This window comes from Mucilaginibacter sp. A5337, assembly GCF_059690695.1.
On the sequence record NZ_JCAWEC010000016.1, the window covers coordinates 1 to 57,671 of the forward strand.

Here is a 57,671-nt window from a genome sequence, read left to right on the forward strand (position 1 = left end):
TTTTTTCTCCTCTTCCCTAACTCACTCTCAACCTTTAAAGAACTATCCCCGCTCCCTCGTTTGCGGGCTGCAAAGGTGTGAATTCTATTTTGATTTAGCAAGTGAAAATTTCACTTTTTTAAATCTTTTTTATTCGCCTTTACTCTTCAAAAAACAACACCTTTTTCTCAAAGGCGGCCACAAATGTACACAGAAAATCAGCTTCCAACCAAGATATATTTTCAAAAAAACATCACCATCGCTGCAACTCGCTGTAAATTAAGGTTAAATAAACATAAACTTACTGTTATAATTAGGTAAGGAAGGGCATTTACCTAATGCGTATATTTGAAATGCATATGAATGAGCTTAATTTCCCTCCGCATTTCATCGCTTCATTGGGCGCAGAAAACGGTTTCGACGAAGAAAATTTTGTAAAAGCACACCAGTTTGAGGATGCGCCAACCTCTATAAGGCTAAACCCTTTTAAGTCATCTACCTCAAAAAGCACACAAAATGTACCCTGGTGCAGCAACGGATATTACCTGGAGAGCCGTCCATCGTTCACGTTTGATCCGCTTTTTCATGCCGGGTGTTATTATGTACAGGAAGCATCGTCTATGTTTATCGATCATATTTTTAAAACGATCAACCAAAATAACGATGACGAAATAAAAGTACTTGACCTTTGCGCAGCACCAGGAGGTAAGAGTACACTCCTTAATTCGGCGCTGCAGCCTACCGATTTGTTAGTAGCAAATGAGATCATTAAAACGCGCGTACCCATATTAACAGATAATTTAAACCGCTGGGGCACGGCCAATACCATAGTCACCAATAACGATCCCAAAGATTTTGGGAGGTTAAAAAGCTTTTTCGATATTATACTGGTTGATGCCCCCTGCTCGGGTTCGGGCATGTTCCGCAAAGATCCGGATGCGATGAACGAATGGTCGGAAGGGAATGTGAACCTTTGTCATCAGCGGCAGGAACGCATACTGGCTGATATTTACCCGGCCTTAAAGGAAGATGGTTATCTTATATATAGCACATGCTCCTACTCGCACCAGGAAAACGAGGATATCCTGGACTGGCTTTGTACGGAATTTGAAATGCAAAGTATCCGCATACCAATTAATAACGACTGGGGGATTGTTGAAACCCAATCGCCGGAGAAGAAAGCCTGGGGTTACCGTTTTTATCCGGGCAAAGTTAAAGGCGAAGGCTTATTTGCTTCCTGCCTTCGCAAAAAAGAAAATAGCGGCGACCTTACATCATTTAAAAACAACACCCAGCAAAAATTACCGGGCAAGGAACTTGACCAGATACGCTCATACATTAATGACCCAGACCTCTTTTACTACTTCAAAGTAAACGACGACTGGATGGCTATTAACCGGGCGCATAAGGAAAGTCTTAATATATTACAGCGACAATTGTATATTAAAAAATCGGGCGTAATTATAGGTAAGCTTGCCGGTAAAGACCTGATCCCAGATCATGAATTGGCGCTAAGCCTTATAGTTAATAAAGATGCTGTTTGGGAAACGCCCCTTAATAAGGATCAAGCCATTCAATACCTGCGCCGGGATAATATAGACCTGACCACAACGAATAAAGGCTGGACATTGATGACCTTTGAAGGGCACGCGCTGGGTTGGGCCAAATTACTACCTAACCGTATCAATAATTATTATCCTAAAGAAATAAGGATTCTGTCGGCGCATCCCCCGAGGGAATGGTAGCCCCAGCGTTAGGGATTGCAGCGGATACCGGCCACGAGCGAAATGCCTGCAGGCGTATGAGTGCAAAGCCCGGGCCGCAGGCAACGCCATAATAGATATAATTATTAAAATATAGTCTTAGAACTAAAAATTACGCAAAGGCGCTAAGTAGCAAAGAGAAGCTATTTCAAACTTTGCGGCTCGGCGCCTTTACGCGAAAATGAAGTACTATAATACAGTACCTTATTACTTATTGAAACTTAAACCCTAAACCAATTTGCCAAACCTGGTTACGATAGTTTGGCAAATCCTGATCGGCATATGGGCGATTTTCGCCAAGGTCGATGTTATAACGGCCGCGAATCTCGACATTTCGGTTAATATCAAAGCTTACACCTACCACGCCGGCTACGTAGCTATGATCGGCATCATTGTCGATATGATCGATACTGGTGCCCACAGCGGTTTCGTACGTATTTTTGGTTGAAGTTAAGAAAGTAAGCTGCGGCCCTACCAGGATGTTAAAGCCACGTACTACCCTAAACTTAGCCAGCAACGGCACATCAATATAATTGGTGCGTTGCGTAAATTTCCCGTCCCTGTCATTTACCTCATATCCCTTTTGCGAAAACAATACCTCGGGAGCAAACGATAGCGGATAAATAATAGGCACATCAAATGTTAAACCTGCGTGCCAGCCGGCAAGTGAACTTGAGCTGTAGTTGCTATTATAAGCGTCAACCGTGTTTGAAACATTTAAACCTACTGCTATGCCAACTTTTGGGGTATAAAAATCATCATAACGGCGCTGAGGCTCGCGCCTTTCAACAACACGGGGCGGGCGGCGGTGACGCGGGCCATAATAATATCCCTGCGCGCTAACTGTGCCAACGGTAAAAAGGCCAATCGCCAAAAAAAGTAATTTTTTCATCGTCTTTCTCTGTTTTAAATAAGTGGCGGGGAAAAGCCGTTGCCCCGATGGCTTACCGGTTATCAACAGCTTTTCCTTGTATGTATGTTAATAACGTGATAGATTAATAAAAAACACAAAGGTTTATTATGAGTTTGATTTTTGTTATAGTTATAACATCATTTTCATCAAAAATTCAGAATAACGCTACATTTGGCATATGCAAGCTTCTAAAACCCGCATTTTCTATCCGTTAATTATCATCTTCACATTTTTTACTGCCAATGCTTTTGCTCAAAAGGAAAGCTATATCCAGTTATTAGGCAAACAAAACCGCTGGGTGGATTCGGTGTATAATAAAATGAGCCGCAAACAACGGATTGCGCAATTGCTATTTGTAAGAGCGCACACCAACAAAGGGAAAATGTATGAGGATTCGGTAGGGCAGGTGATTAAAGAGCAGCAATTGGGCGGTGTTGTTTTCTTTCAGGGTGGACCGGTGCGCCAGGCTGCGCTTATTAATAAATATCAAAAACTGGCTAAAGTACCTTTAATTATAACGATGGATGGCGAATGGGGATTAGGCATGCGCCTCGATTCTACCATATCGTATCCATATCAAATGACGCTTGGCGCTATACAGGATAATAACCTGATTTACAAAATGGGGCAACAGGTGGCTTATGATTTTAAGCGCCTGGGCATGCAAATGAACCTGGGCCCCGATATGGATGTTAATAACAACCCCAATAACCCGGTTATCAATTATCGCTCTTTTGGTGATAATATGTACAATGTGGCAAAAAAGGGAATTGCTTATTTTAAGGGGATGCAGGATGCCGGTCTCCTTACTTCAGCCAAACATTTTCCTGGTCATGGCGATACCAATGTTGATTCGCATTTTGATTTGCCTTTGCTGCCATATAGCCGCGGGCGGTTGGATTCATTGGAGATGTATCCATTTCGGGAAGCCATCAATGCCGGCATCAGCGGCGTGATGATAGCCCACATGAATATTCCCTCGTTGGATAATACGCCCAAACTCCCTTCTACCCTTTCGCGCCCTATCATTACCGGCATCCTGAAAGATTCGTTAAAGTTTAAAGGCCTGGTGGTATCCGACGCGATGGAAATGAAAGGTGTGACAAAATACTTCCCTAATGGCGAGGCCGATGTAAAGGCATTTATTGCAGGCAACGATATCATTGAGCTATCTGAAAACTCCGACCGCGCCATTGGCCTGATCCGTAAAGCCCTGAGACACGGCAGTGTTAGCGCCGCAGAGTTTGAAGCACGAATCAAAAAGATTTTACTCGCTAAATTTTGGGCGGGGCTTAACCAATATAAGCCAACGGCCTTAACTAACCTTAGCCAGGATATTAACAGCGATGCTGCTAAAACGTTAGTTCAACAATTAAGTGATGCCTCGGTAACACAATTAAAAAATAATGGCCCAAAGCTTAATCCTTTTTTAAAAACGGCCATAGTGAGTATAGGGGTTAGCTCTCCAACTGTTTTTCAGATGGAAGTGGCAAAAAGTTTCCCGAACAGCCGCATATTTATAGTTAATAAAGATGCACCGGCGATTGAAGTTACCAATATCCTGAACTGGTTAAAACAATACCAGCAGGTAATTGTGGGCATACATGATACCCGCCTGCGCCCGCAAAGCAAACTCGATTACAGCGGCGATGTAAAATTGATGATAGCCGATCTGGCATCGCGCAAAAACACGGCCTTTAGTGTGTTTGCTAATGCCTATACTATTGCCGGGTTGCCAGGACTTGAAAAAGCAGGCAACTTAATGGTTTGCTACCAGATGTCGCCCGAGTTGCAACAGTCGGCAGCCAAAGTATTGAACGGTCGGTTAAAACCTACCGGCAAATTGCCTGTAAGCGTGAATGCGTTTTTTACGACGGGGATGGGGTTGTAGCTCCCCCCGGCCCCCTAAAGGGGGAGCTCTAAGTATAATAATAACGGAAGTAATCAATTTCCATTTTAAGTCCTAATTTTGATACCGGCAGCTTTGGTGTTCAGATAAGTATCTTAAGCACGCCTGACTATCAAACATCAGAATACAAGGAATTTTAATAACCAAATTAAAAGTCTCCCCCTTCAGGGGGAGATTTAGAGGGGGCCTATGCAATCTACATTCAATAAATATAATAACAAGTTTAAAGAAGCTTTAGCAGGATTAAACCCCGAGCAATTGGCGGCAGTTAATAAAATGGATGGCCCGGTGCTCGTAGTAGCAGGGCCCGGTACCGGTAAAACCCAGATCCTGGCGGCCCGGATAGGCAAGATCCTGACTGATACTGACGCTTCGCCCAGTGAGATATTGTGCTTAACCTATACCGACGCCGGCGCTGTGGCCATGCGTAAACGCCTTTTTGAATTTATAGGCCCCGATGCTTACCGTATTAATATATATACCTTCCACGCTTTTTGTAACGAGATTATCCAGGAGAACCTCGAGTATTTCGGCAAACTGAATTTGGAATCACTGTCGGACCTGGAATCGGCTATGCTTTTCCGCGAACTGGTTGACGAATTCCCGAACGATCACCTGCTGAAGCGTTTTACCGGCGATATTTATTATGATGTGCCCCGCCTCAAAAGCCTGTTCAGCACTATGAAACGGGAAAACTGGGATGCCGCTATGATTGAACAGGCGGTAAATGAATACCTGGAAGACTTGCCCAACCGCGAAGAGTTTATTTATAAACGGGCCAATGCCAAAGCAGGCATCAAGGTTGGCGACCCTAAACAAAAAGATATCGATGCCGCGCATGACGTAATGAAAAAGCTGCTGGCAGCCGTTGGCGAGTACCAGAATTATACTGAAAAGATGAAAAACCGCGGCCGCTATGATTATGATGACATGATCATCTGGGTGTTGCGTGCCTTCCGTGATAATGAAGAAATATTACGCCGTTACCAGGAGCGTTACCAATATATTTTGGTAGATGAATTTCAGGACACCAGCGGTTCGCAAAATGAGCTGTTACGTTTTTTGCTTAATTACTGGGATACGCCAAACGTTTTTGTGGTGGGCGATGATGACCAGTCGATATTTAAATTTCAGGGTGCCAACATGAAAAACATCCTTGATTTTGCTAATGATTATGTAGATACGCTGTATACTGTAGTATTAAAACATAACTATCGCTCCAACCAGCAGATCCTCGATATTTCAAAAGCCCTTATCGACAATAACTTTGAGCGATTGACCAGCCAGCTTAATTTAGATAAAGCTTTAAAATCATCACACCCTCGTTTTAATGACTTGCTGGTTGAGCCGGTGATCCGCGAGTATGAAAATCCCGATAAAGAACTGGTTGATGTATCCCTCCGGATCAAACAACTGGTTGCCGAAGGTATACATCCAGGAGAGATAGCCGTGATTTATCGCAATCACAACCAGGTTGAAGAAATGATCAAATTCCTGGATGTGCAAAAGATCCAGGTAAATACCAAACGTAAAATTGATATACTCACTCAGCCCTTCGGCGAAAAGATCATCAATATTTTACAATACCTTGCCATGGAGCTCGACTCACCATACAGTGGTGATGAACTGCTGTTTGAGATCATGCACTATGACTTTTTCAATATCCCTCCTATTGAAATTGCCAAAGCAAGTGTAGCGGTATTTAAGGAAAACTTTGGTACGCTGGCCTACAATCAGCCTAAAACATCCATCCGCCGTTATGTGAGCGAAATGAGGCCACCCAAACAAGCTGACCTTTTTCAGCCCGATCAACAACAGGAAATGCGATACCTCGTAAGCAATGTGGATTACCTGTTGAAAGAAGCCGTGAGCGTTACGCTGCAGCAGCTTTTCCAAAGTGTTATCTCCAAAATGGGCATCCTGAAATACATCATGCAACAGCAGGACAAGGGCAGCTACATGCAAATGCTCACCAGCTTTTTTGATTTTCTGAAGGATGAAAGTCGCAAAAGGCCCGATATCAGTCTAAATGACCTGATCCAGACCATTGAGATGATGAAGAAGCACCAGATTCGCCTGGAGCTCAACCAAAGTATCTTTTCTGAAAACGGCATTAACTTCCTTACCGCACACGGCTCCAAAGGCCTTGAGTTTGAATACGTGTTTTTTATTGGTTGCGATAAACGTACCTGGGACAGCAAAGGCCGTAACAGCGGTTTCAGTTACCCGGATACCCTTACCCGTGCCGCGGCCGACGATATAGCTCAAAAAGAGGAAGCCCGCCGGTTGTTTTACGTGGCCGTAACCCGCGCCAAGCAGCACCTCGTAATCTCATACGCTGCTAAAGATAAAAAAGACAAAGACCAGGAAGCAAGCCAGTTTGTAGGTGAGATACTGGCCAGTACCAACCTGCAGGTACAATATCCAAAAGTGAACGCCGATGATATGATCGACTTCCAGGCAACCCAGTTTAGCGAAACCGACAAACCTAAAGTTGAGTTATTGGATAAAAACTATATTAATCAGCTGCTGCAAAACTATACTTTATCGGTAACCCACCTAAGCAGTTATCTGGATTGCCCGCTGCGCTTTTATTTTCAGTGCCTCATCAGGGTGCCATCGGGCAAAAGTCCGGCGGCTACATTTGGACAGGCAGTGCACTGGGCGCTTAACAAAACTTACAGGCAGTTGAAGGATAATGATAACGAGTTTTTGAGTACAGAAAATTTCATGCGTGAATTCAGATGGTATATGGCCCGCAACCGCGATTCATTTACTAAAGATGAGTTCAAGCTACGCTCAGCTTATGGCGAAAAGATCCTGCCTCCGTATTATGAGCAAAATGTACCGCACTGGAATAAAATAGCGGTAACCGAGCGCTCCATCAAAAACATCGAAGTAGCAGGCGTACCTATTAAAGGTAACCTGGATAAAATTGAATTTGACGGCAAGCAGGCTACTGTTGTTGACTATAAAACCGGCAAACCCAAAAATGCCAAAGATAAGCTACTGCGCCCAACCAATGATGCACCAAACGGGGGCGATTACTGGCGACAAGCTGTATTTTATAAAATACTGATAGATCATGACCGCGCTACCGACTGGCAGGTGATAAGCACCATTTTTGATTTTGTTGAACCGATAAGCGATGGTGAATATTACAGCGAAAAATTTGTGATAACACCTGAGGATGTAGAGATAGTAACCGGGCAGATCAAAGATACCTATGAACAGATCATGGCGCACAATTTCAGCACAGGCTGCGGCAAAAAAGAATGCGACTGGTGCCATTTTGTAAAAAGCAATTTTAAACAGGCCGATGAGATTTTAGGGATTGTTGCGGAGGAGGAAGGGGAATAAAAAGAATATTTTCAAAATCCCCTCTTGAGAGCAGGGCTGTTGCATTCTAATGTTTAGTCGCAAGTTCAAGCGTCTTTCGCTTGAATTATGGCTCCGGTAAGCGTCCACGCTTACCTTTTTGATGTTGTTACGCGAGCGTGGACGCTCAAAAAGGGCCAACACTCGAGCGTGGATGCTCGACCGTGCGATTTTTAAAGCACATTGATTTAGAATGCAACAGCCCTGCTCTTGAGAGGGAGCGCGTAGGAACAAGTGGTAGCTGGGGTGTGTTTCTGCTATAAGTTTATCAAAACAGAAACACACCCCTCCGCCCCTCTCAAGAGGGGAATCGCACAATCCCGCGTTTTTGCTTCCTTGAGTTAACGGCTATTGCGTGAACTCTTGAACGTGCGACGTCATTAAAAAAACACCATCACGGGATTATTACAATGCGTTTCATTCTGTCAATTCATTAATTCCATAAATTCGGGTTCAGACATCATTTTATGAAACACATTCTCCCATTTATCCTCCTCATCCTAACCCTCCCGGCCACCGCCCAAACCATCGTAAAACAGGATGCTGCTATTAAACAAATGGTTGATGAGGTATCGGCCAAAAATATTGAAGCTACCATTCGCAAGCTGGTAAGCTTCAAGAGCCGCCATACGCTGAGTGATACCACCAGCAAAAGCACCGGAAGCGGAGCAGCCCGAAACTGGATCAAAGCTGAAATGGAGAAATATGCCGCGGAATCAAACGGGCGGATGACCGTTCAGTTTGATACTTTCACACAGTCCAAAAGTCAGCGCGTTGATAAACCTATCAAATTAAAAAATGTACTGGCTATATTAAAAGGTACAGATCCGAATGATACCCGGGTATACCTGGTTTCGGGTCATTACGATTCGCGGATTAACGACGTGATGGATGCCAACGGTATTGAGCCCGGAGCCAATGATGATGCTTCGGGCACGGCACTTTCGATGGAATTGGCAAGAGTGATGGCCAAACGGTCGTTCCCGGCTACTATTATTTTCATGACCGTGGTTGGCGAAGAACAAGGGCTTTACGGATCGGCCAATGTTGCCAAACGCGCCAAAGCCGAAAATTGGGATGTAGATGCCATGCTGAATAATGACATCGTAGGCAATACCTACGGCATGGAAACCGATTTGAAGGACAACCGCAGTGTACGGGTTTTCAGTGATGGTGTACCTACGGCTGCTACGGATAAGCAGGTGGCAGCGTTAAAATCATTGGGAGGGGAAAATGATAGTCCATCGAGGCAGCTGGCACGATATACCAAAGAAATTGGTGAACGCTATGTTGACCAACTGGACGTAAAGCTTATTTACCGGCGCGACCGTTACCTGCGTGGCGGTGATCACCTGCCATTTTTAGAACAGGGCTTTACTGCCGTAAGGTTTACCGAAATGAATGAAAACTTTAACCGTCAGCACCAGAATATCCGCACGGAAAATGGCATTGAATACGGCGACCTTCCCGATTTTGTCGATTTTACTTATGTACAAAAGGTGGCCCGCATGAACCTTGCGGTATTGGCCAATCTTGCTTTCGCCCCAGCCGAGCCTCAAAGTGTGGGTATAATAACAAGTGACCTAACCAACAAAACCAAACTGAAATGGGAAAGTCCAGCTACGGGTAAAAAACCGGCTGGCTATTATATACTGATGCGTGAAACTATCAGCCCTTATTGGGAAAAGAAATTTTATGTAACCGATACTTCGGCTACGCTGAATTACTCAAAGGATAATTATTTTTTTGCGGTGCAGTCAGTTGATGCAGATGGGCATGAGAGTTTACCTGTATTTCCGAAGCCTGTGAGATAAATTGATGGAAATTGCATACTAAAAAACCCATGTCATTGCGAGCGCAGCGCGGCAATCGCATGCTATACAGAGCGGCTGTGCTAATCGATTGCTTCATACCTTGCAATAACTATTTGGGAAAAAGCTCCTAACCTCCAGCCTCTAATCACTAACAGCTACTTCACGCTCTTACGCTGCACAATAAAATATCCGGCAATAAATACCACCAGGGCTATCGCCATACTTACAAATACGTCTTTGGTAAAAACATCTATCTGTAACCTGTTAGAGGGATCACCATGATTATTTTTTAACATGCTGCTGATAGCTGCCATGGGATGAGCGTATGGAAATAAGTAACTATACTCCCAGCCTTTTGTAGCTGCTACAACTCCGGCTATGGTACATACAAAGCCTATCCCCATCGGTTTTAAAAAATCGGCCCAAAACAGGCTGAGCAAAAACTGGATAGAAAGGATACCTAACGATGATAAAAAAAGTTTAAAATAGATCTGCGCCAGTTCACTTTCCATATGGTAATTATCAAACCGGAGTTCGGGTTTAACTATACTCAGCAAATTACCAAAACCTATAGTGAACAGTACAAACAGCGTTAAACATAAAAACACGAGGAATACTGCATAAAAATATTTGGCTGCATAAACTGACCAGCGCGGAATTGGCAGGTTAAACAACGTTTTCCAGGTATCAGCCCTGTGTTCAATGCTATTTACTGAGTAGGCAATAAAAATGATATATATCGGCAATATTAGCGACCCCATGACAGCCAAAATAGCACCAGCAAACTGTAGCCAAAGCATCATTGGCGGCAATGATACCAACTTTTCACTTTTGGTATAAAACCCGGCAAACAGCAAAACCCCTATCAGCAAAGGCAGTATAACAGAGGCCCAAAAGCCAAGTGTTTTACGGCTTTTATAAAACTCCGAACGGAATGATAGTATAAATCCTTTCATGGCTTAGGCGCGTTGGGTAATATCTAAAAATAGTTTTTCGAGGTCTTTTTGTTGTTTGCTGATGCTGTAAACCGTTTGTCCGTTTTTGTTCAGCAGCGTATTAATCTCGCCCATTTGCTGTTTGGAAATGTAGGGTACCAGTAAATGTTCGTCGGTTACGTCAGTTACATTGATATGGTTGCGTGTTAACAGGTTGGCAGCGTCGACAGTATTCTCTGCCTCAACACGTACCAGCGGTTTACTGATGGCCTGCAAATCGGCTATACTGCCCTGAAAAAGCATAGCGCCGTTGTTAATAATACCCACATGGGTAGCCATGCGTTCAATTTCACCCAATAGGTGGCTTGATATAAAAACGGTTTTACCGTGTTTAGCAACCAATTTTTTCAGCAACTCGCGGATCTCAATAATGCCATTGGGATCCAGTCCGTTGGTAGGCTCATCTAAAATTAACAATTTAGGATCGGCCAGCAGCGCCAGTGCAATGCCAAGGCGTTGTTTCATCCCCAGTGAATATTGGCCGGCCTTTTTATTGGCAGCATGGCTTAGCTGCACAAGGTTAAGCATATCTTCAACGCGTTGAGCGGGTACCTGCAACAATAAGGCCCTGTTCAATAAATTTTCTCTCCCGGTTAAATGCTGATATAAAGCAGGCTGCTCAATAAGCGAGCCTATTTGTGAAAGTATGCTGATGCGGTTTGTTTTGATGTCCTGCTCAAAGATGTTGATGTTGCCTGCATCAGGTTTTAGCAGGTTAAGCAGAAGCTTGATGGTAGTGGTTTTCCCGGCACCGTTGGGACCGAGAAAACCATATATACTTCCTTCCGGAACTTGCAGCGCCAGCGATTTAACTACCTGCTGCTTACCAAAGGTGAAGGAAAGCCCTTCGGTTTTAATTACCATATATTATTTTTTGCAATTGAGCAAACGGTTTTAACCATTACAAAACCTTTGTGAAACAATGAGGTAGCATGTACTGCTGTGCGGCCAATTATTGCTGTTTCCTTTTTTTGCTCGAACTGGTAGCTTACCCCCAAAATAAGGGCAAACATTACCGGGATCAATAACATTATAAAAGGATTTGAATTTTTGATAAGCGTTTTCATTGTGAGTGGTGATTTTATACAACAAAGGAATATCAAAAAAATAACCTGCTAAAATCATTTAGACCAACACACTTTGTTTATAGATGAACGCTTTTCTGCATCTTTTAACCGGTTCATCGATAATAAAAGCCAGTTCATCGAAAAAAAGGGCGGCTATATATAAATAACAGGCCGATATCATTATCAAAATATTAAATTAGATGCCACACCCATAAATAAAAAAGGGATTTAAAAACAGCGAATGGAGGCTTCATTACCATTACCGAAATCCAGAACAGGCATCAAAACTGCATGGATAATTTTTTGGCACCTGTTTTTCTGGGCGGCCATTATATCCTTTTTTGTTTTTTTGGCAAGGCTTAACGATGCAATGCTCAGTACCAAGGAATTACTGGTGATATTTTTGCTTTATCCTACTATTAACATCAGCCTGTTTTATCTTAACTACCTGGTTTTCATACCAAAATTCCTCAATAAAAAACGATATTGGCAATACGCCACTTTTGTGCTTACAAGCATCATAGTTTATGGTGTAGCCAAATATGGGGTAGGCCTTTTATTTAAGGATATTGTATTAGTACATCAAAAAGGGCACGTTACCAGCTTCGCCACCTATTTTTACAGCAGTATTTTCACCAGCCTGATATTTGTTTTTTTAAGTACCGCCCTGAAGTTCAGTACAGACTGGTTCCTGAACGAACGGATCCAGCGCGATCTGGAAAACCAGCGCCTCATTGCAGAGCTCGCCTTCTTGAAGTCGCAGATCAACCCACATTTTTTGTTTAACTCCCTGAACAGTATCTATTCGCTGGCCTACCAGCGTTCCGAAACTACCCCCGAAGCCATTTTGAAGCTTTCGGAAATTATGCGTTATATGTTATATGAGTGTAACGATAATAAAGTTGATTTAAGCAAAGAGCTCCAGTACCTGCAAAATTATATCGACCTGCAAAAGATCCGCTTCGGCAGCAAAGCCTTTATTGACTTTAAGGTGGATGGCAATATTACCGATCAGAAAATAGAACCCTTGCTGCTGATTGCTTTTATTGAAAACGCCTTTAAGCATGGCGTTGCCAATGATATCACTTCGCCCATAAAGTTGCTTATTAATGTGGCCGACGGCAAGCTGCATTTCTATATCCAAAACAAAAAACATAACCATAACCGCGATGCGGTTGGGGGCATTGGGTTGATCAACGTACAACGACGGCTCGACTTGCTTTATCCCAACAGGTATTCATTAAAAATCAGGGACGAAGAATATACTTACACTTGCGAATTATCAATAGTTTTATAGTTATAACCCATTATAACCATGGCCTATCTGAAAAATTTACTCACAGTTTTGTTTTTAGCCGCATCGGCGTTTTCAGTCCGTGCACAAACAGATCCAAAAGCAACCGAGGTTTGGGACCCCGAACCAGAAGTTGTTTTGCCGGGTGCAGGCGACAAACCTCCGTCTGATGCTATTATTTTGTTTGATGGCAAAAACCTTGATAAGTGGACAGATCAGAAGGGCAACAAACCGGGCTGGATAGTAAAGGACGGTATAGTAACTGTTAAGCCGGGCAGCGGCTCCATCATCACCAAACAAAACTTTGCCGATTGTCAGTTGCATATCGAATGGCGCACCCCGACCGTTGTTAAAGGCGAAGGGCAGGAGCGCGGAAATAGCGGTGTAATTATGCAAAGCCGGTACGAACTGCAGATCCTTGATAGCTATAAAAACCGCACTTACTCTAACGGGCAGGCCGGTTCCATTTACAAACAATATGTACCGCAGGTGAATGCTTCGCTTAAACCGGGCGAGTGGCAAAAATATGATATCATTTATACCGCACCGCGTTTTAATATTGATAGCTCGGTTAAAACGCCTGCGTTTATTACGGTGATGCATAATGGTGTGCTGGTGCAAAACCACGTGGCTATAAAAGGTACAGTAGCGCATGTTGGTCAGCCTAAATATCAAAAACATGCTTTCGCGTTGCCGCTTTTGTTGCAGGAACATGAATTCCCGGTATCGTTCCGTAATATCTGGATCAGGGAGCTTGGTGTTCAAAAACTATTGAATGGTAAGGATAAAAAAGGCTGGTATACTTATTTGGATACCTTGGGCAAGGACAATGACATCCATAATAACTTCGCCATAGAAAATGGGATGGTACATGTTATGGGCAAATACTTTGGCTACATGGCTACCAAAAAATCGTACGATAATTATTACCTGAAGGTGGTGTTTAAATGGGGAACCAAACAATACCACCCACGCGAAAAAGGAGCCCGCGATGCCGGTATCTTATACCATTTTGGCGAAGGCGATAAAGATGTGGTATGGCCCAGGTCGATAGAGTGCCAAATCCAGGAAGGTGATTGCGGCGATATCTGGTGCGTACAGCATACCAGTGTTGTTACACCTAATAAATCGGCCATTGAGTGGGACCAGCAGCGTGTTTACCGCACGGCAAATTTTGAAAACCCGCACGGCGAGTGGAACACCATCGAAATCATTTGTAACGGCAACCAGATTGAGCACTATATAAACGGGCACCGGGTAAACTGGGGGATAGCATCCTTATCGCACGGTCGGATCCTGCTACAATCGGAAGGGGCAGAAATTTGGTACAAATCGGTTGATTTGACACCGTTATAACAAAACAGCACATTAAAAAATTTAAGATATCCATTATTACATTATTTTTACGCTATGATCAGATGTTTGGTAGTTGACGATGAGCCTTTGGCGCTGCATATTTTGGAAGACTATATTTCCAAGATGCCTTTTTTGCAATTGGTTAAAGCCACAACCAACCCTATCGAGGCGCTTACCATGGTTCAGGCCGCAGAAGTTGACCTGGTATTTTTAGATGTGCAAATGCCCGAGCTTACCGGCATCCAGTTTTTGAAAATAGCCAACGGCAAGGCCAAAGTTATTTTAACCACCGCTTATCCGCAATATGCGCTTGAGGGCTATGAACTTGACGTGGTTGATTACCTGTTAAAGCCTATCGCATTTGATCGCTTTTTTAAATCGGTGCAAAAGGCTCAAAGCATTATCCAACCGGTAGTGGCTAAGCCACAGCAGGTAGTTGTACAGGCCGAACCTGTGCAGCAGGATGATTTTTCAACCGATTTTATCTTTGTAAAAACCGAGCATAAAATTCAGAAGGTTTATTTGCACGATATCCTTTTTATAGAAGGCTTGAAAGACTATATCAGCATCTTCACCTCTGCTGAGCGGATCATCACCCTGCAGGGCATGAAAAAGATGGAGGATGCCTTACCCGAAAAACATTTCGTGCGGGTTCATAAATCGTATATCGTCGCCCTCAATAAAATAGACAGCATTGAACGGAGCCGTATCCAGATAGGTGAGAAGATCATCCCCGTTGGCGACACTTACCGCGACGAGTTTTTCCGGATGATTGAGAATAAGAATATTTAGGGGTTAACGTTGATTCGCAAATAATACCAACACTTATAAAAACACGACATTTAAGCGCAGCGTGGCAACCTTGTAGCCAATGCATGTCCGCTCAATATAACTACGGGATTGCCACGTCACCCCTTAACTTAGGCCTACGCGGCTCCTTATAATGACGTGATCGTATGTTATTGATTATTAAGTATGTTTTTTATCAGTTTTGTGAATGTGGGCGTTGCCTGCGGCCCGTGCTATCCGCTCATACTGCACAGGCATTAGCCACATGACCGGTATCCGCTACTATCACTAACGCGGCCCCCGCACAGTATCGCTGGAATATATTTTTTACGTCATTACGATTTTTTTCAGGCTTCCCCTGATGGGTACTCGCAATGACATGATTTATTTATTCCGCAAATACCCCCCTCCTTACAACTTACCTATTTAAAAAATATATTTCATAAAAGTGAATTTTTTGTATTTTACACGGTCATTGATCCTATAAAACATACTATGAGTTACCAGGTAGACCTGACCAACTGCGACAGAGAACCCATCAATATCCCCGGAAAGATCCAATCGCACGGTTTTTTGATCGCTGTAAACAGCCAATCGTACAACATTTCCTACATCAGCCAAAACATTGAAAGCTACACCGGTGTTAATGCCGCCAGGCTGTTAGGTAAAAATATTGCTGAGCTGGAAGAGCAATTAGCCATAGCAAGCAATACCGCATCCTTACAACAATTGCTAAACCTGGCCAAAGGTTCAAAAAGCTCGGACACCATTAATCCACTGGCTATTGATATAAAAGGCGTTAATTATAATCTCATCATCAGTCATTCAACTAATGACCTGGTGCTGGAATTTGAGCCGACCGAATCAGACCTGGGGTATGACATCCAAAAAACTATTGGTCGCTCCGTAGCTGAGATCTTAAGTGGTAAAAATCTATCCATATTGCTGCAAAACGCTGCCTTTGAAATAAAAAAGATCATCAACTATGATAGGGTAATGATCTATAAATTTAATGAGGACGGGCACGGCGAGGTAACTGCCGAAGTGAAGAACGACGACCTGGAACCTTTTTTAGGTTTACATTATCCGGCATCGGATATCCCCAAACAGGCCCGCGAGCTTTATAAGATCAATCTTACCCGTATCATAGCCGATGTAAATTCAGAAAGTTCGGCTATTATTACTTATGAGGAAGGAACTGTACCGCTCGACCTTACCCATTCGGTATTACGGGCAGTATCACCTATCCACATCCAGTATTTAAAAAACATGGGGGTTGGGTCGAGCTTTAGTATTTCACTTATCGCCCACGGTGAACTTTGGGGACTTATCGCCTGCCATAATTATTCGCCCCGATTTATAGATTATAAATCGCGCGATGCCTCTAAACTGATCGGCCAAATCCTGTCATCAGCTTTGGAATACAGACAAGACGAAGAAGACTCGGCAAAACTCCATGAACTGGGTGAGGCGGTCAATACCATTGCCGATTATATAAAAAAAGACACCGATTTCACTTTTGCATTAACCCGCAATAAGGTTACAATTAAAGATGTTACCACAGCAACAGGTGCAGCACTGATATATGATGACGAAATAAACATCATAGGACAGGCGCCTACAGAAGAGCAAATTACCGACATAATTGAATGGCTTAAAGTAAATATGGTTGATACCGTTTACAGCACGCACCGTTTCCCTGAGATATTCCCGGCGGCAAAGGATTACAGCGGCGTTGCCAGTGGTATATTGGCCTGTTCATTGTCAAGAGAACTTGGCGAAATGATCATCTGGTTTAAACCGGAGCAAATAAAGTCTATTAACTGGGCAGGCAATCCCGAAAAACCGGTTGAAGAAACGGCAAATGGCTTATTACAGCTATCACCAAGGAAATCATTTGAAAGCTGGACACAAATCGTCAAAAACACCTCAGAAAAGTGGAAACAAGATGAGATCACTGCAGTTTTACGGGTACGGGAAGACATCATTTATGCCATTAACCGTAAAGCAAACGAGATCAGGATCCTGAACGAACGTTTGCAACTGGCCTATGATGAGCTGGACACTTTTAGTTATACCATATCGCATGACCTGCGGACCCCACTTTCTTCTATAAAAAATTACTCAGAGTTGCTGCTATCGAGCAACAAAAGCCTGGATGAACAGGCTAAGAAAATGCTCGACAGGATTATAAAGGGTACCGACAAAATGCATATGCTCATTAAAGAGATCCTGCATTACTCGCGTGTGGGCCGTGCCGAAATTGAAGCGGTGCCAATTAACATGAAGCTGTTACTAAATGAAATTAAAAGGGAAGTACTATCGGCCCTGAACCCTGAAAATATTGAATTTACCATTGGCGAAACACCATCAATTGAAGGAGACAGTGTAATGATAACACAGGTGTTCACCAATTTGATTAATAACGCCGTTAAATATTCATCAAAAGCAACCCCATCCAAAGTAAAAATTGAAGGAGTGGTTAAAACCAACGAAATAGTTTATTCCGTATCTGACAACGGCGTTGGTATTGATGTTAACTATTATAACCGTGTGTTTGAATTATTTAAACGCATGGACAACGCACTGGAGTTTGAGGGCACAGGCGTTGGCCTTGCCATTGTAAAACGCATTGTTGAAAAACACAAAGCACGTATTTGGTTTGAAAGCAAATTAGGATTTGGCACAGTTTTTTATATATCTTTTAAAATTAGTTAGTTGTGAGTTCGCCTGATATTTTATATGTTGAAGATGACGAAGATTTTGCATTTATAATGCAGCATGCCGTACAAGAAGTAAAAAATGGACTTACCGTAAAGATCATTGATAATGGGAAAGATGCGCTTGAGCAATTAAAGCAGCTTACCGAAGCCAGGGTTAAACCGAAGCTTATACTGCTCGATCTCAATTTGCCGGGGCTTTCGGGGCTCGATCTGGTAAAACGTATCCGTGAAATTCCATTTTTAAAGTATGTGCCTGTGGTATTTTTTTCAACCTCTGATAATCCCAAAGACGTTAAAGCATCGCTTGAATTTGGCGCTAATGCCTATTTAACTAAGCCCGCCGGTTATTTAAACCTGGTAAGTTGCGTTGAATCACTTTATAACTTTTGGTTCACTAAAAACCTTAATATCAATTAAAGCATTGAAAAAAATATTAGTTATTGAAGATGATGCCGATATAGCCGACATCATGGGCATCGCTCTGGGCGATAAATATGAGGTTGAGGTTAAACGCGACGGCCACGAGGTTGTAGCACAAATCGAAAACTTTTTGCCCGACCTGATCATACTCGATAACTATATTGGCCAGCGGCAGGCCGGGGAGATCATTAAAGAAATTCATCAATATGATGACCACAGGACTATACCTTTTGTATTATTTTCTGGTCATGAAAATATTATACACCTCGCTAAAATGCTCAATGCAACTTCATTCCTCGCGAAACCTTTTGCACTTGATGATCTTTACAAATGCATAGATGGTATCTTAGCGGCGTAAAAAACACGCATATCTATGCTTCATGAAAAAATAAAACAGGCTACAGCCCATTTGCATGATCAGCTTGAGCAAAAAATGTTTGTGGGCCAGATTATAGATGGCTCGCTTACATTTGAGCAGTATCAAACCATATTGACAGTAAACTATGCTACTCACCTCGCAACAGAAGATTTTTTGTTTTCTGCTCTTAGCGATAAACTGCGTCAAAAACTGCATATCGAAAGCAGGATAAAACTACCGGCATTACTACGTGACCTGGAGGAGATCAATTCGGCAGTGGGGGGGGCGCCAAACACTGCCCCCGGTTTTATCGACGTAAACAGTGATGCCTCAGTTTTGGGTGCCATGTATGTGTTGGAAGGCGCAACGCTTGGCGGCAGCGTCATAGCAAAACGCCTCAAAACCAATGAGCAGTTGTTGCCTTACAATCTGAACTATCATTATTACCAGGTGTATGGCGATCAGCTTGGCTTAAAGTGGAAACAATTTTTAGAGGTACTTAATACGATACCTGAAACTGAACACGAAGCAGCGATAAAAAATGCTGTAAGTTTGTTTGAGCATATGGCAAACACTAAGATAGCTACTACTACCGTAGTACTTGCACCGCCGGAGGTATAAAGGTTTAACTCCGTCATTGCAAGTCACCCATCAGGAAAATCCTGAAAAAATCGTGATGACGTCTAATCTATGTTTTAGGGTATTGCGTGGGGGCAGCGTTAGGGATAGAAGCGTAAAGCCCACAGCGCGGGTTGGGTTTGCGGGCAGGGAAGGCGAGGACTTGCAGCGGATAGCCCGGGCCGCAGGCAACGCCCATATCACAAAAAAAATCAAAAATAGACCTAATAATCAATAGCTTACGATCACGTCATTATAATGAAACAAAGAAAAATAAGAAGACGCTGTATCAAAAATCAAATTGACCACCCCTGGTGTTGTGTTACCTTTGAATTGTAACTTAGCCGATAATATTTATACTAAAAAGGGGGGTTAACACTTTTTTGGCATAAAAAACACCCAACTAATTGACTACAAGCGATATAAGTAAAAATAGGCACAAAATTCTGTTAACCCTGTTAACCCCCTTCTGTCAGTAGAGTCAACCCAAAACTACCTATCACTTAAGTATCCGAATAAGTCAAAATAAGAAGGGGCTGTATCACGATTATGCTACAGCCCCTTCTTTATAAAATGGGGATTTCAATCCAACGCATCTGCTGTATCCTTCTCTCCTATCTGTTGCCTCCACATAGCGTAGTACAAACCTTTTTGAGCAATCAGATCGGCATGTTTACCGCCTTCAATAATGCGGCCTTTCTCCAGTACATAAATACTGTCGGCATGCATAATAGTTGATAATCGGTGAGCGATCAGGATAGTGATATGATTTTCTTTTTCGGATACATTACGGATGGTTTCTGTGATCTCCTCTTCGGTGATAGAATCAAGTGATGAGGTAGCTTCGTCAAATACCAGGATATCCGGTTGGCGCAGTAACGCTCGCGCTATGGAAAGACGCTGTTTTTCACCACCCGAAACTTTTACACCACCTTCGCCAATTACAGTACTTAAACCTTTATCAGCGCGGGCAAGCAGGGTTTGGCAGGCGGCACGTTGCAGTACATCCATACATTCCTCATCGGTAGCATTGGGACGCACAAATTGCAGGTTCTCGCGGATAGTACCGGAAAACAGTTGTGTATCCTGGGTTACAAAACCAATCTTCTCACGCAACTGATCAAGATCGATATCATTGCTTACCGTACCATTGTATAAAATATCCCCCTGTAAAGGCTGATACAAACCTACCAGTAATTTCACCAGCGTTGTTTTACCCGAACCCGACGGCCCTACAAACGCTATCGTTTCACCCGAATTAGTTTCGAAGCTGATATGATTAAGCGCGTTACGGTTAGCCGTTAGGTGTTTAAAACTAACATCGTTAAAGGTCAGTTTATCTACTTTTTCAAGCAGCACCGGCTTTTCAGGTTTTTTATCAATAGGGATGCTCAATATCCTGTTGAAGTTACCAAGAGAAACCTCGGCCTCGCGCCATGAAAGGATCACGTTGCCCAACTCCTGCAAAGGGTTAAATAAAAAGAAGGAATAAAACAAAAAGCTAAAGTACTGGCCCGGCGAAATAGTACTCTTAAAGATGAGCATTAACAGTACCACAACCATTACGCTGCGCACGAAATTTACCGTGGTTCCCTGTACAAAGCTCATGCTGCGCACGTACTTCACTTTTTTCAGTTCCAGGTCGAGGATTTTGTAGGTTGTATTATTTAACCTTGCTATTTCCTGCTTTGCCAAACCCAGGCTTTTTACCAGTTCGATATTTCTTAACGACTCGGTAGTTGAACCTGCAAGAGCAGTTGTTTCGGCTACGATTGTTTTCTGGATTTTCTTGATCCTCCGGCTCATGGCCATACTTACAAAGGCAATAACGGGTATTGCAGCAAAATAAACAAGCGTAACCTTATAACTCACATTGATAGAGTAAACAATTACAAATACCATCCCGATTAACGATACAAACAGGATCCCGATAAAAGAGGTAATAAACTTTTCGCAATCCAGCCGTACCTTTTGTAATATGCCCAGGGTTTCGCCGCTGCGCTGATCTTCAAATACCTGGTACGGCAGCTCAAGCGAGTGCTTTAAGCCATCGGCATACATTTCGGCGCCAACCTTTTGGGTAATGATATTGGTAAAATAATCCTGGAAGTTTTTGGCTATCCGCGATACCATGGCAACACCAATAGCTGCCCCTACAAGCAATAATACTTTGTTTAAATATTCGTCATAGTGAAGGGAGGTGCGCTGTTCAATAACGCGGTCAACTATACGACCGGTTATCCATGGGTCCAACAATGAAAAGCCTATATTCATTGCCGCCAGGAACAGTGCAAATACCACAATCCAGCGGTGTTTTTTTAAGTAAGAGATTAATACATTCATGTTTCGGCAACAAACATAAAAAAAGGGAATGGCTAAGTAGCTCATTCCCTTTTAATTTGACATAAGGTTAATATTAAACCGTCATGATATCTTTTTCTTTAGCCTCTGAAAGCTGATCAACTTTAGCGATGTAAGCGTCGGTAAGTTTTTGAACTTCAGCCTCACCTGTTTTTATTTCATCCTCAGAAACACCTTCTGATTTTAGTTTCTTGATCTTTTCGTTGGCATCTTTACGGATGTTCCGAACAGCTACCTTACCGGTTTCAGCTTCTGCTTTAGCTTTCTTAACCAGGTCACGACGACGCTCTTCGGTAAGTGGTGGTACATTGATACGGATAATGATACCGTCGTTTTGTGGGTTAACACCTAAGTTAGCTTCTTTAATAGCTTTTTCGATAGGGTTTAACAATGATTTTTCCCATGGCTGAACAACAATGGTACGGGCATCAGGGGTGTTAACACTGCCTATCTGGCTTAATGGTGTTGGGGTGCCATAGTAATCAACCCTGATATCGTCAAGTAATGAAGGGCTCGCCTTACCTGCACGTATTTTATTTAATTCGCTATCTGCATGGTCAATGGCCTTTTCCATCAAAGCCTTTGCATCGTTCACTTGTTTTTTAATGAGTTCGCTCATCGGTTTTTAAATTTTCAACAAAAGTAACAAAATCTATGATTTTACAGCTTTGGTATTTGGGTACAATTCAAAAGCATTTAACATTTAATAACATTATTTAACATTTAAATATTATTGAATGATAGGTATATTAGTATAAAATATTATCGCCATGAAAAAAACTTTATTTTTTGTTATTCTGATAGCCTGTGCAGGTCAGCTTAAAGCACAAACGCTTAATAAAGTGCCTAACAATAATAATCCTGTCGATAAGCTTTTTAACCTGAAACCATTAAAGGCAGATACTAATCTATCGAAGTTGATTCCGATACTTCCGAAAAACGGGCTCCTAAATAATAACACCTTGTTAAATACCCGAGAGCTTATCGCCGATGAACCTGTTTACAGCCGTATGCCGGTAGTTAAAACTTACCCGAGTGATAATATGCCCGTTGTTAAAACAGATGAGCCGGGAATGAAATATCATATGCTGATTAAAAGAATAGACGTAGTTAATCCGGATAGCGTTAAGGTGAAGAAAGATAAAGTTACTCCGTGATAATGCTTTTGTCCGCATTCAACTTATAAAACCATATTCCAGACAAAAAGAGAAGTGGATATGCTGAATAAGCAATAAAGCCCCTTTTGTTTAAAAATGACCGTGTATGGAACAATAAGAAAAATAAAAGTACAAAAAGTGCTATACCAATCACAGATAATGTTAGCTTCACTAAGTTTCTGTTTAAGATGATCTTACTAAGCAAGCTTGTTATTAAATAAAACAATATAAAGCCAGGCACAGATAGCAACAATCCGAAGAATACCATATAAAGCATATATGACATTAATTGCAGCATTGACCACAGAGGTTCAGAAAAAAAATTGCCCTCACCGCCAAATGGCAACTGCGCTACCAATATAATAACAGGAGCAATTAAGAAAGAGGTAAACCAGATCCTTAAACAATAAGACCTTACAGGTTTCATATATAGTTGATTGACGGTACATTAATTGCAGCGTCACAAGTCGGCCCAGCACTATCCTCCACACAAGACTTGCGCCACTTGAGATGTTGGACTTTCTTCAGCTTCAAAAATCCTTATTCAAAACCTTCTCCAGCTCCGCAAAGCTGATATTCATTTTAACCCGGCCCTGCTTAGCGTATGAAATCTCGCCGGTTTCTTCAGATACGATGATGGCAGTTGCCTCATTAGCCTCTGTTACACCTATACCTGCCCTGTGACGCAAACCAAACTGTGCCGGCAGGTCTGTTTTTTCGGTAAGCGGCAAAATACAACTGGCCGATTTAATTTTATTCTCCGAAATTACCACCGCCCCATCATGCAGCGGACTGGTTTTTTGAAAGATACTTTCCAGCAAGCGTTTTGAAATTTTAGCCTCCACAACCTCACAGCTGTTTTGGTAAAACTGCTCATCATAATACTTGGCAAAAACGATAAGCGCCCCGGTACGGGTTTGCTTTAGGCTTTTGCAGGCATCAATAATGGGCTTGATTCGGGCATAGTTGTTTTTCTCAACTTCGGATTTTCCGAAGAAATACTGCCACCAGGCTTTATTACGCTGTAGTGAAGCATTCTTGCCTACCAATAATAAAAACCGCCTCACCTCCTGCTGAAACACTACGATAATGGCAATGATCCCCACATCAACAAACTTACCCAGGATAATGGTAAGCAGCTTCATATCCAATGCCTTCACTACAAAGTTTAGGGCAAAGATCACCGCAAAACCGATAAAGATATTGGCCGCAATAGTCCCCCTGATGAGGTTGTACAACTGGTAAATAATCAATGCCACCAGCAATACATCAAGGATAGAGAAGAAACCTATTTTGGGAAAGAGAGATTGTAAGGACTGCATTTACGAAGTTAATAAGTTTACCCGAACATAAACGCCGGAAAGCGGGTAAATATGATCAACCTGTTAACAGCAATAACCATTTTACATACCCGTGTTTATCTTTTCAGGGATTGTAAGGGCCTCCTGGCACGCCCCAGCCCCATTGCGGCATCGGCGTATCCGGGCTTTCTGTTGTATTATCCGTTTGAGAATTTAATACCGCTATCCGAGTACCCCATTCCAGGTAAGCCATAAAAGCCGAACGAAACTCAGGATCATCTGGCAGCGATAGCTCATCCGCAGTTTGCAGCAACAGTTCAATCCAGCGTTTGCGGTGCGCTTCTGTTAAATGCTTTTGCAAATGTTTATTGATCATGGCATAGTGGCTGCCTTCGGTTTCGCTGTAAGTTTTAGGTCCGCCAAAAACTTCGCTTACAAAATGAGCCACATGCATCCGATGCTGAGGCGACATATGCTTAAATACGGGCTCCAGCAGTTCATCGGCCAAAACCTTATCATAAAATTGATTGAAAAGCTGTTCAAAAGCAGGTGTACCACCCGCCCACTCAAACAACGTAGGGACTGTTGTTGTCATAATTGTAAATACCGGTTATGATAAAGATAAACAGTACATCTTTAAAAAGTCAGTAATTTACAAAAGCCATAAATTAATTATTTGTTTCGCTCGGTAGTGAACTTTACCAGTTGCTCCAACCCGCGGTGCGAATCACTGTCAGGAAAAGTATTCAGGATTTCGAAAGCCTCATCCTGGAAACGCTTCATTTGCGTTTCGGCATATTGAAGGCCGCCGGTATCCTTTACGAATTTGATGATCTCGGCTATTTTTTTAGGGTCTTCATTATGGTTCTTCACCAGGTTGATCACCCTCTTTTTTTCTGAACTGCTGCAATTGGCCAGCGCATAAATAAGCGGCAAAGTAACTTTTTTCTCCTTGATATCGATTCCTAATGGTTTCCCCACATCATCAGTACCAAAGTCAAACATATCATCCTTAATCTGGAAAGCTATGCCAATCTTCTCGCCAAAGAGGCGCATTTTTTCGATAATCTCATCGCTGGCTCCGGCAGATGCAGCCCCACAGGCGCAGCATGATGCGATAAGCGATGCTGTTTTCTGCCTGATTACATCATAATAAACCGGTTCGCCAATATCCATACGGCGCACCTTTTCAATCTGCATAAGTTCACCTTCGCTCATTTGCTTAACAGCGTCGGATACGATACGCAACAGTTGGAAATCATTATTATCGATAGAAAGCAGTAAGCCTTTTGAAAGCAGGTAATCTCCTACCAAAACGGCTATCTTGTTTTTCCATAAAGCATTGATAGAGAAAAAGCCGCGGCGCTGATAGGAGTTGTCAACCACATCATCATGCACAAGTGATGCCGTATGCAACAGTTCAACTAATGCAGCCCCACGGTGCGTTGCCTCATTGATGCCCCCGCAAATACTGGCCGAAAAGAACACGAACATAGGGCGGATCTGCTTGCCTTTACGCTTTACAATATAATGTGTAATGCGGTCAAGCAGCGGAACAGAACTCTTCATCGAGTTCCTGAATTTCTCCTCAAACGCATCAATATCAGCAGCAATAGGTTTTTTAATGTCGTTGATGCTCAGCATTGCAACCAAAACAGTATTTTATGTTAACCACCGCCTTGTGACAGTGCGGAGCAAACATAAGCTAAAATTATGTATCTGCATTACAGCCTACTATTTTTTACTCAAATTAAACCAAAGCATATCATAATAGTCATACCAATGCGAGTGCAATTTTTGTAAGTAGAGTTAAGTTTTTGTGAAAGCGGGGCCCGGTTTAAACGGGCTTCGCTTTTTTATTGATTGTAAGGGCAAATATTTTACCTTTGCACTCCACATTTACACGGAGAGGTGTCTGAGTGGTCGAAAGAGCACGCCTGGAAAGTGTGTATACTCCAAAAGGGTATCGAGGGTTCGAATCCCTCCCTCTCCGCTGATTGTACCAAAAGTCAAAAATCGGTTAAATCAAGCGCCCAAAGTCAACCGTCGAGATTTCTGAATGTTCTAAATCCCTATCCTTCTTTTTACCAATCTCGGCCCAGCTCCGAAATGAATATCATCTATCTGAAAAGCATACAGGTCATATCACCAGAAAATCTATCCTCATTATCAAAACTATCATTGACTATTTCATTTACATACGCGGAACAGAATAAATGAAAGCATATGCAACAATATTCTTGCATAATCGATGACGTTTATAAGTTTTTGGTATCTTAGTAAGGTCTTTACGAACCTTTACGTCTCGTTTATCACTAATTCCGAACCTTTCATGAAAAATAGGAAATTTCCTTTACATGCGATTAAGCTGCCACTGGCATCCAATCCCATTATTTTTGTTGTGTGCATTTTATTTTTGATGGTGTGGGCGCCCGATGGCTTATCGGCACAAGCGCCAACCCTAAGTTACAGCACACCGAAAAGTTACACAGCTGGTATGGCCATTACCCCGGTGATACCCACAAGCAGCGGAGTGGCCGCATTATCTTATTCCGCACCGATTGTTAAAGGTTCAGGTTTTGCCAATCCTTATGATGTGGCAGTCGATAATGCCGGGAACATTTATGTAGCTGATGTTGGAAGCAATTCAGTAAAGAAAATACCTGCCGATGGTAGTGCACCTGTTAGTGTTGGCTCCGGCTTTAATAAGCCTACAGGGGTAGTTGTCGCCGTATCGGGGAATGTGTATGTAGCAGACCAGGGAAACAATGCGATAAAAAAGATCTTAGCCTCAAATGGTAGTATTGTAACAATCAATAATGTTGGCTCACCATTGGGCATTGCAGTAGATGCAGAAGAAAATATTTATTACACTGATCAAGCATCAGGAACTGTTAAAAGAATACCTGCTGGCGGCAGTACACCAACAGTACTGACCTCCGCAATTTTTGAAGGGATAGCCCGGATAGCAGTTGACAAAAATGGTAACGTGTACTTTAATGATGCAATTAATCAAGCGATATATAAAATGACTGGCGGAGGCAATGTGCCGGTCAAATTTGCCACAACAGATTCAGGGGGTACAGGATTACAAGTTGATGCTTCCGGCAACGTTTATGCTTCGTACTTTTTTTCCAGTACGATTAAAATGTACCCTTTCAACGGCGGCGGTAGTAGTGTTTTGATAAATAATTCTGGCATCAACTCCCCGTCAGGTTTAGCATTTGATACCTGGGGAAATTTGTATGTGGCCGATGGGAGTGGCTCAATTAATGAGTTACACATAACGGGAAATTACTATATTAACCCCGCGTTACCTTCAGGGCTAATTTTCGATAACAGCGCAGGCAAAATAAGTGGTACACCGCTTGCAGCCAGTCCGCCAACCAATTATACAGTTATTGCATATAACGCAACAGGAAGCACGTCGGCTACAATCAACATCACTATAAGCTTACCTTCCCTACCTGCAATAAGTTACAGTGGTGGTGCCCAGCACTACACGGCCGGTTCAGCCATTACCCCGCTTACGCCGACAAGCACAGGAGTAGCTGCAGCCTTATACTCTGTACCGGTCATCAAGAGTTCGGTGATTAATAAGCCTACAGGTTTGGCTATAGATAATGCCGGAAATATTTACGTAACAGATTTGAGCGGTCCGGTAAAAAAAATACCTGCGGGTGGTGGAACGCCGGTTGCTCTGGGTACGTTTAGCGCCCCTACTGGCGTAGCCGTTGATCCATCAGGAAATGTTTACGTGGCTGACAGGGGAAGCAGCTCAATAAAAAAAATATTGGCATCTGATGGCAGTATTATAACGTATAAAAATCTTGGCTTACCCTATGGCATTGCTGTAGATGCAACAGGAAATATTTATTATACAGATCAGGGTACCCACTCGGTTAAGGAGATACCTGCCCTTAGCAATGCCCCCATTACACTCACTTCAATTTCCAACTCGGTAACAGGAATAGCCGTTGATGGAAGTGGCAATGTTTATTTTTGCGATGTAAGCGGGCTGTCAATATATAAAATACCTGCAGGTGGGGGCGCGCCTGTTAAGATTAACTCGCAGCCAATAAGTCGATTGGTAGGATTAGCTGCAGATGCCTCCGGGAACATCTATGCCTCCTCTACCTATGACAATAGCGTACGAATGTATCCTGCCAATGGCGGCGGCAGTGTCCTGGTTGGTTCGGGATACAGCATTCCGGCGGGGTTAGCGATAGATGCAAATCAAAATGTATTTGTAGCCGACCAGGGTAATAGTGCAATCAAGGAATCACAAGCAATAGGAGGCTATTTTATCAATCCAACGTTACCGCCGGGGCTGATTTTTGATAGCGCGACAGGCACTATAAGCGGAACGCCACTTGCCGACAGTCCTTCAACCAACTTTACAGTTACCGCATACAACGCTGCCGGAGGAGCTTCAACTACTGTTAATATCACGGTGGCTACTGCTCCTATATCGCTTTTAACATATAATGGTGGCCCTCAGCAATATATGGCCAATTTGCCCATTACGCCGCTGGTGCCGACAAGCAAAGGAGTAGCTACAGCCTCATATTCAACCCCGGTTACAAAAAGTTCAGGATTTAATGATCCTACAGGTGTAGCCGTTGACGCTTCGGGCAATATTTACGTGGCCGATTATATGAACAGTTTGCTGAAAAAGATTCCTGCAGGCGGTGGTGCAACTGTTGTTATAGGTTCGGGCTTTAATAAACCTACAGGTGTAGCTGTTGATGCTTCGGGTAACATATACGTGGCCGACAGGGGAAACAACGCGATAAAAAAGATCTTAGCCTCTGACGGAAGCATTGTAGCGTTCAATGGCATTGGCTCGCCGTACGGCGTTGCGGCAGATGCGGCAGGAAACATTTATTATACTGACCAGGCAAATCTGACGGTCAGGAAAATACCTGCTGGTGGCAGTTCCCCCCAAACATTTAGCGCAAGTTACAATGGGCTAACCGGAATAACTGTGGATGACAACGGCAACGTTTATTTTAGCGACTCGGATAGCCAGGCTGTATATAAAATACCTGCCGGTGGTGGTACCGCCGTTAAGGTAAACCTGCAGCCAATAATTCAGGAGGTTGGGTTGGCAGTTGATGGCTCCGGTAACGTCTACGTGTCCTCAACGGCCGACAATAGCGTACGGGTATACCCTGCCAATGGTGGCGACAACATTCAGGTAGGTGCAGGATATAATAATCCCGCAGGGTTAGCGTTAGATGTTGCAGGGAAGGTATTTGTGGCCGATGGCGGCAACAATGCTGTTAAGAAAGTACAGCCAACAGGCAATTATTTTATCAGCCCCATGCTGCCTTCGGGGTTAAGTTTCGATAGTAATACGGGTACTATAAGCGGAACTCCGCTCGTAGCCAGGGCCTCAACCAATTATACCGTTACTGCATATAATGTTGCGGGTGGTGCCTCAACTACGGTCAATATCACCGTAGTTCCGGCTGCTGTGCCAACAATAAGCTATAGTGGAGGTGCTCAGCATTACACAGCTAACTCGGCCATTACCCCACTAACACCAACCAGTAACGGGGTAGGTGCGCAATCATATTCGGCTGCGGCGAACAAGGGTTCAGGATTTAGCAATCCGATGGGCGTAGCTGTTGATAACGCAGGCAATATTTACGTAGCCGATTATGCGAACAGTTTAGTGAAAAAAATACCTGTTGGCGGTGGCGCGCCGGTCAACATAGGTTCAGGCTTTAACAGCCCCACCGGTGTTGCTGTTGACGCATCGGGTAACGTATATGTGGCCGACCAGGGAAACGGGGCGATAAAAAAGATCCTGGCCTCAGATGGCAGTATTGTAGCGTTCAACAATCTTGGCACCCCCTACGGTGTTGCAGTTGACGCAGCAGGGAATATTTTTTTTACCGAACAAACCTCAAAAACTGTTAAGGAGATCCTGGCCGGCAGCAGCGCGCCTATAATAATAAGTACCGGCATTACCGATAATAATTTTTACTATCATATACTCACCGGTATAGCCGTTGATGGAAATGGCAATGTTTATTTTAATGACGCGGATGGTAACGCGGTATACAAAATACCGGCCAATGGCAATGGGTCTCGTGTTAAGATTATTTCACCCCCCATAGCAAAAGCGGCCGGATTAGCAGTTGATGCTTCCGGAAATGTTTATATTTCCTTTGGGTCTGATAATACTGTACGCATGTTTCCGGCCAACGGCGGTAATAGTGTCCAGATAGGTTCAGGGTATAACAACCCGGCTGGTTTAGCGGTTGATGCCGCGGGAAATCTGTTTGTGGCCGACGCGGGTAATAATGCAATCAAGGAATTGCAACCGACAGGCAATTACTTTATCAGCCCCATGCTGCCTGCCGGCCTAAGCTTTGATAGCTACACAGGCACAATAAGCGGAACGCCGCTCGCTGCCAGCCCATCAACCAATTATACTGTCACTGCCTACAACCCTACAGGCGGAGGAACTGCTACCATCAACATCAGCGTAGCGCCGGTTCCCTTACCAACGATAAGTTACACCGGCGGTTCTCAGCATTATACAGTCAATGCGGCTATTACCCCGCTTACACCGACCAGTACCGGCGTAGTTGCAAGGTCTTATTCGGCTCCGGTAATCAAAGGCTCTGGATTTAACAACCCTACGGGAGTAACTGTTGATAAAGCAGGCAACATTTACGTTGCCGATTATGCTAACAATTTAGTAAAAAAAATACCAGCGGGCGGCGGCGCACCTATTGTTTTAGGTTCGGGATTTAACAAGCCAACGGGCGTGGCACTTGATGCAGCGGGCAACCTATACGTGGCCGATTGGGGAAATGGCGCTATAAAAAAGATCTTAGCCTCTGACGGAAGCATTGTAGCGATTAATAATGTCGGTAAGCCCTATGGCATTGCGGTTGACGCCATAGGAAATATTTATTATACTGATCAAGGTTCTCAATCTGTCAGGCGTATACCTGCCGGCGGCGGCCCGGCGCTGAAGATTAGCGTGAATATATTCGGTTCAGGTACCTATTATACGCTGTTGACCGGGATAGCTGTCGACGGCAATGACAATGTTTATTTTAATGACTCAGGTGACAGCGGCATATTTAAAATACCAGCCTCAGGTGGTATTCCTGAAAAAATTGGCAATGAGTTCATCGGGGGGGAGTAGGAATAGCGGTTGACTCTTGCGGCAACATTTACGCTACATATAATAGTAATAATACTGTACGAATGATCCCGGCCGAAGGCGGCACGAGCACTCTCGTGGCTGCAGGATACAACAGCCCCACAGGTATTGCGGTTGATAGTAAGGGGAACCTGTTTGTTGCAGATGGAGGCAATAACCTGATTAAGGAATTACAACCGACAGGCAACTATTTTATCAGCCCGATGTTACCTTCCGGGCTAAGTTTTAATAGCAATACTGGTGCGATAAGCGGGACTCCACTTGTAAGCAGCCCGTCAACCATTTATACTGTTACCGCATATAATTCTACAGGAAGCGCCTCAACTACCATTAACATCACTGTGGATCAGATTCCATTACCGGTAATAAGCTACAGCGGCGGCTCTCAATATTATACAGTGAATACATCTATTTCGCCATTATCGCCCACAAGTAGTGGCGTAACCAAATCGGGCTATTTCCCTGTTGTGCTGGCGTCCGGGCTAAATGCCCCCGCAGGTGTGGCTGTAGATAATACCGGTAATGTATATTTTGGCAGCACCGGTAATGCCCCTGTAATGAAAATACCGGCCGGCGGAGGTGCGCCCGTATCAATAAGCCCTGCAATAAATAACGCGAGCGGATTAGCTGTTGATGCGAGCGGAAATATTTTTGTAGCGGAGCCAAATGACGCTCAAGTAGCTAAAATCCCTGCTGGTGGAGGTGCCCCTGTAAAATACGGTTCATTTACAAGTCCAGTAGCCGTCGCAATAAAGACGAACGATGTCAGTGTATTGGATGCGGCGAATGGGTATTATACGCTGACTACTCCCCACAATGGTGGTATTATACCGCTCATACATCCCACAGGTCTTGCTGTTGTTAGGGCAGATGTAACTTATTATGCCTCTGATCCCGGTGCCCGTGCTGTTTTACTGTTTGGCCCCGGCAAGGCGCTTGAAGGGGCGTGGTTGGGCTATAATTTAGATTTGAGCCAGGTAACCGGCGTTGCGGTGGATGTGACAGGAAATGTTTACACTACTAATACCGGCGGAGCCATATATATGATACCCGCTAACGGACATCCGGCCAAGACCCTTGTCACTGATTTTACGTCGGGATATGGTCTTGCACTTGATAGCGCCGGAAATATATATGCGGCTCAGAACCAAACACCGGGCAGAATAGTCAAATTTCAGCTTTGCTCTTACAGCATCAGCCCTGTTTTGCCGCCCGGTTTAACCTTTGACAATACTACGGGTATAATAAGCGGCACACCAACCACAACAAGTGCGCTGACCCCTTATACTATAACTGCATATAATGAAGCCGGAAAGACCTCGACTATAGTGAATATTGCAGTCGACGATCATTCGCTTAGTAACTTAACATTGAGTGCAGGCACATTAACACCAACCTTTGCAAGCAATGCCTTGAATTATACAGCGAATGTAACCAACGCGGTTTCAAGTATACAGGTAACGCCGACAGCTACAGATGCTTCTGCCATTATAAAGGTAAATGGTGCAGCTGTTACATCCGGCTCTGCTTCCGCTGCTATTCCATTGCATACAAATGCAAATACGATCAAAGTAGCGGTATCATCAGCTGATGGAGGATTGGCACAAACCTATACCATAGTGGTGAACAGGGCAAAGGCAGATCAAACAATAACCTTTAATGCATTGGCGAATGTGGATTACGGCACAGCTGACTTTGCTCCTGGTGCAACCGTTACCAGCGGGGCTGCACTTGCATATACAAGCAGTAACCCGGCAGTGGCTACCATAGTAAACGGTAAGATACACCTAACCGGTGCAGGTACCAGTACAATAACAGCAAGTGTTGACAGCAACAGTAATTACAATGCTGCCATACCTGTAGCCCGATCATTAACAGTTAACAAGGCAAATCAAACTATTAATGGGCCGGTGATAACTGTCTTAACAAAAGGCGGACAGTTTGATTTGAGTGTGTTTACCGCAAGTTCCGGGTTGCCTGTGACGATTACCACTTCCGACGCTACAATTGCTTCTGTAAACGGGCAAACATTAAAGGCACTTGCCATTGGCACAGCAACAATAACAATATCGCAGCCCGGAGATGCCAATTACTTAGCAGCTGCAGCCGTAACACGGGTAGTGACTGTAACTGATGACTTGGGTGATGATATAGTTGTTCATCAGGCTTTATCACCTAATGGCGATGGCATCAATGAACAGCTGTATATTGAAGGTATAAAGAATTACCCCGATAATTCCGTTACCATAGTTGACCGCAATGGGAATAATATATTCCATGTCAAAAACTACGATAATAGTACCCGCGTTTTTGACGGCCACTCCAATTCAGGTTCACTTCAACAGGCCGGATCATATTTCTATTTGGTAGAGTATACCGACAAAGGCGAAAAGAAAAGAAAAACAGGGTACTTTATATTAAAATACTAAGCTTATAAAACTTATCACATACACTACCATGATTCCAAAAAGAGCTTTTAGAGCCTGTATGATAACTACTGCATGTCTTATAATTTCGGTTATAAAGGCTGCCGGGCAGCAACAGCCAATTGTGTATACACAGTATATGGACAATCAGCGGCCATTCAATTCCGCATATTCGCTCGTGAATAATGTTGGGTCTGTAAACACCCTGGTGCGCAAACAATGGGTGGGTATAGACGGTGCACCAACAACGTTTTTATTTGATGCCGGCATTCCCGTGCCTTCCATCAATGCATCAGCCGGTTTGATAGTATACAATGATAAATTTACGATCGAACGTCAAACAAACGTAACCGGCTATTTTGCGAAAGCTGTACAAGTAGGGAAAAACCAATTTCTGGCTGTATCCCTGAATGCCGGATTTATGAATTATTCTGCCAATTATTCGTCATTGGATTCAGCTGACCCGCAGTTTGCCAACGATGTAAGGCAAACCGATCCAACAGTAGGAGTAGGCGTTATGTATTTTAGTGATTGGTATTATGCAGGTATCTCCGTCCCTCAAATTGCTATAAGGGCTTCGGGATCGTCTACGGATAAGTCCAGGATCCCATTCAAAAACCATTATTACATTTCGGGCGGTTTAATAACCCCAATTAGCGAAGATGTGCAATTTAAGCCCGCCACATTGATCTCTATCACCAATGGGCTACCTACTACTGCGGATATTTCCGGCACATTTTATCTAAAAAACGAGTTTGGGCTCGGCGTTAATTATCGGACAAATAAACAAGCTGCCGGAATAATGACTGTTAATTTCGACCAATTTCATATTGGATACAGTTATGAATTCGGTACCTCCTCTCAAAATCTTGGCAGATTTAATTTGGCCACTCATGAAGTAACATTAAGCTATCGCTTTGGAAAAACTTCAGCCTCAAACCGGTTATAGCAAAGATTGATAATTTGATTAACTGCCCCATATAAAAAAAGCCGCCCACAAACGTGGGCAGCTTTCTCAATCAACTATTATCTGGTATCTCATTTTACATCCCAGAATATCTTTGTTGTACGTGTATCTTTTGCTTTTACATCACTATAATGACTGTTAAAGCCAGTTTCGATACTCGGATATACTAAGCGGGTTGGCGGCGTAGTATAGTTAGCCAGTTTACCGGTGCTTGGGAAATTCAATACAGGGTATTTAGTACGCCTGTATTCGCTCCATGCCTGTGTACCTTGCATAAAGCCGAAATGCGCCCATTTCTGTGTCCATATTTTCACCAGCTTCTCGGTTTGCGTACCGGTATAAGCTACTGAAGCCGAGCTCAACAAAGTCGCAATATCAGCAGCATTCAAAGTTGGTTTATCGCCAGTACCTAAACTATTCAGATAAAAATAATAGTAAACAGACTGACTAACCGCAGTTTCGTATGCAGCTTTAGCATCACCGCCGCCCCAACGCTCAAAAGCCTCAGCTTTCAGGAAGTTAACCTCAGGCGCAGTTATTACAATACCCGGAAGTTTGTTATTGGTTAAGAAAGTGGTTGAATCAACTACCGAATATTTTGCAGCTTCAGTTGAGGCCTGCTCGCTTGTGAAAGTTACCGGCATTGCCTTGTATGTTTTGTTACCGTTTTTGTCGTACAATACAGGGATCCTTGGATCATTAGCCGGTAATAATACTGTATTTAACAGGTAATCTGGTGCATAGTTACTGCCACCTTCGGTAAGCGCGTTTTGTAATGACCCGGTATAAGTAGTTAACGGCGTTAATAAAACGTCGGTAGCTGCCGGACTGTAAGCTGCAACGTTGCCGCCGTCAATCAATGGATATGATGTTGGATCGGCCAGCATTTTGGCAACCTCAGCTTTTGAACCCGCTTCGTCATAAAAAGACATACGCATCAGCATACGCAAACGGATAGAGTTAGCATACCTTCTCCATTTATCAACACTACCACCTAACAAGATATCCTGTTGTGTAAATGCTTTGCTTGACTGGCCAGATAAAGTAGCTGTTTTAAAATATGTTGAAGCAGCATCCAAACCTGAGATGAAGCTTTTGTACAGTGCTATCTGGTCATCAAATTTTGGATTTTTTACTGCAGCAGTTGTTTCAAGGCTACCCGCCTCGCTAAACGGAATATCGCCCCAGCAGTCAACCATTTCTGATGCCTGATCATATAAAACCACACGGGCAGCGTTCATGATCACATCATTAGTTGCCTTATCCGTAGCCGACATCTGGTTGTAGGTAACTTCCATGGTACGGTATAAAGCCATTACACCATTAGCGGAACCATTTGGATGATAAAAATCTTCCCAGCGATTGCCCATGTATCCATCATTAGGCTGATATACGGTATTGGTATTAGGCAGGAAACATGTTTGTGAAAAATCAGCTGTGGCAGTTAATACAAATGTTCTGTAATGCCAGTACTCGGCCCTTACCCTGGTATTATTTAACATACCGGTAAACATGTACGGGATAGTTACCACGGCTGTTTTTTCCGGGTTGTTAAATTTTTCGTCGATGCTTTTTTTGCAGCTTCCCAATGATAAAGCAAGCAGCAACGCATATCCTATATTTTTAAAATTCTTTTTCATAATTAATGACTTGTGCTATTAAAAATTCGCGTTTAATGAGAATCCAAAACTCCTGGTAGCAGGTGATGAACCTTCATCAACACCTTGCCTGTACCATTTGTCGCCAATTGGCGCTTCAGGATCAAGGTTCTTAAGTGTGCGGTACACATACAATAAGTTTCTTCCTACTAAAGAGAACCTTAGGTTGTTCAGGTGCAGCGCTTTGTTTACGCTTGCAGGCAACCTGTAGCCCAGCACAACTTCACGCAATTTCACGTAGTTGTTTTTAAATACTGCGTTTTCGTTTACAGAGTTTTCGCCCCAGTCATAAGTATTCAGATAGTATGAAGCTGCGTCAACAATCGTAGTGTTTTTCTCTCCGTTTTCATTTACACCCGGAAGTATAACACCGTCATTATAGGTTTTGCCTCCGTTTGGAGCAGTACCCAAATGTTTGCCACCATTGCCATCAATGTAATAAGCTAAACCACCGTGGGCAGCATCACGATACTGTAAAGTACTTTCGTACATACCTGCAGCAGTACCATATTTCAATGGGTTTGACACCATTTTACCGCCGAAACGATAATCAACCAATACATCAAGAGAGAAACCTTTGTAGTTGAAAGTGTTGGCAATACCACCTACAATTTTAGGCTGTATATTACCTACGTTCACATACTTTGATTTATCAATAGTGTATAAACCATCGCTGTTTACAATCTTGTTGCCATTAGCGTCTTTAGCGATCGGGTAAACCAATATATTACCTATAGGTTGGTTTGGCTGGGCAACAACTAATAATGCAGATTGATCACCGGTGTAGAAGGTAAGCCTGTCAAAACCTGGCGCAAGGTTGTTTACTTTAGAATGGTTAACAGCAAAGTTTAAACGCACATCCCAGTTAAATTTACCGGTTATCGGTTTACCGCTGAAACCAACTTCCAAACCATCGCTGTGTAACGTTGCAGCATTAGCTAATAAGCTTGAAGCACCTGTTGTTGGCGCAACGTTAAGCGCCATAATTACATTTTTAACCTGGTTGTTGTAGTAAGTGAAATCCAAACCTAAGCGGTCTTTCAGGAAACGGGCCTCCAAGCCATATTCCTGCTCGTATTTCATCTCTGGTTTTAACTGCAGGTTACCATAAGTAGCATCAAAAGTAAGTTGAGTTACTGAACCATTTTGTGTTTGTAATGATGACTGGTTGTACAATACGTTAGGAACATATCTTGGAGCTTTGTTACCAACCACGCCGTATGACGCCCTTAATTTTCCGTAGCTGATAAACTCAGGCATTTTAAACGCATCTGTAAATATGAAGCCCGCGTTTACCGATGGATAAAAATAGGTATTGTTTTGTGTTGGAAGTGTTGAAGCCGACTCGTTACGTGCAGTACCTTCTAAAAACAGGTAATTTTTGTAATTAAAGTTCATGATTCCGAAAAAGGCCTGGCTTTTCAGGTAACCGCGGGTTGCGCTTGTATTTGGCACACCGTATGAGTTAGAGATAGAAAAGAAGTTTTCGGTAACCAAACCACCATTAGTACCAGAAGATTGATCGCGGTAAGTTTCGCTGCGTGAAGTGTAACCACCGCTAACAGACAGGCTCAGGTCTTTGGTCAATTTTGGCGAATAGGTTAACAATAAGTCACCGTAAGTAACAGAATACTGCCCTTTGGTAACACCATAATAACCAGTGCTTGATGAACCGTTAAATGCGGTAGGATATTCATTGTATTGTTGTGACTCGGTATTACGGCCGGTGTAATCACTGCCGATACGTCCGCGGAACTTTACATTTTTAAGTACGTCCCAGTTTAAAGTAGCACTGGTGATCAAACGATTTTCGTTTTCATCTTCGCTGTTCTTTAACTGCGTCCAGAAAAAGTCCATAATATCGGCACCGCTCATATTGTATTTGAAAGCTTCAGCTGGGTTTCTGGCAGCATTAGCAAGCGTTACGTATTTATAACCTTCAGATGTTTGGTAGTTATCCAGCAATACATCCGCTTTTTCCGAACGGTTTAAGAAGCCACCAAAGTTGGCTAAAACACGACCTAACTGGTACGGACGGTTATGAGTTAAAGTATTTACATAACTCGCAACGATGTCTGTGCTTATTTTGTCACTCAATTTAACTGTAGTATTTAAGTTAAATGAGTTTTTTTGCTGCTTTTGACCGCGCTGAATACCGGTATAATCCAAACGGGTTGCCGATAAACGGTAGTTAACCTTATCAGTTTGGTTTGATATAGCGATGTTGGCGTTTGAGCTATAGCCTGTTTGAAACAGATCTTTGTAGTTATTTGGCTGCGGAGTATAATCCCTGATCTCACCATCCCACCATCTGATCTTCTGACCTTCCATTTTAGGGCCAAATTGTGCATATGAGCTAAAACGTGGCCTGTAACCTGACGGTGAATTAGCATCAGCTAACCAGCCATCTTCGGTAAAACCACCTGCAAGGTTGGTAGCACGATCATAACCCGGGCCATAAACGTTTTGAAAATTTGGAGTAAACGCTACTTGCTCTGCAGTACCTACATAGTTGAAATCAACACCAAGGCCCCTTGATTTTGAACCTTTTTTGGTGGTGATCACGATAGCGCCGCTCATAGCGTCAGATCCGTAAAGCGCTGTTGCACTCGCACCTTTCAATACGGTAAGGCTTTCGATATCCTGTGGGTTGATATCAAGAATGCCATTACCCCTGATGCGCTGATCAGACCAGTAACCGTCGTTATTTGAACCACCGGCACCCGCCTCACTGTTGTTACGGATAATAACACCATCCACAACGTACAGCGGTTGAGTGTTGTAGTTAAGTGAGTTGATACCACGGATCTGCACGTTTACAGCACTGCTTGAACCACCCGGAGCAGTAGTAATTTTAACACCAGGAGCTTTACCGTACAATGCCGAAGCAAAGTTGGTATTACCTGCCTCGGTTAACTGTTTTGCCGTAATGGTAGTAGTGGCATAACCCAGGGCTTTTTCCTGGCGCTTGATACCGAATGAGGTAACTACAACTTCGTTTAACTCGCCTTTACCTGCGGCCAGCGTTACGTTGATCACGGAATTATCGCCAACAGTAACTTCTTTGGGGGTGTAGCCTACAGATGAAAATTTAAGTACCGTGCCTTTAGCAACTTTAATGCTGTAAGCACCGTTTGCGTTGGTTTGCGTACCATTTGTGGTACCCACTACCGTTACAGTTACGCCAGGTAATGGCCCTGTATCATCGCGCACCACTCCTGTAACATTTGTTTGGGCAAATAAATTTGCCGAGATAAAAAGGGGCAGTAGCAGGACCACCCACCTTTTCAAGTTTAGATAAAATTGTTGCATGAAAATTGATTAATTGAGTTAAAAAAAGCTCTTGGGTATATTTATGCAGGTTCGGAAATACCGGCCTGCGGACTAAGTTTATATAGGTTTTCAATCACCGTGGTTACGCCCCCTAACAGTTGTGCGTTGTTGCCAAGGTTTGAAACCGCCAATTGGGTGTAAGTGGTTAAGTGTGGGATGCAATGCTCATTCATGGCCTGCTGAATAGGGCTAAGCCATAATTTGCCTATAACACTTCCCTTCCCGCTTAAAATAATACTTTCGGGATTCATCAGGTGCAGCAATATGGCCAGCCCCTGACCAATAAAATAAGCTGCTTCCGAAATTATTTTTATAGCGAATGCGTCGCCTTTGAGCGCTTCGGTAATGATATCATCTGCCGATAATGTATCATATTTTACCAGGCTGCTAACTTCGCCCTGTTTTAAGCCTTCAACAGCCTTGGCTTCAATGGCCAGCAAAGAAGCTTCGGTTTCTAAACACCCCTGCTTGCCACATGAGCATAGCTTTCCGTTTTTATGAAGCGGCAGGTGGCTAAACTCTCCCGCAAAACCGCTATGCCCTTTAAATATCTCTTTATTGATGATCATCCCCAGGCCAACACCCCAGCCAAGGTTTATGATCATAGAGTTATTACGGGCGATGGGAAGGCCAAATTTTTGCTCGGCCAGGGCTATAGCCGTCGAGTCGTTTTCAATAAACACAGGTAGCCCGGCTTGTTTGGTAATGTAAGTTACCAATGTTTCTTCCGGCGATTTAAGGAAGCTCAGGTTATTACCCAAAAACGCATCAATAAAACCCGGCATGGTAATACCTATAGCTAAAAATTTATCTTTTGGCAATCCTGAGTTAACAACTACGGTCTGGATACAGGTTATCAATGAATGGATAGCATCCTTGTTATCGTTCAGCTTTAATTCAAACTCCTGCAATTCGCCTACAAACTCATTACTCATATTGACAATTACAATCCTTGTCAAAAACTGGTTCATAGCTACCGAAATGATAAAGCCGGTTTCGGCTATCAATGAGTAGGTTGCGGGTTTCCTGCCGCCACTTGAGGCCCGTATGCCAACCTCCTTTACAATATCTAACTTAATTAAATCAGCTATCCCTTTGGTTACATAAGGGATGCTTCTGCCTGTGTAAATACTCAGGTCATTAAGGGAAGCAGCCTTGCTGTAATACAGCCCTTTAATAAGGTCGATATTCTTGAGAAACATATAGCAGGGGGTTTATATCTGCATATTTAAATAAATTAATTTAATAACCAAAGAAAACTTTTTATTTTTTTTAAAAAGTATAGTAAAGATTTATAAAAGCAATAATTACTTTTGAAAATGAGAAGAAAACTATCACACCTTTTCATGGTATTATTTACCATGTTATACACGGGTTATGCACAGGCGCAACACGGTGTAAATCCTGATGAAATCAAAGAAAAAATGCAATGGTTTGCCGATGCCAAACTGGGCATATTTATTCATTACGGCATCTATTCGGTAAAAGGAATTGATGAAAGCTGGAGTTTTCATAACAAAAAGATCAGCTATCCGGATTATATGAACCAGCTAAAAGGCTTTACAGCCGATCAATATAAACCAGATGAGCTGGCAGAGCTGATAAAAGAAAGCGGGGCCCGCTATGCGGTAATGACCACCAAACATCACGATGGTGTAGCGTTATGGAACAGCAAATACGGCCCGCTGAATGTGGTGAAAAAAACTCCTGCAAAAAGAGACCTGTTAAAACCACTATACGATGCCTTACGTGCACGTGGTGTAAAAGCAGGAGCTTACTTTTCGCTTATTGATTGGAGCCATGCCGATTATCCGGGTTTTTTGAAAGACAGCAGCAGGTACCAGGTTAGTTCCCAACCGGCGAAATGGGCCAAATATTTAACCTTTATGAACGGGCAGCTTGATGAACTGGCCAAACAATATAACCCCGACCTTTGGTGGTTTGACGGTGATTGGGAACATAGCGCCGAGGAATGGAACGCATCGGCAGTGCGACAAAAACTATTAGGTTACAACCCCAACACTATCATAAACGGACGCCTGCAGGGCTTTGGCGATTATGACACCCCTGAGCAAAACTTCCCGGTGTCAAGACCTAATTACAAATGGTGGGAACTTTGTATGACCATTAATGATAACTGGGGCTATCAGCCACAGGACACTAATTTTAAAACCCCTTATGAAATCATCAGCATTTTTACTGACGCCGTAAGCTACGGTGGCAATTTACTGCTGGACATTGGCCCTAAAGGCGATGGCAGCATTCCGCCGCAGGAAGTGAACATGCTCAAAGAGCTGGGTGCCTGGAACAAGAAAAATGGCGAAGGTGTTTTTAATACCATAGCCGGCATGCCACAGGGCCACTATTACGGTGCGAGTACCTTGTCAAAAGATTCAACCACGGTATACCTGTTTGTTCCGGCTAAAACAAGTGCTCCGGTATTGGTGAAAGGATTGAAAAACAGCATCAAAAAAATAAGCGTTCTTGGCAGCGATACACCACTAACCTATAAAATCGTTGGCAAAATTTCATGGAGCGCGGTACCGGGCTTATTGTACATCCCAATTCCTGAAAGCCAGCAGGATAAGTATATGTCGGTAATAAAAATTGAACTTAACGGCAAACTTGACCTTTATCATGGCAAAGGCGGATTTCTGACCAATGAATAACAGAAAAGCCTAAAGCTAAAAGCGGAAGGCCTAAAGCCTTTATATCTGCACAACCCCTATCCCCTGATATCAATTTATCAAAAGCCTGTAACTAATTGCAGGCTTTTTTTTGCCAGTTGTTTCGATATTCGTCTATCATGATTAAAAAAATATGATAAGTAACTAAATTTTACAATATCACCATACAGTATTAACCTTAGCATTCATTCTTCAAAAAAACATCCTAATTAATAAGTGTTTTATATTTCACAATTAAAGTAATAACTTCATACTGAGTAAATTCGACTACTGAAACCTGCATTCAACCTAACTTAGTCATGTGTAAAGCTTTACTTTTATTGAGTTTAGTTTCTGCTTTTTTTACTCCGGCAACACGGATAACCGAGCCAACAGTGCTACCGGATCATCATAGTCAAAGCAATATAATAACACCCTCTTTTGTTAAATTTAACTATAGCCGGATAAGTAAAATAAAACCGGGATCTGCGGCACCTGATATTGCAGTAAGCGCAGCAAGCGGGGTAATCTCGGCCTGTATTGGCTCACCCTCTGCAAGCACACAGCAGTTTACCGTTTCAGGAAGTGACCTTACAGGTAATATCACTGTTACTGCACCTGCAGGCTTTGAGGTTTCAATTAACCCCGCCGGTGGCTTTACCAATACTTTTTTCCTGGTTGCACAAGGCAGTTCGGTAAGCCAAAAGACAATATATGTACGCATCAAAGCTGCGGGTGCCCCGGCTAACCTCTCCGGCTTTGTAACATTAACTACACCGGGGGGTACTACAAAAAATGTCGCCGTAAAGGGTATTATCGATAGCCCTCCAACGGTCGATAATATATCAGATATTACTTTTATTAACGGAGACAATACCACCCAGGTAAACTTCAGCGGTACCGGGAATACTTTTTACTGGACAAATGATAAACCCGCTATTGGCCTGCCTGTAAGCGGACAGGATAATATCCCTTCCTTTACCGCCGCAAATACCGGCTCCAGCCCTGTAGTGGCGCACATCAGTGTAACATCCCAGAAAGCCAACATTGCCTATGTGCCCGATTATGCCTCGAACACGGTTCTGGCAATTAACACCACAAACAATAAAGTTATTGCCAATATTCCCGTGGGTGCCAATCCGAGATTCGTTGCCATTAGCCCGGATGGGAAGAAAGTGTACGTTGGCAACGTATCTGGCAGAAGTATTTCCATAATCAACACACAGACTAACCAGACTAAGGATATATCAATTTTTGATAATCCCACAGCACTGATATTCAGCAATGACGGAACCAGGGCTTACGTTGCCGGTGAAAGTGGCGAATGTACTGTTATAGATGTTGCAAATGATGCTGTATTAACGGCACTTACATTTCCTTCGGGTGGGGCCGGGATTGCCTTAAGCGACGACGGAAAATGGATTTATACCACCAACCTCGCTAATGGTGATATACGGATTTATGATACCGGTAACAACCTCCCGAGCATCAATATTCCGGCCCAGGGGGCACGCTATGCTGTTACAAGCCCGGATGGAAGCAAGGTTTACTTCACCGGAAGTTACTCCAATTGTGTTTACGTAATAGATGTCGCCACCAATACCCTTTCAGCAGTTATCGGCTTAACTGCTGATGCAGAAGGAATCGCCATAAGTCCTGATGGCACCCGTATTTATGTTACCAATCAAACTGCGGGTACTGTAACCATAATCAATGCTACTGACGACGCTGTTATGACCACCCTACCCGTCGGGCAATCACCCGAAGGTTTATCCATTACTCCGGATGGTAAATATGTATATGTTGCCAATGCTGGCTCCGGCACCTTGTCGGTTATTAACACGTCAAATTATACGGTCTCTGCCACCATACCATGTGGTATATTCCCTTATGTTGTGGGCAATTTTATAACACCCGGCATAAATACCTGTACCGGTAGTCCAACCAATTTTAAGATCACGGTTAACCCCTCGCCTACCACTATTACGCCAGGAACAGTTGGGGGGCTTATTACCACGTGTATAGGCGCCCCTTCAACAAGTTTTCAGCAATTTACAATATCTGGCAACAATTTGTCGGGGAATATAACTGCTATGTCTCCCGCAGGGCTGGAGATCTCATTCAGTCAAACCAGTGGTTTTGCCGGTGTTTTAAATATTACACCAACCGGCGGCGCAGTTACCAATAAGGTAATTTATGTTCGTGCAAAAGCATCGGGCACGGCGGCTAAACTTTCGGGCAATGTGGTTTTAAGTACGCCAGGAGCAACCAGCAAAAGCGTAGCCGTAAAAGGTGTAGTTAACGACCTGCCTACTACAGATGCCACTGACAATCCGGTATACAATAACGGCGATATAACAGCCGCCATTAAATTTACAGGCACAGCTAATACTTACACATGGACCAACGATAAGCCATCAATCGGTCTGGCAGCAAGCGGCACCGGTGATATCCCGTCTTTTACCGCTATAAATACCGGCATACTTCCGGTAAAGGCCAACATTACAGTTACACCTTCTTCTGACGGATACTTATACCTCGCCGGAGCAAATAATATGATCCTGGTAGATGCCGATAATAATAAACAAACAGGAACTATCAATACCGACGGGCAGCCAATCGGAACAACGGTTAGCCCTGATGGCACCCTGGTGGCCATTACCGATTACAATGCCAATGCTGTCAAATTTATTAATACAACTACCCATAAGGTGGTGTCAACTGTTAATAACGTTTCTACCCCTATAGGAATCTGTTTTAGTCCGGATGGAAAAAAGGTTTATGTAGTCAACGAGCGTACCTCTAACGTTACCATCATAGATGTAGCCACAGCCACAGCCGAACCACCTATTTATGTTGGGTTTGGCCCCTATGGCATAGCCGCAAGTCCTGATGGTTTAACTGTTTATGTTGGCAGTACCGGCGAAAATGCGATAATTGCTATTAATACCCAAACACATCAAACAAGCCAGATCAAAGTAAATTTTGGCCCTACCGGGGTTGCGGTAAGCCCGGATAATAGCCGTGTATATGCCACCAGCGCACAATACAACGGATCGCTCAAAGTAATAAACGCGGCAACAAAAACAGTTATAGCTAACATTCCCGTCGGCGATGTATCTACCGGTGTTTGCGTTAGCCCGGATGGTAAACGAGTGTATATATCCAATACACTGAGCAACAACGTGATGGTAGTAGATGCCGAGCTCAATAAAGTAATTGCTACCATACCCACAGGCAACCACCCTTTTGGCGTATCCATAACTCCCGACGGAAAATATGTTTATGTAGCAAATGAAGGTTCAAGTGGTGTAAATATTATCAGCACTGCTACTAATTCAATAATTAACACGATCAACGTAACCGGGCAGTTGAGCAAAAGCTTTGGAAACTTTTTTGTCCCCGGAACCGGATGCACGGGTATACCAACTAAATTTACCATAACCGTAAACGGAATTTCGGTTATCACAGCCAGTACCGTTACGGGTATTATTTCAGCATGCGCCGGTTCGGCATCAACAAATACGCAGCAGTTTAAGGTATCCGGCAATAACTTATCAAACGACATTACAGCCACAGCGCCTGCCGGGTTCGAAATGTCGTTAAGTGAGACCAGCGGATTTGCAAATACCGTAACCATTGTGCAAACGGGCGGCACTGTAACGGATCAAATTGTTTATGTCCGTTCGGCAGCATCAGGCACTTCGGGTAATATTTCCGGCGATGTAGTGCTCAGCTACGCCGGGGTATCCGATAAAAAGGTTACTGTAAATGGGGTGATCCGTCCGTTGCCAATCGCCAATCAGGTAAATGATCAAACTTTTAACAATGGAAGCATAACAGCTGCCATCAACCTTACCGGAACAGCAACAACTTATACATGGGCCAACGATTTACCTTCTATTGGCTTGCCCGCCAGTGGAAGCGGCAACATACCATCATTTACGGCCGTCAATAACAGCCAGGCCGTAGTTACCGCAACCGTCACTGTAATACCTTCGGATGCTTCATGCCAGGGCAATTCCATGAGCTTCAAAATCAATATAAAGCCGGCAATTCCAACCTTAATAAGCAGCGCAGTAACCGGTAATATTACAGCATGCCAGGGCTCACCTTCAGTCAGTCCGGATATTCAAAAATTCAACGTTACAGGTGCAAACCTAACCGGAGATATGCAGGTAGCGGCACCTCCAAATTTTGAAATATCACTTAATCCAAACACAGGATATACCAACGCACTTACGCTGGCACAAAGTGCCGGAAAAGTTGACAATACAGAAATTTATGTACGAATAGCAGATATAGCCCCCGCCGGCAATATTTCAGGCAATGTGATATTGTCATCTGCCGGCGCCACAGATCAAAGTGTACCTGTAAACGGCACGGTGCAAGCCCTGCCTGTAGTTGATGCGTTATCTACTCAAACCTTTAACGACGGAGCTGCAACAACACCTATACATTTCACAGGCACGGCAACTACATACACGTGGACCAATGGGAACCCGGCTATCGGCTTGCCTTCTAATGGCAGTGGCGATATCCCCTCGTTTACAGCCGTCAATAACGGGCAAACGGTGCTTAGCGCAACCATTACAGTTACGGCGCTAAATGCAACATGTACAGGCAATTCTACAATCTTCAAAATCAATATTATTCCAACTCCTCCATCCCTGACAACAGGTGCTGTAAGCGGAAGCATTACTGCATGTCAGGGATCAGCATCTTCCAGTCCGGATCTCCAGCAGTTTCCGGTAACAGGCAATAGTCTTGTAAGCGATATGCAGATAGCAGCCCCTGCAAATTTTGAAATATCTCTTAATCCGGCCACCGGCTATACAACTATGCTTACACTCGCACCAACAGCCGGAAAAGTTAGCAATACTATTATTTACGTACGTTCTTCGGCCTCCGCCCCTGCAGGCAGTAGCTCAGGAGTAGTTAGTATTTCATCAGCAGGGGCCACCGATAAAACAGTTAATGTATCTGGCAATATTAACGGATTGCCCATCGTCAATCCTATGCCACCTTTTGCTTTTAACAACGGCTCGGCTACAACAGTCATCAATTTCTCCGGTACAGCTACCACTTATACATGGGCAAACAACATGCCTGGCATAGGCCTACAGTCCACTGGCACAGGCAACATACCATCATTTACGGCCGTCAATAATACAACAAACCCGATTACGGCAACTATAACCGTAACGCCATCAAGCGGGTCGTGTACAGGAAGCCCTGTTATTTTTAATATTACTATTAAACCTACCCTTGTACCTGCAATAACATTTACAAGCAACTTATCATCGCTCAATACAGTTTACGGCACACCATCCGCTTCGGGCAGCTTCAGTGTATCGGGAAATAATCTATTATCCGGCGTAACAATCACTCCGCCTGCAGGCTTTGAGGCAAGTACAGATGGTATAAATTTTAACAACACAGTAACCATAGGTAGTGCAGGTACACTTACCGGCACCACTGTTTATATCAGGTTGGCGAAAACAACCACCGTTGGCAGTTATTCCGGTAACGTTTCGTTAAACACCAGTGGTACGGCAAATATTTTGCCTGTACCTAACAGCACGGTTGTCCCCGCCTCTGTAATAGTTACCGCAGATAACAAAACCCGCCCCTACCGCTCAGACAACCCTCCATTCACCGTCACATACAGCGGCTTTGTAAATAACGAAAACGAATCGGACCTTATAAAAAAACCGGTAACAGGAACAATGGCCACACCAGCATCGGCTGTTGGAGAATATACCATTTCATTTGCAAGCGGAGCGGAATCGCCTAATTACACCTTTACCTATGTAACCGGAGTGCTTACCATAACACCGGCAGGAGTAGTTGTATTTAACACCTTCAGCCCCAACGGCGACGGAATAAATGATACCTGGGCTATAAAGTACATTGAATACTATTCAAATTGTACCGTAGACATATTTAACCGCTGGGGAGCCAGGATATTTTCGTCTATTGGTTATGGCAGGCAGTGGGATGGCCAGTTGGGTGGGAGCCCGCTGCCCACCGGCACCTATTATTATGTTATCAACCTCAAAGATAAATCGCCGGTAAAGTCGGGTTGGGTAGCTATAGTCAGATAAAATCGCGCCGATAACACACTAATTAAAATAAATTCAGAAGCACGAACAACCCTTAATTCTCACTTTATTATGCGGATAAACCGTATCAGGCAAAAAAAATTCAACTTTTTTTTCCATTAAAACAGCCACGCAGCCGCGAAGTGCCTTTGCGGATCAAGCGTATCGACAACAATGTATCTTGCTTTTAATCAATAGTTTACAATAAATTTGTTTTGTCAAACCAATTGCCCGGTATTCCAAAACTACTGTAAGACCGTATGCTAAGCAAAAAAAATGCCGGGTCCGATTAACCCGTAAACGGCTTGTTTTTATGGCATTATGCCGGGAATAACAATTATAAACTAAAAACCAATTTATGAACAACAAACCAAAAACTACCTGTGTAACCCTGTTGGGTTTAGCCCTTTTTGTGGCTCTATTTTTCACTTATTGCACTAAAAAACAAGTGACACCGGCGGCGGCAGACAAGAATGCAACCTCATCGGCATTAAAAACCCAGGCTACCGGCTTTATCCACCCCGGGATCCTTAACACTCAACAAACACTTGATTATGTAGGCCAGCAAGCAAACTCAAACGATGCCAACCGGCTGGCTGCCTATCAGTTTGTGCTCAACTACTGCAACAACCACAGCCCCAGCGGTGCGTATAAAGCTACCGTACAGGTTGCAGGCGGCGTTACCACACCCGATGAAATTGCATTTAAAGGCGATGCTTTGCTAAGCTATGCCCTGGCACTGCGCTGGGCTAAAACCGGTACCGCCTCCTATGCAACCACTGTAAAACAAATTCTTGACGGCTGGGCCAATAGCTTTCAAAATTTCAGTGTAACCGGTTCACAGCCTAACCAGGCATCGCTTGAGGCTTCATGGGCGGCGCCTACCTTTGCAGCCGCTGCAGAAATTATTAAATACTACATTCCGGCCAGCGGTGTTGGCGGCGGCTGGACCACTGCCGAAAACACGCAGTTTGTAAACTTTCTGAACAACATGAAAGATAATTACATCAATAACGTGCCCAACTTTAACAACAACTGGAACGTATCTGCCGGATACGCAAAAATGGCTATAGGTGTATTTGAAGACAGCCAAACTGTATACCAAAACGGTATCACAGCTGTAAAAACCGTATTGCCTAATGTAATAGCATCTGATGGTTCAATGAATGGCGAGATCTGCGGATCACATAATGACTATGTGCACTATCAATACTCGCTTACAGGATTGAGCTATGCCGCAAACATTGCAGGCATTCAGGGCGATCTGTCTATTTACTCGGCAAGCAGCAGCCGTTTATTAACCGGGTTTAATTACCAGTATAAGCTGATGCACGGCACCGTATCACCACCATGTTCGCCAAACGGCAATGTTAACAACCCAATCTGGCCGGGCATTGAGGTGGCTAACCGCCATTACGGAACTACCGAAACCAGCTACATCGCCAGCAATTATGTATGCGACAGCAATGGTTTGCCTAATGGCGATATTGGCTTTTTATGCTGGACAAACTACACGCATAACAATGTGCCAACTACTTTTTAACAAAACATCGACTTAATTAAAATCTTGTTGAAGCTGCCCGTTTATGACTGACCTCATTAGCGGAGCAGCTTTTTACTTTAATAAAATCAAAGGCCACAGCACTATCATGCAAAGCATAAAACTGACATAATAACCACGCTCTGAGGCTACAACAGACAAAAGGACGTAAAATCGCCACAATTAATGATCTTTTAAAATAGGGAATGCAATTTGAGCGCTGCCTTTTGAAAGGATTATTATGGATAGCTATTCGGCTACAATTATCAATGCTGTTGACAAGGTGAAGACAGCAGTTGTAAAAATCGAGATTTTCAGTAATGCTAATGGTAAGGAACAGACTGCCGGAACGGGATCAGGGTTCCTATTTTCTTCGGATGGATATCTTTTTACCAACAGCCATGTTATACACAATGCCAAAAAGATTAAGGTAAAAATGCATGACGGTACCGTACACACGGCCGAACTTATTGGCGAAGACCCGGATACGGATTTAGCCATCATTAAAATCAATGGGGCAGAGTTTACACCGGTAAAATTAGGAGATGCCGATCAGCTTCAGATCGGTCAGTTGGTCATTGCTATCGGGAACCCATTAGGCTTTCAGCATACGGTAACTGCCGGCGTGGTTAGCGCCTTAGGCCGAACATTAGAAGGCCAGGGCGGCAGGTTGATGGACAGCATGATCCAGACAGATGCGGCACTTAACCCCGGAAATTCAGGCGGGCCGTTAGTTAACGGCGATGGCGAGGTAGTAGGTGTAAATACAGCAGTGATCAGAGGAGCGCAAGGTATTTGTTTTGCCATCAGTATTAATACGGCCAAGGATATTGCCAATCAGCTCATCAGGTTTGGCAAGGTAAAAAGGGCATACCTTGGTGTTGTTATGCAGCAGATAGATCTGGTTCCGAAACTTCGGGCAATTCATGAGGTATCTAATAAACAGGCGTTATTTGTTTCGGAGGTTGCTAAAGACAGTCCTGCCGCCAGGGCTGGCATCCTTAGCGGGGATATTATTTATTCCTTCAACAACCAACCGGTTGAAACATCAGACAGTCTATTTAAAATGCTTACCGAGGATAAAATAGGCCAGTTCCAATATATCGGCATCCTTAGGAACAACTATAAAACTGAGTTTAGGATAACGCCGGCACAAAAGAACTGAAAATAAATGGGGCTGCTTCACATGGAAGCAGCCCCATTTATTTTCATACATTTTATTGAATGCTCTCCTACAAAAACGGATCAATCAGTTTAATAGATCCATCAGCGTTATGCTGTAGTTCGGTTACCTTCACATTGCGCAGATGCGTTTTGCCCGATAGCTGGGTATCATGATAAAATATATACCATTTGCCTTTTATTTCGATAATGGAATGATGAGTTGTCCAGCCCTGTACCGGCTTCATAAATACACCTTTATAGGTAAATGGCCCCAGCGGACTGTTGCCTATAGCATAGCAAAGGAAATGTGTATCGCCGGTTGAATAGGTGAAGTAATATTTGCCGTTGTACTTGTGCATCCATGAACCTTCAAAAAAGCGGCGGTCATGGTCTTTGGTCAGCAGCGGCTTACCAAGACTATCTACAATAACAGCATCTTTTACAGTGCCGTCAAAGGTTTTCATATCTGGTTTTAACAAAGCTACCTTACAGCTTATGGCCGGGGCATCTTCCTGTTTCGAATCGGTTTTTGATCCGTTTGCCTCGTATTTACCGGTTGTCCAGCGCTGAAGCTGACCTCCCCAGATTCCACCGAAATACATGTAGGTTTTTCCATCTGTATCCGTAAATACAGCAGGATCAATGCTGTAACTTCCTGCTATTGGCTCAGGCTCGGCTTTGAAGGGGCCCGCCGGGTTAGCAGAAGTTGCTACACCAATATGAAAAACATCCTTTTTATCCTTCACCGGGAAGTACAGGTAATAGGTCCCATTTTTATAAGCTGCATCGGGTGCCCAAAGCTGCCTGCCTGCCCAGGGGATATCTTTAATATCAAGCGCCACACCATTGTCTGTAACCTTACCGCCAATGCTATCCATCGACAGGATATGATAATCCTTCATGGCAAAATGATCGCCGTTATCATTCTCAGGGATCCCCGCATTGATATCATGCGATGGATAAATATAAATCTTACCGTTAAATACATGCGCCGAAGGATCAGCAGTATAAATGGAACTGATAAGCGGCTGGGAAAGGTATTTAACTTTTTTGCCTGTATCCGCTTTTGTACTGTCTGCCGCATCGGCTGTTTTTTTAGTTGATGAGTTACACGCACTCAAAATGCATAACGGCGTAAAAAGCGTTAGGACTAATTTTGCTGTGATAAATTGTTTGCTCATTGGTGTTTGGTTTATGGTGATCATTAATTGGTCATATAATTATTGCCCCCTATACCAGGCACATAATAAAATTTCATCTTTTTATAATAATCCAGCGGATGTTCCGGCTTGGGATAGGTATCATTAACAGGCATTTTTGAAAATGTTTGAAAATATAAAACACAGGCATCACGCCAGGTTGTAGCCTCATTTAACTGAACCTCCATCAACTGTTTTACTTCGGTAAAACGTTCGGCGTCTATCTTGCCCTGCATTTTATCCCAGGTAAGCCCCATTTGCTTAACGGAATCGGCCCCACTGTAGTAGTGGTAAACCAATTCATCCCATAATGACCTGCCCGAGCGCATTTTGTATGTCCAGCTTAAACGATGAAACCACAGCAGGTATTCGTCAGGGCAGGTTTGCAGGTTTTCCCAGTGCGCTTTAACCTCGGGTGCATATTGCGATAGCGCATTACTTCCTGAAGTTGTACGGTCAAAACCTATCCCTGCCGAATCGGCCTTATGATAATAAGTAGCGTTCCAGTCCGGGCGACCGGCATTATCAACCCATGGGCCAGGGCCGTAGTGCGTTGATACGCCCATGATGTGGTGCAGCCCAAGCGGTGTCATATAATTAACGGTATTTTCTCTTGACTGCAGCATGAAGCTTTTTACAGGGGATACAAAATTTTCATCATTTGTAAACGTCATCCAGAGCCAGTCGCCGGCAATTACAGCCGATGACTGATCGGGGTTCCATGCCATTCGGCCGAAGGCATACCAGTTGGCCTGTGCAAATGGATGGCCACACCAGTTTAAATCTGTACCGATGTTGGCTACACCCGCCATTCCGGTTATCAGTTTCCTGTTAAAATCGCCTTTAACAACCCGCGCTACGGTTGAGCCTCTGCCATGTGTGTATGTATCTGATTGCAGGCATTCGGCAAACAGCGGCGCTTCATAAACCAGGTGGGTCGAAAAGCCGAGATACTCCTGGGTTAACTGAAACTCCATCATCAGCGGCGTATTGGGCATAGCGCCAAACAGGGGATGAAATGGCTCCCTCGGCTGAAAATCTATCGGGCCATTCTTTACCTGGATAATCACATTGTCCTTAAACTTGCCGTCAAAGGGTTTAAATTCATTATAGGCCTGCTTAAAGCGATCATCCGGCACTTTATTATCGTAAACAAAGGCACGCCACATCACTATACCATGGTGCGGCGCTAAAGCATCGGCCAGCATATTTGCGCCATCGGCATGGGTGCGGCCATAACTTTGCGGGCCGGGTTGCCCCTCCGAATTAGCCTTCACCAAAAAACCTCCGAAATCGGGGATGTAATGATAAATTTCATCAGCCTTATCGGCCCACCATTTTTGTACTGCAGGATCAAGTGGATCCGCAGTTTTTAAGCCGCCAAGCTCAACCGGGCTACTGAATTTTACCGACAGGTAGATCCGGATACCATACGTTCTGAACACATTGGCCAGCGCCTGCACCTTTAACAAATACTGAGGTGAAAGGATCAGGGCATCGGCATTTACATTGTTAACAACCGAGCCATTAATCCCTACCGAGGCATTGGCCCTTGCATAGTCGATGTATCGCTGTTCGATAACGCCCGGCAGTTTATGCCAGTTCCAGATGGACGAACCCGCATACCCCCGCTCCACAGTGCGGTTCAGGTTATCCCAATGATCCAGCACCCGGTACATGATGCGCGGATGGTCAGATACATCCAGTTTATTTATGGATTGGTTGGTTTGGATCAGTTTTAAAAAATTAAAAACACCGTACATAACCCCTAAATCGGTATTGGCCATTATCACAATGCATTTCTTTTGGCCAATCAATGTTGTTTTAATGAGATATCCTTCGGTGCCAATGCTATCAGGAACACTTATCGAAAACGCCTTTAATGTTTGTGGCGTACCTATTATAATAGTCTGCCCGTTCATGATATTTTTAGCCTCGGCAGGTTTTAATGCCAGCATTCCGTCCAAGCCGGTTAAAAGTTCGGTTTTTGAAGCTTTAAGCTGATCTGATTGTGCCGGGAAGATCATGTATTTCAATTGCTGCCTGTAGCCGGCAGCCAGTTGCGTGTTGGTTACCTTATTATATTCAAGCCACAGTTTATAGCCATTGTCTGCATAAACTTTGCTTATCGCCGCTATGAAAAGCAGTGCAAGTAAACACATGTACTTTATTGAATATTTGGCCATGGCATTATTAATTCAGTTTCATAAACCACTAAGCGATTTATAAAAAACTACAATTGATCTGTTGAAAAATTCATGAATGAAACGGACTAAGATCCCGCCTCATTTAGCACGGTTTATAAATTTTTATATCTTGCAATCGATTGCAAGATATAATTCCTATCACATATTTCAAATAGGAATTTATTTATTCCCTAAGCCCATAGTACAACATGCGCTTTACCCCCATCTCCAATCCGCGGAGCTCGGCCAGGCCTTTTAGCCTGCCAATTACTGAATAACCGGGATAGGTATCATAATTAAAATCATCCAATAGCTTATGCCCGTGATCTGGCCGTACAGGGATCGCTATATCAGTCCGGCCTGCATTTTTGCGTGCTACTTGCTCATTAACTATAGCTTTCATCACAGCAAACATATCAACACTGCCGGTTAAATGATCAGCCTCATAAAAGCTGCCGTCCTGTTGCCGGGCTACATTACGCAGGTGCAGAAAATGGATCTTCTCCCCTAAATCCGCTATAATTTGAGGAATATCGTTTGTACCTGATGCCCCTAACGAACCGGTACAAAGCGTTATACCATTGGCAATTGAAGGATAACAGTTTACAATATCAGTAAGATCGGTTAAGGAAGATGCTACTCTTGGTAATCCAAGGATAGGAAACGGAGGATCATCGGGATGGATACACATTTTTATACCCAGCTTTTCGGCATAGGGAATGATCGCCCTTAAAAAATAAAACAGGTTTTCCTTTAATGCGCAAGCATCTACCCCACTGTATTTATTAAGATGTTCTTTAAACTCGGCAATAGTAAAAACCTCATCAGTTCCGGGCAGGCCGGCCAATATCGTATTGGTTAATAGTGTTCTATCACTATCATTCAATCCTTGGAGATAAATCTTTGCGGCGGCCTGCTGCTCGGCGCTAAATTCATTAAAGGCATTTTCCCGCTCTAAAATATACAGGTCGAACGCTGCCAAAGCAGGGGCATTATAAAGCAATGCCGAGGCACCGTTAGCTAAACGATAATCAAGGTGTGTGCGGGTCCAATCCAATACCGGCATAAAATTATAACAAACGGTAAAAATTCCTTCCTGTGCTAAATTTTGCAGCGTTTGGATATAGTTATCGATATACTTATCACGCTGAGCATTGCCGATTTTAATACTTTCATGAATATTTACACTTTCCACAACCGCCCAGTTAAAACCCGCATTTTCAATTATAACCTTCCGCCGCCTGATCGCTTCCCGGCTCCAAACATCACCACAGTTTATATGATGAAGCGCAGTAACTATCCCGCTTGCACCTGTTTGTTTTATTGCATTTAAAGTTACCGGGTCGGCCGGGCCAAACCACCTGAAGGTTTGTTCTAAATCTGGTACCATACTATTTTAAACGGATATTTATTAACGCGATAAATTTATGCAACCGATTGCATAAATTTGAATAATCTGTTAATATTTTTATACTTTTATCCCGTAAACCATTTTGCACCGGTAGTAATCACCCGGCAACATCGTTTATCTGCTTTAGATCACTGATATGCACGACAACGAAAAAGAGATAACCATATATGATATTGCCGAAAAGTTAAATGTTTCGGCAGCTACAGTTAGCCGTGCGCTTAAAGATCATCCCCGGGTTAATAAAAATACTAAAAAGAAGATCGTTAAGGCTGCCGAAGAAATGGGTTATCGTTCCAATTCGTTTGCCAGTAATTTACGCAGGAAAAACAGTAATATTATAGGCGTTATTGTTCCCCGGCTCAACAGTAGTTTCATGTCGGATGTTATTGCCGGCATCGAAAAAGTTGTAAATAACAACAATTACAACCTCATCATCAGCCAGTCGTTAGAAACGATGAAGAAAGAGGCCAGTAATGCCAGGGCGATGCTCAATAACCGGGTTGACGGCTTGTTGGTTTCACTGGCTTATGACACTACCAGCATTGAGCATTTTGAACCCTTTATTAAGCGTAAGATCCCGGTACTGTTCTTCGACAGGATTTTTGAGCATGAGCAATACCCACAAATCTATATAGATAACTTCAAGGCTGCCTACGAGGTAACTGATCACCTGCTTACACAGGGCTGTAAAAGAATAGTGCATATCACCGGCAACCAATTGCGTAATGTTTATGCCGAACGCCTTCGCGGATATAAAAAAGCACTCGAAGCACACCACGTTGATTTTGATGAGCAATTAGTGATCATCAATGATCTGAGCGCGAAAGAAGCTGTAGCGGCTACCGAAACCATATTAAAAATGAATCCCCTTCCTGATGGCATATTCACCGTTAACGATGTGAGTGCCGTAAGCTGCATACAAGTGTTGAAAAAAGCGGGCATCAAAATACCCGAACAAATAGCTGTTGCCGGCTTTAATAATGACCCGGCAGCCTGTGTAATTGAGCCCAATCTTACTACCGTAAATTATAAAGGATATGAAATGGGCGAAGCGGCCGCCAGTATGCTCATCAACCATCTGGCAGACCGGCAGGATCTGCAGCAAACGCATAGCCTCATACTCAGATCGGAATTGATAGTGCGTGAATCTTCCAGAAGAAAATAATATTTTTTAAACCCTAATGAACTCAAAAATCAAACTTGCTATCGTAACCGGGGGAGCTTCCGGCCTTGGACTTGCCACCACCAAGAAATTCATAGAACAGGGCATCAAAACTATTATTATCGGTCGCGACGAGTCAAAACTCATTTCGGCAGCACAGCAGTTTGGAGAGCTTTGCGCCTACAGGCAATACGATTTGAGCGATACAACCGGCATCCCACAATTAATAGCTGAGATTGAAGCTGAATTTGGCGTGCCCGATATTTTAGTTAATAATGCAGGCATTAACCATAAAAAGGCTTTTACCGAGGTTACTGACGAAGAGTTTTCAAGGGTGATCCAAACTAACCTTACCTCGGTATTTGCCATAAGCCGCGAGGTGGTAAAAAGTATGTTAAAAGCAGGCGGCGGAAGTATAGTTAACATCAGTTCGATGGCGGCGCAATACGGCATTCCATATGTTATTGCTTA

Annotated in this window: 37 protein-coding genes and 1 tRNA gene (1 of these 38 running past the window's edge); 23 read left to right on the forward strand and 15 right to left on the reverse strand. The window is 43.5% G+C overall.

Annotated elements, in window-relative coordinates:
- Positions 1 to 262, forward strand: a 262-nt coding sequence (locus AC59JO_RS28915; protein ID WP_497309832.1) for a hypothetical protein, incomplete at its 5' end; no start/stop codon positions are given.
- A gap of 55 nt (positions 263 to 317) precedes the next feature.
- The gene (locus AC59JO_RS28920; protein WP_497309834.1) at positions 318 to 1,724 is read left to right on the forward strand and encodes a methyltransferase RsmF C-terminal domain-like protein; all 1,407 of its coding nucleotides are present in this window, start codon (positions 318 to 320) and stop codon (positions 1,722 to 1,724) included.
- A 229-nt stretch (positions 1,725 to 1,953) separates the two neighbouring features.
- On the opposite strand, the gene AC59JO_RS28925 is transcribed toward AC59JO_RS28920, so the two are convergent.
- Entirely contained in the window at positions 1,954 to 2,634 is a 681-nt protein-coding gene (locus AC59JO_RS28925; protein ID WP_413665917.1) for a porin family protein, read from the reverse strand.
- Between the two features lie 199 nt (positions 2,635 to 2,833).
- Here AC59JO_RS28925 and AC59JO_RS28930 point away from each other — a divergent pair, with 199 nt between their 5' ends.
- From AC59JO_RS28930 to AC59JO_RS28940, 3 genes are all read left to right on the forward strand, one after another.
- The gene (locus tag AC59JO_RS28930) at positions 2,834 to 4,546 is read left to right on the forward strand and encodes a glycoside hydrolase family 3 protein (protein ID WP_497309836.1); all 1,713 of its coding nucleotides are present in this window, start codon (positions 2,834 to 2,836) and stop codon (positions 4,544 to 4,546) included.
- Positions 4,547 to 4,753: 207 nt separating this feature from the next.
- Positions 4,754 to 7,924 (forward strand): ATP-dependent DNA helicase, encoded by a 3,171-nt coding sequence (locus tag AC59JO_RS28935; RefSeq protein ID WP_497309838.1) that lies wholly within the window; start codon positions 4,754 to 4,756, stop codon positions 7,922 to 7,924.
- 485 nt (positions 7,925 to 8,409) lie between these two features.
- Complete coding sequence (locus tag AC59JO_RS28940; protein WP_497309840.1) at positions 8,410 to 9,756, forward strand: M28 family peptidase; 1,347 nt, start codon at positions 8,410 to 8,412, stop codon at positions 9,754 to 9,756.
- A 155-nt stretch (positions 9,757 to 9,911) separates the two neighbouring features.
- Here the strand turns inward: AC59JO_RS28940 and AC59JO_RS28945 are convergent, their stop codons facing one another.
- The 3 genes from AC59JO_RS28945 to AC59JO_RS28955 are packed head-to-tail and all read right to left on the reverse strand — an operon-like array spanning position 9,912 to position 11,818.
- Entirely contained in the window at positions 9,912 to 10,712 is an 801-nt protein-coding gene (locus AC59JO_RS28945; protein ID WP_413665913.1) for an ABC transporter permease, read from the reverse strand.
- Between the two features lie 3 nt (positions 10,713 to 10,715).
- Positions 10,716 to 11,615 (reverse strand): ABC transporter ATP-binding protein, encoded by a 900-nt coding sequence (locus tag AC59JO_RS28950; protein ID WP_497309842.1) that lies wholly within the window; start codon positions 11,613 to 11,615, stop codon positions 10,716 to 10,718.
- Positions 11,609 to 11,818 carry a hypothetical protein gene (locus tag AC59JO_RS28955; RefSeq protein WP_110586698.1) on the reverse strand — a complete coding sequence of 70 codons (210 nt, stop codon included), beginning with the start codon at positions 11,816 to 11,818 and terminating at the stop codon, positions 11,609 to 11,611. Before AC59JO_RS28955 ends, AC59JO_RS28950 begins: the two co-directional genes overlap by 7 nt.
- A gap of 241 nt (positions 11,819 to 12,059) precedes the next feature.
- Here AC59JO_RS28955 and AC59JO_RS28960 point away from each other — a divergent pair, with 241 nt between their 5' ends.
- From AC59JO_RS28960 to AC59JO_RS28990, 7 genes are all read left to right on the forward strand, one after another.
- Entirely contained in the window at positions 12,060 to 13,115 is a 1,056-nt protein-coding gene (locus tag AC59JO_RS28960) for a sensor histidine kinase (protein WP_497309844.1), read from the forward strand.
- A gap of 18 nt (positions 13,116 to 13,133) precedes the next feature.
- Complete coding sequence (locus AC59JO_RS28965; RefSeq protein ID WP_497309846.1) at positions 13,134 to 14,468, forward strand: 3-keto-disaccharide hydrolase; 1,335 nt, start codon at positions 13,134 to 13,136, stop codon at positions 14,466 to 14,468.
- Between the two features lie 54 nt (positions 14,469 to 14,522).
- Entirely contained in the window at positions 14,523 to 15,260 is a 738-nt protein-coding gene (locus AC59JO_RS28970) for a LytR/AlgR family response regulator transcription factor (protein ID WP_413671109.1), read from the forward strand.
- Positions 15,261 to 15,752: 492 nt separating this feature from the next.
- The gene (locus AC59JO_RS28975; RefSeq protein ID WP_497309849.1) at positions 15,753 to 17,975 is read left to right on the forward strand and encodes an ATP-binding protein; all 2,223 of its coding nucleotides are present in this window, start codon (positions 15,753 to 15,755) and stop codon (positions 17,973 to 17,975) included.
- 2 nt (positions 17,976 to 17,977) lie between these two features.
- Positions 17,978 to 18,397, forward strand: coding sequence for a response regulator (locus AC59JO_RS28980; RefSeq protein ID WP_413671107.1), 420 nt, complete (start codon positions 17,978 to 17,980; stop codon positions 18,395 to 18,397).
- 4 nt (positions 18,398 to 18,401) lie between these two features.
- Positions 18,402 to 18,758, forward strand: a complete 357-nt coding sequence (locus tag AC59JO_RS28985; RefSeq protein ID WP_413671106.1) for a response regulator — start codon at positions 18,402 to 18,404, stop codon at positions 18,756 to 18,758.
- Between the two features lie 15 nt (positions 18,759 to 18,773).
- On the forward strand, positions 18,774 to 19,379 hold the full coding sequence (locus AC59JO_RS28990) for a biliverdin-producing heme oxygenase (protein ID WP_497309851.1): 606 nt from the start codon (positions 18,774 to 18,776) through the stop codon (positions 19,377 to 19,379).
- Positions 19,380 to 19,958: 579 nt separating this feature from the next.
- On the opposite strand, the gene AC59JO_RS28995 is transcribed toward AC59JO_RS28990, so the two are convergent.
- Both AC59JO_RS28995 and frr read right to left on the reverse strand, forming a co-directional pair.
- Positions 19,959 to 21,719: an ABC transporter ATP-binding protein gene (locus AC59JO_RS28995; RefSeq protein WP_413671104.1), complete on the reverse strand. Its 1,761-nt coding sequence runs from the start codon at positions 21,717 to 21,719 to the stop codon at positions 19,959 to 19,961.
- 73 nt (positions 21,720 to 21,792) lie between these two features.
- On the reverse strand, positions 21,793 to 22,356 hold the full coding sequence (gene frr / locus AC59JO_RS29000; RefSeq protein ID WP_090530830.1) for a ribosome recycling factor: 564 nt from the start codon (positions 22,354 to 22,356) through the stop codon (positions 21,793 to 21,795).
- A gap of 151 nt (positions 22,357 to 22,507) precedes the next feature.
- On the opposite strand from frr, the gene AC59JO_RS29005 reads away from it, so the two are divergent.
- On the forward strand, positions 22,508 to 22,894 hold the full coding sequence (locus AC59JO_RS29005; protein WP_413671102.1) for a hypothetical protein: 387 nt from the start codon (positions 22,508 to 22,510) through the stop codon (positions 22,892 to 22,894).
- Positions 22,895 to 23,424: 530 nt separating this feature from the next.
- Here AC59JO_RS29005 and cdaA read toward each other — a convergent pair.
- From cdaA to AC59JO_RS29020, 3 genes are all read right to left on the reverse strand, one after another.
- A complete protein-coding gene (gene cdaA / locus AC59JO_RS29010) occupies positions 23,425 to 24,216 on the reverse strand; it encodes a diadenylate cyclase CdaA (protein WP_112575059.1) in 792 nt (263 codons plus the stop codon).
- Between the two features lie 103 nt (positions 24,217 to 24,319).
- Positions 24,320 to 24,790 carry a group II truncated hemoglobin gene (locus AC59JO_RS29015; protein ID WP_413671101.1) on the reverse strand — a complete coding sequence of 157 codons (471 nt, stop codon included), beginning with the start codon at positions 24,788 to 24,790 and terminating at the stop codon, positions 24,320 to 24,322.
- Between the two features lie 77 nt (positions 24,791 to 24,867).
- Positions 24,868 to 25,839 carry a polyprenyl synthetase family protein gene (locus AC59JO_RS29020; protein ID WP_413671100.1) on the reverse strand — a complete coding sequence of 324 codons (972 nt, stop codon included), beginning with the start codon at positions 25,837 to 25,839 and terminating at the stop codon, positions 24,868 to 24,870.
- Positions 25,840 to 26,100: 261 nt separating this feature from the next.
- Here AC59JO_RS29020 and AC59JO_RS29025 point away from each other — a divergent pair.
- The 4 genes from AC59JO_RS29025 to AC59JO_RS29040 all read left to right on the forward strand — a co-directional run bounded on the left by AC59JO_RS29025 (position 26,101) and on the right by AC59JO_RS29040 (position 34,759).
- Positions 26,101 to 26,188 (forward strand) — tRNA-Ser (locus AC59JO_RS29025).
- A gap of 339 nt (positions 26,189 to 26,527) precedes the next feature.
- Positions 26,528 to 31,366 carry a putative Ig domain-containing protein gene (locus AC59JO_RS29030; protein WP_497309855.1) on the forward strand — a complete coding sequence of 1,613 codons (4,839 nt, stop codon included), beginning with the start codon at positions 26,528 to 26,530 and terminating at the stop codon, positions 31,364 to 31,366.
- A 62-nt stretch (positions 31,367 to 31,428) separates the two neighbouring features.
- Positions 31,429 to 33,813 carry a T9SS type B sorting domain-containing protein gene (locus AC59JO_RS29035; protein ID WP_497309857.1) on the forward strand — a complete coding sequence of 795 codons (2,385 nt, stop codon included), beginning with the start codon at positions 31,429 to 31,431 and terminating at the stop codon, positions 33,811 to 33,813.
- Between the two features lie 28 nt (positions 33,814 to 33,841).
- On the forward strand, positions 33,842 to 34,759 hold the full coding sequence (locus tag AC59JO_RS29040) for a PorP/SprF family type IX secretion system membrane protein (RefSeq protein ID WP_497309859.1): 918 nt from the start codon (positions 33,842 to 33,844) through the stop codon (positions 34,757 to 34,759).
- 89 nt (positions 34,760 to 34,848) lie between these two features.
- Here AC59JO_RS29040 and AC59JO_RS29045 read toward each other — a convergent pair whose 3' ends face one another.
- The 3 genes from AC59JO_RS29045 to AC59JO_RS29055 are packed head-to-tail and all read right to left on the reverse strand — an operon-like array spanning position 34,849 to position 40,970.
- Positions 34,849 to 36,417 (reverse strand): SusD/RagB family nutrient-binding outer membrane lipoprotein, encoded by a 1,569-nt coding sequence (locus AC59JO_RS29045; RefSeq protein ID WP_497309861.1) that lies wholly within the window; start codon positions 36,415 to 36,417, stop codon positions 34,849 to 34,851.
- Positions 36,418 to 36,435: 18 nt separating this feature from the next.
- A complete protein-coding gene (locus AC59JO_RS29050; RefSeq protein ID WP_413670968.1) occupies positions 36,436 to 39,747 on the reverse strand; it encodes a SusC/RagA family TonB-linked outer membrane protein in 3,312 nt (1,103 codons plus the stop codon).
- Positions 39,748 to 39,788: 41 nt separating this feature from the next.
- Entirely contained in the window at positions 39,789 to 40,970 is a 1,182-nt protein-coding gene (locus AC59JO_RS29055; RefSeq protein ID WP_497309863.1) for an ROK family protein, read from the reverse strand.
- A gap of 117 nt (positions 40,971 to 41,087) precedes the next feature.
- Between AC59JO_RS29055 and AC59JO_RS29060 the strand changes: the two genes are divergently transcribed.
- The 4 genes from AC59JO_RS29060 (at position 41,088) to AC59JO_RS29075 (ending at position 51,243) form a co-directional block, all read left to right on the forward strand.
- Entirely contained in the window at positions 41,088 to 42,437 is a 1,350-nt protein-coding gene (locus tag AC59JO_RS29060; protein WP_497309865.1) for an alpha-L-fucosidase, read from the forward strand.
- Positions 42,438 to 42,754: 317 nt separating this feature from the next.
- Complete coding sequence (locus AC59JO_RS29065) at positions 42,755 to 48,541, forward strand: T9SS type B sorting domain-containing protein (RefSeq protein WP_497309867.1); 5,787 nt, start codon at positions 42,755 to 42,757, stop codon at positions 48,539 to 48,541.
- Between the two features lie 355 nt (positions 48,542 to 48,896).
- Positions 48,897 to 50,081 carry an alginate lyase family protein gene (locus AC59JO_RS29070; protein ID WP_413670964.1) on the forward strand — a complete coding sequence of 395 codons (1,185 nt, stop codon included), beginning with the start codon at positions 48,897 to 48,899 and terminating at the stop codon, positions 50,079 to 50,081.
- A 238-nt stretch (positions 50,082 to 50,319) separates the two neighbouring features.
- Entirely contained in the window at positions 50,320 to 51,243 is a 924-nt protein-coding gene (locus tag AC59JO_RS29075; RefSeq protein WP_497309869.1) for a S1C family serine protease, read from the forward strand.
- Positions 51,244 to 51,310: 67 nt separating this feature from the next.
- Here AC59JO_RS29075 and AC59JO_RS29080 read toward each other — a convergent pair whose 3' ends face one another.
- The 3 genes from AC59JO_RS29080 to uxuA all read right to left on the reverse strand — a co-directional run bounded on the left by AC59JO_RS29080 (position 51,311) and on the right by uxuA (position 56,017).
- Positions 51,311 to 52,423 carry a glycoside hydrolase family 43 protein gene (locus tag AC59JO_RS29080; RefSeq protein WP_413670962.1) on the reverse strand — a complete coding sequence of 371 codons (1,113 nt, stop codon included), beginning with the start codon at positions 52,421 to 52,423 and terminating at the stop codon, positions 51,311 to 51,313.
- Between the two features lie 23 nt (positions 52,424 to 52,446).
- A complete protein-coding gene (locus AC59JO_RS29085) occupies positions 52,447 to 54,627 on the reverse strand; it encodes an alpha-glucuronidase family glycosyl hydrolase (protein ID WP_413670961.1) in 2,181 nt (726 codons plus the stop codon).
- Between the two features lie 184 nt (positions 54,628 to 54,811).
- The gene (uxuA, locus tag AC59JO_RS29090) at positions 54,812 to 56,017 is read right to left on the reverse strand and encodes a mannonate dehydratase (RefSeq protein WP_413670960.1); all 1,206 of its coding nucleotides are present in this window, start codon (positions 56,015 to 56,017) and stop codon (positions 54,812 to 54,814) included.
- A gap of 157 nt (positions 56,018 to 56,174) precedes the next feature.
- Here uxuA and AC59JO_RS29095 point away from each other — a divergent pair, with 157 nt between their 5' ends.
- Together AC59JO_RS29095 and AC59JO_RS29100 are read left to right on the forward strand one after the other, a co-directional pair.
- Complete coding sequence (locus AC59JO_RS29095) at positions 56,175 to 57,203, forward strand: LacI family DNA-binding transcriptional regulator (protein WP_413670959.1); 1,029 nt, start codon at positions 56,175 to 56,177, stop codon at positions 57,201 to 57,203.
- A 16-nt stretch (positions 57,204 to 57,219) separates the two neighbouring features.
- Positions 57,220 to 57,671, forward strand: partial view of an SDR family NAD(P)-dependent oxidoreductase gene (locus AC59JO_RS29100; RefSeq protein WP_413670958.1) — the 5' portion only. 295 nt of this gene lie beyond the right edge of the window; only the first 452 of its 747 coding nucleotides appear in the window; the start codon lies at positions 57,220 to 57,222; its stop codon lies beyond the right edge, outside the window.

Coding starts and splice junctions, on each gene's coding strand:
- AC59JO_RS28920 (WP_497309834.1), top strand. CDS start 318: ATGCGTATATTTGAAATGCATATGAATGAGCTTAATTTCCCTCCGCAT.
- AC59JO_RS28925 (WP_413665917.1), bottom strand. CDS start 2,634: ATGAAAAAATTACTTTTTTTGGCGATTGGCCTTTTTACCGTTGGCACA.
- AC59JO_RS28930 (WP_497309836.1), top strand. CDS start 2,834: ATGCAAGCTTCTAAAACCCGCATTTTCTATCCGTTAATTATCATCTTC.
- AC59JO_RS28935 (WP_497309838.1), top strand. CDS start 4,754: ATGCAATCTACATTCAATAAATATAATAACAAGTTTAAAGAAGCTTTA.
- AC59JO_RS28940 (WP_497309840.1), top strand. CDS start 8,410: ATGAAACACATTCTCCCATTTATCCTCCTCATCCTAACCCTCCCGGCC.
- AC59JO_RS28945 (WP_413665913.1), bottom strand. CDS start 10,712: ATGAAAGGATTTATACTATCATTCCGTTCGGAGTTTTATAAAAGCCGT.
- AC59JO_RS28950 (WP_497309842.1), bottom strand. CDS start 11,615: ATGGTAATTAAAACCGAAGGGCTTTCCTTCACCTTTGGTAAGCAGCAG.
- AC59JO_RS28955 (WP_110586698.1), bottom strand. CDS start 11,818: ATGAAAACGCTTATCAAAAATTCAAATCCTTTTATAATGTTATTGATC.
- AC59JO_RS28960 (WP_497309844.1), top strand. CDS start 12,060: ATGGAGGCTTCATTACCATTACCGAAATCCAGAACAGGCATCAAAACT.
- AC59JO_RS28965 (WP_497309846.1), top strand. CDS start 13,134: ATGGCCTATCTGAAAAATTTACTCACAGTTTTGTTTTTAGCCGCATCG.
- AC59JO_RS28970 (WP_413671109.1), top strand. CDS start 14,523: ATGATCAGATGTTTGGTAGTTGACGATGAGCCTTTGGCGCTGCATATT.
- AC59JO_RS28975 (WP_497309849.1), top strand. CDS start 15,753: ATGAGTTACCAGGTAGACCTGACCAACTGCGACAGAGAACCCATCAAT.
- AC59JO_RS28990 (WP_497309851.1), top strand. CDS start 18,774: ATGCTTCATGAAAAAATAAAACAGGCTACAGCCCATTTGCATGATCAG.
- AC59JO_RS28995 (WP_413671104.1), bottom strand. CDS start 21,719: ATGAATGTATTAATCTCTTACTTAAAAAAACACCGCTGGATTGTGGTA.
- frr (WP_090530830.1), bottom strand. CDS start 22,356: ATGAGCGAACTCATTAAAAAACAAGTGAACGATGCAAAGGCTTTGATG.
- AC59JO_RS29005 (WP_413671102.1), top strand. CDS start 22,508: ATGAAAAAAACTTTATTTTTTGTTATTCTGATAGCCTGTGCAGGTCAG.
- cdaA (WP_112575059.1), bottom strand. CDS start 24,216: ATGCAGTCCTTACAATCTCTCTTTCCCAAAATAGGTTTCTTCTCTATC.
- AC59JO_RS29015 (WP_413671101.1), bottom strand. CDS start 24,790: ATGACAACAACAGTCCCTACGTTGTTTGAGTGGGCGGGTGGTACACCT.
- AC59JO_RS29020 (WP_413671100.1), bottom strand. CDS start 25,839: ATGCTGAGCATCAACGACATTAAAAAACCTATTGCTGCTGATATTGAT.
- AC59JO_RS29030 (WP_497309855.1), top strand. CDS start 26,528: ATGAAAAATAGGAAATTTCCTTTACATGCGATTAAGCTGCCACTGGCA.
- AC59JO_RS29035 (WP_497309857.1), top strand. CDS start 31,429: ATGATCCCGGCCGAAGGCGGCACGAGCACTCTCGTGGCTGCAGGATAC.
- AC59JO_RS29040 (WP_497309859.1), top strand. CDS start 33,842: ATGATTCCAAAAAGAGCTTTTAGAGCCTGTATGATAACTACTGCATGT.
- AC59JO_RS29045 (WP_497309861.1), bottom strand. CDS start 36,417: ATGAAAAAGAATTTTAAAAATATAGGATATGCGTTGCTGCTTGCTTTA.
- AC59JO_RS29050 (WP_413670968.1), bottom strand. CDS start 39,747: ATGCAACAATTTTATCTAAACTTGAAAAGGTGGGTGGTCCTGCTACTG.
- AC59JO_RS29055 (WP_497309863.1), bottom strand. CDS start 40,970: ATGTTTCTCAAGAATATCGACCTTATTAAAGGGCTGTATTACAGCAAG.
- AC59JO_RS29060 (WP_497309865.1), top strand. CDS start 41,088: ATGAGAAGAAAACTATCACACCTTTTCATGGTATTATTTACCATGTTA.
- AC59JO_RS29065 (WP_497309867.1), top strand. CDS start 42,755: ATGTGTAAAGCTTTACTTTTATTGAGTTTAGTTTCTGCTTTTTTTACT.
- AC59JO_RS29070 (WP_413670964.1), top strand. CDS start 48,897: ATGAACAACAAACCAAAAACTACCTGTGTAACCCTGTTGGGTTTAGCC.
- AC59JO_RS29075 (WP_497309869.1), top strand. CDS start 50,320: ATGGATAGCTATTCGGCTACAATTATCAATGCTGTTGACAAGGTGAAG.
- AC59JO_RS29080 (WP_413670962.1), bottom strand. CDS start 52,423: ATGAGCAAACAATTTATCACAGCAAAATTAGTCCTAACGCTTTTTACG.
- AC59JO_RS29085 (WP_413670961.1), bottom strand. CDS start 54,627: ATGGCCAAATATTCAATAAAGTACATGTGTTTACTTGCACTGCTTTTC.
- uxuA (WP_413670960.1), bottom strand. CDS start 56,017: ATGGTACCAGATTTAGAACAAACCTTCAGGTGGTTTGGCCCGGCCGAC.
- AC59JO_RS29095 (WP_413670959.1), top strand. CDS start 56,175: ATGCACGACAACGAAAAAGAGATAACCATATATGATATTGCCGAAAAG.